This is a genomic window from Terriglobia bacterium, from assembly GCA_032252755.1.
Lineage (GTDB): Bacteria > Acidobacteriota > Terriglobia > Terriglobales > Acidobacteriaceae > JAVUPY01.
Genome location: JAVUPY010000065.1, coordinates 1 through 57,671 on the forward strand (window position 1 = coordinate 1; position 57,671 = coordinate 57,671).

Annotated in this window: 48 protein-coding genes (1 of these 48 running past the window's edge); 20 read left to right on the plus strand and 28 right to left on the minus strand. The window is 57.1% G+C overall.

The window, feature by feature from the left end; genetic code table 11:
• The first annotated feature begins 48 nt into the window (after positions 1-48).
• From ROO76_15515 to ROO76_15565, 11 genes are all read left to right on the plus strand, one after another.
• Positions 49-1,344 (plus strand): MFS transporter, encoded by a 1,296-nt coding sequence (locus tag ROO76_15515; protein MDT8069572.1) that lies wholly within the window; start codon positions 49-51, stop codon positions 1,342-1,344.
• A gap of 316 nt (positions 1,345-1,660) precedes the next feature.
• Positions 1,661-2,266, plus strand: coding sequence for a sigma-70 family RNA polymerase sigma factor (locus ROO76_15520; GenBank protein ID MDT8069573.1), 606 nt, complete (start codon positions 1,661-1,663; stop codon positions 2,264-2,266).
• A 94-nt stretch (positions 2,267-2,360) separates the two neighbouring features.
• Entirely contained in the window at positions 2,361-2,975 is a 615-nt protein-coding gene (locus tag ROO76_15525; protein ID MDT8069574.1) for a hypothetical protein, read from the plus strand.
• Positions 2,976-3,067: 92 nt separating this feature from the next.
• Complete coding sequence (locus ROO76_15530; protein ID MDT8069575.1) at positions 3,068-3,925, plus strand: DUF4097 family beta strand repeat-containing protein; 858 nt, start codon at positions 3,068-3,070, stop codon at positions 3,923-3,925.
• Between the two features lie 83 nt (positions 3,926-4,008).
• Entirely contained in the window at positions 4,009-4,566 is a 558-nt protein-coding gene (locus ROO76_15535; protein MDT8069576.1) for a shikimate kinase, read from the plus strand.
• Between the two features lie 14 nt (positions 4,567-4,580).
• On the plus strand, positions 4,581-5,333 hold the full coding sequence (locus ROO76_15540) for a hypothetical protein (GenBank protein ID MDT8069577.1): 753 nt from the start codon (positions 4,581-4,583) through the stop codon (positions 5,331-5,333).
• A gap of 214 nt (positions 5,334-5,547) precedes the next feature.
• On the plus strand, positions 5,548-6,555 hold the full coding sequence (locus ROO76_15545) for an AI-2E family transporter (protein MDT8069578.1): 1,008 nt from the start codon (positions 5,548-5,550) through the stop codon (positions 6,553-6,555).
• Positions 6,556-6,741: 186 nt separating this feature from the next.
• Entirely contained in the window at positions 6,742-7,797 is a 1,056-nt protein-coding gene (gene asd / locus ROO76_15550) for an aspartate-semialdehyde dehydrogenase (protein ID MDT8069579.1), read from the plus strand.
• A gap of 325 nt (positions 7,798-8,122) precedes the next feature.
• Entirely contained in the window at positions 8,123-10,123 is a 2,001-nt protein-coding gene (locus tag ROO76_15555; protein ID MDT8069580.1) for a sigma 54-interacting transcriptional regulator, read from the plus strand.
• A 246-nt stretch (positions 10,124-10,369) separates the two neighbouring features.
• The gene (locus tag ROO76_15560; protein MDT8069581.1) at positions 10,370-10,603 is read left to right on the plus strand and encodes a hypothetical protein; all 234 of its coding nucleotides are present in this window, start codon (positions 10,370-10,372) and stop codon (positions 10,601-10,603) included.
• Positions 10,600-11,334: a sigma factor-like helix-turn-helix DNA-binding protein gene (locus ROO76_15565; protein ID MDT8069582.1), complete on the plus strand. Its 735-nt coding sequence runs from the start codon at positions 10,600-10,602 to the stop codon at positions 11,332-11,334. Before ROO76_15560 ends, ROO76_15565 begins: the two co-directional genes overlap by 4 nt.
• Before the next feature lie 10 nt (positions 11,335-11,344).
• Here ROO76_15565 and ROO76_15570 read toward each other — a convergent pair whose 3' ends face one another.
• The 8 genes from ROO76_15570 to ROO76_15605 all read right to left on the minus strand — a co-directional run bounded on the left by ROO76_15570 (position 11,345) and on the right by ROO76_15605 (position 22,959).
• Positions 11,345-12,745 (minus strand): NAD-dependent succinate-semialdehyde dehydrogenase, encoded by a 1,401-nt coding sequence (locus ROO76_15570; protein MDT8069583.1) that lies wholly within the window; start codon positions 12,743-12,745, stop codon positions 11,345-11,347.
• 91 nt (positions 12,746-12,836) lie between these two features.
• The gene (locus ROO76_15575) at positions 12,837-14,270 is read right to left on the minus strand and encodes an ATP-binding protein (protein ID MDT8069584.1); all 1,434 of its coding nucleotides are present in this window, start codon (positions 14,268-14,270) and stop codon (positions 12,837-12,839) included.
• Positions 14,260-15,669, minus strand: a complete 1,410-nt coding sequence (locus tag ROO76_15580) for a sigma-54 dependent transcriptional regulator (GenBank protein ID MDT8069585.1) — start codon at positions 15,667-15,669, stop codon at positions 14,260-14,262. Before ROO76_15580 ends, ROO76_15575 begins: the two co-directional genes overlap by 11 nt.
• 4 nt (positions 15,670-15,673) lie before the next feature.
• On the minus strand, positions 15,674-17,626 hold the full coding sequence (locus ROO76_15585; protein ID MDT8069586.1) for a TolC family protein: 1,953 nt from the start codon (positions 17,624-17,626) through the stop codon (positions 15,674-15,676).
• Positions 17,623-18,339 (minus strand): ABC transporter ATP-binding protein, encoded by a 717-nt coding sequence (locus ROO76_15590; GenBank protein ID MDT8069587.1) that lies wholly within the window; start codon positions 18,337-18,339, stop codon positions 17,623-17,625. The genes ROO76_15585 and ROO76_15590 overlap by 4 nt, the downstream gene beginning before the upstream one ends.
• A gap of 43 nt (positions 18,340-18,382) precedes the next feature.
• On the minus strand, positions 18,383-20,821 hold the full coding sequence (locus ROO76_15595; protein MDT8069588.1) for an ABC transporter permease: 2,439 nt from the start codon (positions 20,819-20,821) through the stop codon (positions 18,383-18,385).
• Between the two features lie 128 nt (positions 20,822-20,949).
• Positions 20,950-21,675: an ABC transporter ATP-binding protein gene (locus tag ROO76_15600; protein ID MDT8069589.1), complete on the minus strand. Its 726-nt coding sequence runs from the start codon at positions 21,673-21,675 to the stop codon at positions 20,950-20,952.
• A 24-nt stretch (positions 21,676-21,699) separates the two neighbouring features.
• Complete coding sequence (locus tag ROO76_15605) at positions 21,700-22,959, minus strand: efflux RND transporter periplasmic adaptor subunit (GenBank protein ID MDT8069590.1); 1,260 nt, start codon at positions 22,957-22,959, stop codon at positions 21,700-21,702.
• A 243-nt stretch (positions 22,960-23,202) separates the two neighbouring features.
• Between ROO76_15605 and ROO76_15610 the strand changes: the two genes are divergently transcribed.
• Complete coding sequence (locus tag ROO76_15610) at positions 23,203-24,387, plus strand: fused response regulator/phosphatase (protein ID MDT8069591.1); 1,185 nt, start codon at positions 23,203-23,205, stop codon at positions 24,385-24,387.
• A 199-nt stretch (positions 24,388-24,586) separates the two neighbouring features.
• Here ROO76_15610 and ROO76_15615 read toward each other — a convergent pair whose 3' ends face one another.
• From ROO76_15615 to ROO76_15640, 6 genes are all read right to left on the minus strand, one after another.
• Positions 24,587-26,341 (minus strand): OmpA family protein, encoded by a 1,755-nt coding sequence (locus ROO76_15615; protein ID MDT8069592.1) that lies wholly within the window; start codon positions 26,339-26,341, stop codon positions 24,587-24,589.
• Positions 26,342-26,386: 45 nt separating this feature from the next.
• Positions 26,387-27,148, minus strand: coding sequence for a hypothetical protein (locus ROO76_15620; GenBank protein MDT8069593.1), 762 nt, complete (start codon positions 27,146-27,148; stop codon positions 26,387-26,389).
• 11 nt (positions 27,149-27,159) lie between these two features.
• Entirely contained in the window at positions 27,160-28,668 is a 1,509-nt protein-coding gene (locus tag ROO76_15625; protein MDT8069594.1) for a hypothetical protein, read from the minus strand.
• Between the two features lie 20 nt (positions 28,669-28,688).
• Positions 28,689-29,189 (minus strand): zinc-ribbon domain-containing protein, encoded by a 501-nt coding sequence (locus tag ROO76_15630; protein ID MDT8069595.1) that lies wholly within the window; start codon positions 29,187-29,189, stop codon positions 28,689-28,691.
• Positions 29,190-29,242: 53 nt separating this feature from the next.
• Positions 29,243-30,370, minus strand: coding sequence for a hypothetical protein (locus tag ROO76_15635; GenBank protein MDT8069596.1), 1,128 nt, complete (start codon positions 30,368-30,370; stop codon positions 29,243-29,245).
• A gap of 424 nt (positions 30,371-30,794) precedes the next feature.
• Entirely contained in the window at positions 30,795-33,713 is a 2,919-nt protein-coding gene (locus ROO76_15640) for a DUF2225 domain-containing protein (GenBank protein MDT8069597.1), read from the minus strand.
• Between the two features lie 678 nt (positions 33,714-34,391).
• Here ROO76_15640 and ROO76_15645 point away from each other — a divergent pair.
• From ROO76_15645 to ROO76_15660, 4 genes are all read left to right on the plus strand, one after another.
• On the plus strand, positions 34,392-35,081 hold the full coding sequence (locus tag ROO76_15645; protein MDT8069598.1) for a hypothetical protein: 690 nt from the start codon (positions 34,392-34,394) through the stop codon (positions 35,079-35,081).
• Positions 35,082-35,108: 27 nt separating this feature from the next.
• Entirely contained in the window at positions 35,109-35,687 is a 579-nt protein-coding gene (locus tag ROO76_15650; GenBank protein MDT8069599.1) for a DUF3617 domain-containing protein, read from the plus strand.
• Positions 35,688-36,309: 622 nt separating this feature from the next.
• Positions 36,310-37,476: a DUF5666 domain-containing protein gene (locus ROO76_15655; protein MDT8069600.1), complete on the plus strand. Its 1,167-nt coding sequence runs from the start codon at positions 36,310-36,312 to the stop codon at positions 37,474-37,476.
• Positions 37,477-37,513: 37 nt separating this feature from the next.
• Positions 37,514-40,333 (plus strand): carboxypeptidase regulatory-like domain-containing protein, encoded by a 2,820-nt coding sequence (locus tag ROO76_15660; protein ID MDT8069601.1) that lies wholly within the window; start codon positions 37,514-37,516, stop codon positions 40,331-40,333.
• Between the two features lie 252 nt (positions 40,334-40,585).
• On the opposite strand, the gene ROO76_15665 is transcribed toward ROO76_15660, so the two are convergent.
• From ROO76_15665 to arsM, 3 genes are all read right to left on the minus strand, one after another.
• Positions 40,586-43,729, minus strand: a complete 3,144-nt coding sequence (locus ROO76_15665; GenBank protein ID MDT8069602.1) for a glycoside hydrolase — start codon at positions 43,727-43,729, stop codon at positions 40,586-40,588.
• A gap of 136 nt (positions 43,730-43,865) precedes the next feature.
• Positions 43,866-44,705: a DMT family transporter gene (locus tag ROO76_15670; GenBank protein ID MDT8069603.1), complete on the minus strand. Its 840-nt coding sequence runs from the start codon at positions 44,703-44,705 to the stop codon at positions 43,866-43,868.
• Between the two features lie 186 nt (positions 44,706-44,891).
• Positions 44,892-45,680: an arsenite methyltransferase gene (gene arsM / locus ROO76_15675; GenBank protein MDT8069604.1), complete on the minus strand. Its 789-nt coding sequence runs from the start codon at positions 45,678-45,680 to the stop codon at positions 44,892-44,894.
• A 107-nt stretch (positions 45,681-45,787) separates the two neighbouring features.
• On the opposite strand from arsM, the gene ROO76_15680 reads away from it, so the two are divergent.
• The 3 genes from ROO76_15680 to ROO76_15690 are packed head-to-tail and all read left to right on the plus strand — an operon-like array spanning position 45,788 to position 47,700.
• Entirely contained in the window at positions 45,788-46,174 is a 387-nt protein-coding gene (locus ROO76_15680) for a metalloregulator ArsR/SmtB family transcription factor (GenBank protein ID MDT8069605.1), read from the plus strand.
• A 9-nt stretch (positions 46,175-46,183) separates the two neighbouring features.
• Positions 46,184-47,269 carry an ACR3 family arsenite efflux transporter gene (arsB, locus tag ROO76_15685; protein MDT8069606.1) on the plus strand — a complete coding sequence of 362 codons (1,086 nt, stop codon included), beginning with the start codon at positions 46,184-46,186 and terminating at the stop codon, positions 47,267-47,269.
• Positions 47,270-47,292: 23 nt separating this feature from the next.
• Positions 47,293-47,700, plus strand: a complete 408-nt coding sequence (locus ROO76_15690) for an arsenate reductase ArsC (protein MDT8069607.1) — start codon at positions 47,293-47,295, stop codon at positions 47,698-47,700.
• A gap of 103 nt (positions 47,701-47,803) precedes the next feature.
• On the opposite strand, the gene ROO76_15695 is transcribed toward ROO76_15690, so the two are convergent.
• Positions 47,804-49,930: a radical SAM protein gene (locus tag ROO76_15695; GenBank protein MDT8069608.1), complete on the minus strand. Its 2,127-nt coding sequence runs from the start codon at positions 49,928-49,930 to the stop codon at positions 47,804-47,806.
• A 417-nt stretch (positions 49,931-50,347) separates the two neighbouring features.
• Here ROO76_15695 and ROO76_15700 point away from each other — a divergent pair, with 417 nt between their 5' ends.
• A complete protein-coding gene (locus tag ROO76_15700; protein ID MDT8069609.1) occupies positions 50,348-50,890 on the plus strand; it encodes a VanZ family protein in 543 nt (180 codons plus the stop codon).
• 209 nt (positions 50,891-51,099) lie between these two features.
• On the opposite strand, the gene ROO76_15705 is transcribed toward ROO76_15700, so the two are convergent.
• The 10 genes from ROO76_15705 to ROO76_15750 form a co-directional block, all read right to left on the minus strand.
• On the minus strand, positions 51,100-52,308 hold the full coding sequence (locus tag ROO76_15705; GenBank protein MDT8069610.1) for an MFS transporter: 1,209 nt from the start codon (positions 52,306-52,308) through the stop codon (positions 51,100-51,102).
• 152 nt (positions 52,309-52,460) lie between these two features.
• Positions 52,461-52,943: a 50S ribosomal protein L17 gene (gene rplQ, locus ROO76_15710; protein MDT8069611.1), complete on the minus strand. Its 483-nt coding sequence runs from the start codon at positions 52,941-52,943 to the stop codon at positions 52,461-52,463.
• Positions 52,944-53,043: 100 nt separating this feature from the next.
• On the minus strand, positions 53,044-54,087 hold the full coding sequence (locus ROO76_15715; protein ID MDT8069612.1) for a DNA-directed RNA polymerase subunit alpha: 1,044 nt from the start codon (positions 54,085-54,087) through the stop codon (positions 53,044-53,046).
• A gap of 223 nt (positions 54,088-54,310) precedes the next feature.
• Positions 54,311-54,940, minus strand: coding sequence for a 30S ribosomal protein S4 (rpsD, locus tag ROO76_15720; protein MDT8069613.1), 630 nt, complete (start codon positions 54,938-54,940; stop codon positions 54,311-54,313).
• A 140-nt stretch (positions 54,941-55,080) separates the two neighbouring features.
• Positions 55,081-55,509 carry a 30S ribosomal protein S11 gene (gene rpsK / locus ROO76_15725; GenBank protein MDT8069614.1) on the minus strand — a complete coding sequence of 143 codons (429 nt, stop codon included), beginning with the start codon at positions 55,507-55,509 and terminating at the stop codon, positions 55,081-55,083.
• A gap of 80 nt (positions 55,510-55,589) precedes the next feature.
• Complete coding sequence (gene rpsM / locus ROO76_15730; GenBank protein MDT8069615.1) at positions 55,590-55,976, minus strand: 30S ribosomal protein S13; 387 nt, start codon at positions 55,974-55,976, stop codon at positions 55,590-55,592.
• A gap of 56 nt (positions 55,977-56,032) precedes the next feature.
• Positions 56,033-56,146: a 50S ribosomal protein L36 gene (gene rpmJ, locus ROO76_15735; GenBank protein ID MDT8069616.1), complete on the minus strand. Its 114-nt coding sequence runs from the start codon at positions 56,144-56,146 to the stop codon at positions 56,033-56,035.
• A gap of 61 nt (positions 56,147-56,207) precedes the next feature.
• Positions 56,208-56,426, minus strand: coding sequence for a translation initiation factor IF-1 (gene infA / locus ROO76_15740; GenBank protein MDT8069617.1), 219 nt, complete (start codon positions 56,424-56,426; stop codon positions 56,208-56,210).
• A gap of 34 nt (positions 56,427-56,460) precedes the next feature.
• Positions 56,461-57,213 (minus strand): type I methionyl aminopeptidase, encoded by a 753-nt coding sequence (gene map / locus ROO76_15745; protein ID MDT8069618.1) that lies wholly within the window; start codon positions 57,211-57,213, stop codon positions 56,461-56,463.
• Positions 57,197-57,671, minus strand: the 3' portion of a protein-coding gene (locus tag ROO76_15750; protein ID MDT8069619.1) for an adenylate kinase. 263 nt of this gene lie beyond the right edge of the window; 475 of the gene's 738 nt are visible here — the last part of the coding sequence; its start codon lies off the right edge, out of view — the gene reads right to left on this strand; its stop codon occupies positions 57,197-57,199. The genes map and ROO76_15750 overlap by 17 nt, the downstream gene beginning before the upstream one ends.

Genomic DNA, 57,671 nt, shown 5'->3' on the forward strand with positions numbered 1-57,671 from the left:
ATCTGCTATTGTTTCAATTCAAACTCTCACCCCACGAGTGTAAACACGATGGACTCCACCGCGGAATTGGCCATTCAGCGCCCTCAACCAAGTAAGTTCTATCGCTGGAACGTCCTCATCTGGGTCAGCCTGGCGATGTTCGGCAACTACTATGTCTATGACGCCCTGAGTCCAGTCGCCGATCTGCTCGTAAAGCAACTTCATTTTACTGACTCAAACATCGGGCTGCTCCAGGGCATTTACAGCATCCCCAACATCTTCACCGTCGTGATCGGCGGCATGATCATCGACCGCGTCGGCGTGAAGAAGTCAACCATGCTGTTTGGTGTTCTCTGTCTTCTAGGCTCCATCATCACGGTCCTCAGCTCGCACCTCTGGGTAATGGCGGCCGGGCGTCTCGTCTTCGGCATGGGCGCCGAGTCTCTCATTGTCTCCGTCACTACGCTGCTCGCCAAATGGTTCCGCGGCAAAGAACTCAGCTTCGCCTTCGGCGTAAATCTCACGATTGCTCGTCTCGGCTCATTTGCCGCTCTCAACTCGCCGACGTGGGCACGCGCCGCTTTCGTCAACTGGCGCTATCCATTCTTGATCGCTGTCGGCGTATGCACTCTCTGCGTCGTCGGTGCTGTCATCTACTGGGGGCTGGAAAACTACGCCGAAAGACACTACGAACTCGGTGCGGCCTCCAAGCCGGACAAGGTCGAGCTCCGCGAGCTCTTCAAATTCGGTCTTTCGTACTGGTATATCGTCGGACTCTGCATCGTCTTTTATTCCGGCATCTTCCCCTTCCAGACTTTCGCCGTGAAGTTCTTCATGGACGCCCACGGAACCTCGCGCGAACTCGGCGGCTTTTTGTCATCCATGCTCACTCTTTTCGCCATGATCGCCACGCCTTTGTTCGGCCTGCTTGTTGACAAGGTCGCGAAGCGCGCCCTGTTCATGATGTTTGGCTCACTTTTGCTGATCCCGGTGTACATCATGATGGGATACACCCACGTGAACCTCTACGTCCCGATGGCGATGATGGGCATCGCCTTCTCGTTGATTCCGGCCGTAATGTGGCCTTCGGTCGCCTACATCGTGGATGAAGCAAAACTCGGTACCGCCTACGGCGTAATGACCATGATCCAGAACATCGGATTGGCCGGCTTTAATTTCCTGATTGGCTGGGCCAACGATCACGCTGCCGCCAGCGCGGCGAACCCGAAGGGCTACCGTCTCGGCATGGAGATCTTCTCGGTCCTTGGCTTCCTCGGCGTTACCTTCGCGTTCCTCCTCCGCCAGCGCGAGACTGGCCCCCACGGCCACGGTCTCGAAACCATCAAAGCAGGAGCTTCAAAGTAGTCTTTTGGTGTGTCTCTCTGTGTGGCGCGGCTCTTTAGCCGTGCCACAAAGGTTGTGCAGGTGGGGCCTTCGCCACGGATATCCGCCCGCCGTTTTCATCCGCCTAAACCCCCGAAAATTCGCGGTTAGGCAACCAAAGTGGCTGCCGAGTCCTCTCTGTTGTGGGGCCTCTTACATCTGGGACCTCGCAAGTCAGCACTCACTTACTGAAACCGGCGTCGTTGCGTGTTGGCCATTGCCTTCCCTCAGCGATTCGAATACAACAAACATCAACTCTGGCGGCATCCTAGAGATAGCAGCCAATAAAGAATAGCCATTGACTCAAGCGAAGAAAATTCTGGCTTCCGGAATTACCGAAGCTGAGGCGATTGCAAGAGCCCAGGGCGGAGACGCAATAGCGTTCGAAATGCTTTATGGGCTCCACAAGCGGCGCGTCTATTCCCTTTGCTTGCGCATGACCGGGAACACCGCCGAAGCCGAAGACCTGACGCAGGAAGCGTTCCTCCAGCTTTACCGGAAGATCGCAACCTTCCGCGGCGAGTCTGCGTTCTCAACCTGGCTGCACAGGCTGGCCGTGAACGTGGTGCTTATGCATCTGCGGAAGAAGGGCCTGCCGGAAATTTCGCTCGACGAAGCGCTCGAGCCACAACAGGAAGACGGGCCGAAGAAGGACATTGGCGCGCGTGACAACGTGCTCGCCGGGTCTATCGATCGCGTCAATCTTGAGAGGGCCATCGAAAGTTTGCCTCCTGGATACCGCATCATCTTCGTGCTGCACGATATTGAAGGCTACGAGCATAATGAAATCGCAGAAATGATGGGCTGCTCCATCGGGAACAGCAAATCACAACTGCACAAAGCGCGCATGAAATTGCGCGACCTCCTCAAGATCAGCAGAGCCGAAAAGGCCTTAAGGCATTGAGAGGAGGAAGCCATATGGGAGTGCCGGGCACAATGGCGAATTACGGAATCTACGGCGCGACCGGGGTGGCTCTTTCGATTGGGAGAGAGAAGAAATGACCTGCGCAGAGTTCCAGCGCGTATTGCCATACATCATTGATACAGGCGGCAATGCCGAGCAGGAGGAGCACCTCCGTCACTGCCCGGTCTGTGCCGACCTCGTTGCCGACCTCAAGTACATTGCCGACCAGGCTAAACTCCTGGTTCCCATGGAAGATCCGAGCCCGCGTGTGTGGGAAGGACTTCAGAAGTCTCTAGAGCGCGAAGGGCTGGTAAAATCCGCACCAGCAAGGAGGTCCCTTCTAGGACTCCCTCTGGGAGACTGGGAGTGGTTCGCCGCTGGAGCCGTGATCGCGATGCTGCTCGCGGGTATTTACCTGACTCACAACAAGCCCCCCGCGGACCAATCCACGAATCCCCAGGTTGCCGCCATCGCAGATTCGGACCTTACCAGTTCCGAAGATCAGGAAATCCTCAGCAACGTCGCGCAACTTCCACCCGATGTCCGTGATACTTACAAACAGGGATTGCACGATGTGAATTCTTACATTCGCGATGCGGAGCGCTCCGTCCGGGAAAACCCCAATGACGACGGCGCCCGCCAATTGCTAATGCGCGCGTATCAGCAGAAGGCTTTGCTGTACAGAATGGCCTCACGTTCGGGACAGTGAGGTACAGAGTTGGGTAAGGCCACGACTTTAGCCGTGGCGGTAGCAGAATTTGAGATAGGGGCTTCAGCCCCTGAGGGGCCGCCGAAGACATCATGAACACGTGGAATAACGGCGCAAAGCTGGCCCTGGCAGTCGCGTTCGCCTTCGTTTCCCTTGCGTCCGTCGCGCAGACCCGCAAGGAGATGAGATTCAACGTTGGTCCCGGATCCTCTCTCACCATCACCAATGACTTCGGCCCCGTCACCGTCCACGTCGCTCCCGGCTCGCAAATTCTCGCAACCGCAACGCTTCAGCCTGACCAGATGGAAATAGATCAGACCCACACGGGCTCGCGCGTAGAACTGTTCACTCATTCGCTTCAGCAGCGCCCGAACGCTAATGTCTCCCGCGTGCAGTTCGATGTGACTGTGCCCCCCGATTGCGACCTCATCATCCACTCTTCCGCCGGCCCTATTTCCGTCGAAAAGGTCCGCGGAGACGTCAGTGCCGACGGCGATCTCGCAAACATCGACGTCCATGATGTCGGCGGAGGACATGTTCACCTTCGGACGTTAAAGGGCAATATAACAGCGACGAACATAATCGACGGCCACGTCGAAATCAGTTCCGTGTCCGGACCGGTTACGCTCAAGAACGTCAGCGGACCCAACGTCGAAGTCAACACCACCAACGGAGTCATCACCTACACCGGCATGTTCTCCGATAACGGTGACTACGAATTCACCACTCACTCGGGCGATATCAACGTCAGTCTCCCAGCCAACGCCTCCGTCGACGTCGCCGCTCGCTCGGTCACCGGCAAAGTCGAAAACGATTTCCCCTTCCATCCCAAGCAACACGTCCCATTTCCAGTTACCTCGGGACGTGCCTTTGCGGGTACCTCCAACTCAGGTGGTTCCTCGGTCCAACTCCGTTCTTACAGTGGTACAATCCGCGTCAAGAAACAGTAAACATTGGCAGTACGGGATTTCACTGAAGCACGCTCTCAGGTGGAGTAGGTGCCAGTCCCGCGCCGGCCGTCACGCGGAGAACGGTGATCCAGACGCAACCCATCCGAAGCCGTCAGAGCCATCAAACCCGTAGTGTATTTCTTATCGGTTTTATGGGTGCCGGTAAAACTTCCGTCGGCATGACCCTCTCGCAACGCCTTGGCTGGCGTTTTGTCGATCTCGACCGCCAGATTGAAGCCCGCTGCGGCCGCACCGTCGCCAACATCTTCCGTGAGCTCGGCGAAGACGCTTTTCGTCAAATGGAAACTGAAGCGCTCTCGAAACTTCTCGACGCTCTCCACGACGGCGATCCAACCATCGTCGCGCTGGGCGGCGGAGCCTTCGTCCAGCCTGCCAATCGCTCTCTACTCGAAGCTGCTGCTGTCCGCGTCATTTATCTCGACGCCCCGCTCGACGAGTTACGCCAGCGCCTTGGGGAAGACGATCCGTCGCGTCCTCTCTTCGCCGACGCCGAACGTTTCCGTCTCCTTTACGAACAACGCCAACTCCATTACCGCATGGCCCCGCACCGGGTTCAAACATCCGGCAAGTCCATCATCGAAGTAGCGCGTGAAATTGAGTCCCTGTTGGGAGAAAGTTGAAGTTTGGAGGAATCGTGAGAATCAAGCCCTGGTCCGTCGCATTCATGCTCGTCGTCGTACTCGTTAGCTCGGCCTTCGCTTCCAAGAAAGACAAGAAGGACAAAAAGAAAGAGAAGCAGGCCGAGGCGAAGATCGTGGACAGCGGTTCCTTCGGCGTTTTCGTAAACGGCCAGCGCATCGCCACGGAAACGTTCAACATAAAGCAAATAGACGGCGGCAGCATCACCACCTCCGATATCAAGCTTGAAAACAGCACCCAATCCCAGCACACTGAACTGCAACTCACGTCTTTTGGAACTCTGGTTCGCTACGATTGGAAGGAAACCGGCGGATCAGAAAAGGGCGAAACCACCCTTATGCCCTCCGATCAGTTCCTTATCCAGCGGATTAAAGCCGGCGACAAGTACACCGAGCAGCCATACATCATGCCCGTCTCCACGGCCATCCTCGATGACTACTTCTTCTCGCAGCGCGAACTCCTGCTGTGGCGCTATATCGGTTCCGGGTGCGTTCCCAAGCCAGGCGAAAACGGATGCCGTCTCGAACCCGCTAAATACGGTTTCATCATTCCCCGACAGCGCACTTCCGGAATGGCCACGATCAGTTACATCGGCAAGGAAACCTTAATGATCCACGGCGCCGCCAAAGAACTCGACAAGTTCTCTCTCAGCTCCGATTACGGCGACTGGCTCCTCTACCTCGACAAAGACAAAAAACTCGTCCGCGTCCTTGTCCCCGGCGAAGCCACCGAAGTCATCCGCGACTAGGTTGGCTGCACGGTTTTGTCATTACGAGCGATGCGATGGATCGGCTTGTCTCCGATGGCATGCAATATCACGGTGTCGATATCTGCGAAGTTAGGAGATTTGGACACACGCCTCTTTACTCTCATCCTACAGATAGGGCATCCTTTTCCAGTCCCGCCCGTAGCGTTACAGAGGCTTTGCGGGTCGGACCCAGCAGTTATGGGCGATCCATAACATGACCTCACAAAACAATCGTTCCGACATTCTCTTCGCCTTCTTCATCGCCATTCTGCTGGCGCTCGCGTGGTACGTGCGAGACGTCCTCCTCCTGATCTACGTCTCCATTCTCTTCGCTGTCGTCATTGGCCCGGCGATCGTCTTAGTCCAGAAACTCCACATCAGAAACTGGCGCCCCGGCAGAGCCCTCTCCGTGATTGTCATCCTTGCAATCGGACTCTTCCTCCTGACCGTCTTTTTCCTCTTCGCCCTGCCGCCCATCTTCGCTGATCTCCAGGGCTTCGCCCGCGATTTGCCGGCGAAGGGTCAGAACCTCTACGCACGCCTGCACGGCATCCCGGTCGTCGGTCGCATCAATCTCGACGCCCTCGAGCAGCACGCCACCGAAGCCCTCGGTGGAGCCCTCGGTCTCGCCCGAGGGATCGCCGGCGGTGTCTTCGCCTTTTTCACATGGCTCATCATCACCGCCTATTTCATCCTCGACGGCGAGCGCGCCTTCCTCTGGTTCCTCTCCCTCTTCCCTGCATCCCGCCAGCCGCGCCTGCGACAAACCGCTATCGCCGCCGAAAGGCGCGTCAGCAAATGGCTCCTTGGCCAAGCCCTCCTCATGCTGATCCTGGGCAGCCTCTCGCTTCTGGTTTTTTGGCTTTTAGACGTGAAATACTTCTACGCGCTCGGCGTCTTCTGCGGACTCGCCAACATCGTCCCCATCGTCGGCCCTGTCGTCTCCGTGGGCCTCGCCACCATCGTCGCCGCTTTCGACTCCTGGACGAAAGCCGCCGGAGTCCTCATCTTTTACATCATCTATCAGCAGGTCGAAAACGCTTTCCTGACCCCACGCATCATGAAATCGACCGTCGATCTGCCGCCCCTTGCCGTCATTATCGCCCTGGTTCTCGGGGGCGCGATCGCCGGAATCCTCGGCGCGCTCGTCGCAGTCCCAACCGCTGCCCTCATCGCTGTCATCATCGACGAATACGTAGTCAAAGCTAACGCGGCTCCGTAATCGTTCTTCGTTGGTCGTTCTTCGTTGTTCGGAATGCACTGCGCCGTGATCCTGAGCGCAGCCGCTCTGGCCTTGCGCGGCGTAGTCGAGGGAACCGCAACTTTGTTTTGTCATATTTCCCTTTGCCGTTTTGCCGTTATCCTCGGGTGTTAAACTTTCCTTATCCCCAATTTTTGAGACGTTCCCATGCAAAAGAAGCTCCCCGTAGGCATTCTCGGCGCGACCGGAATGGTCGGCCAACGATTCATCCAACTGCTCGAGCATCATCCTTGGTTTGAAGTCGCGTGGCTCGCTGCGTCCGACCGCTCGGCCGACAAAGCCTATGGCGAAGCCGTGAAGTGGCGCATGAGAACGTCGCTTCCGCGCAACGTCGCCGAAATGAAAGTCTCACCCGCCGGTCCGAAGGGTGCACCCAAAATCATCTTCGCTGCCCTTGATGCCGACATCGCGCGCGAACTTGAACCCCAATTTGCCGAAGCCGGCAGCGCCGTTGTATCCAATTCCAGCGCCTGGCGCATGCACCCCAACGTGCCGCTTGTCATACCCGAGGTCAATCCCGACCACCTTGCGCTCATCAATGACCAGACTTGGCGCAAACAATCCGGCGGCTTCATCGTCACGAACGCCAACTGCTCTGCCATCGGCCTCGTCCTCGCGCTCGCACCTCTTCACAAAACATTCGGAATTGAAAAACTCTTCGTCACCACGATGCAAGCCGTCAGCGGCGCCGGATATCCCGGTGTTCCCTCCATCGACATTCTCGGCAACGTCATTCCCTTCATCAAGAACGAGGAAGAGAAGATGGAAATTGAAACGAAGAAAATGCTCGGCACCCTCAAAGCCCATGAGGTTGAACTCGCTCATTTCGGCATGACCGCGCATTGCAACCGCGTAGCCGTCGAAGATGGCCACACCGAATCTGTTTCGATTTCGCTGAAGAAGAAAGCTGCCCCCGAGCAGATCATCGAAGCATGGACGAGTTTCCGCTCGCTTCCGCAGGAGTTGAAACTCCCGCACGCACCCGCCGAACCCATCCTCTACGACTCGCGCCACGATCGCCCGCAACCGCGCTTCGACGTCGATCGCGGCAAAGGCATGTCTTCCATCTGCGGACGCCTTCGCCCCTGCGGCCTCCTCGATTGGAAGTTCACCGTGCTCTCGCACAACACCATCCGCGGAGCCGCCGGCGCAGCTTTACTCAATGCGGAGTTGCTGAAAGAAAAGGGCTACTTCGGTTTGTAGTGCCGGCCCCAGCCCCCCGGTTTGGCGGGCGAAAGCTGTTCTGTTCACTAGCGCCAGCAGTCCCTCGAAGCCGAAGGATTGCAGGCACCGTCTCTTCAGTTACTCGAACGCGTACGTACGCACAGCAGAAATTGTTCTTTTGCAAATTGCCTGGGTGGGTGCATGTAACTCAAAACAGGATGGTTGCGAGTTCCTGCGAGATGCGTTCCCTCACTGACAACCTATGTCCCGGCGATGTAGCCTGCAAACCATGTGCGCCGTCGCCCAGGAAGATCGAGCGTTGGGGCAGTCGTGGTTCAACGCATTAGTTGATGTAGTTGACTGTATTGTTGGTCACTTTGATTGCAAAGATCTCTTTCTCAATCTTTGTCCCCGACTGCATCAACTTGTCGAGTTCGAATTTCTGCATCTCGCTCTCTATAATTCCGCCTCGAACACGATGCGGCAGAACGTGCTCGAGACCCCAATAAGAGACGTGCCATACACGCTTCCGCGTGAGTTGCCGATTGAGCAATCTCTGGCCGCGTTGGTTTGGCAATCGCAGCGACCGCTGACTTGGACCGATATTTCACAGGAAACCCGTTTCCCACAAATTGTCGATTCGCTTCGCAGGAACGGCGTTGTGTCCTATTGCCTGCTCCCGCTCACTACACCACAGCGGCAATTGGGAGCAATCGGATTTGGCAGTACAAGCCGGTCAGCGTATCAAAACGAGGATGTGCATTTCCTGGAGAAGGTGGCCGCTGTCGTAGCAGCCGCTGTCGGCAACGTTCTTCATTATGAGTCGGCCCGTGCATACGAACAAGACCTCAAACATGAAAGAGACCGACTGCAATTACTTCTGGAGATTACAACAGCGGTAGCCAGAAATCTCGAACTTCGAGATCTGCTGCCAGCTATTTCAGAATCATTGCGCCGCGTACTTCATCATGAATTTGCCAGCCTCGTCCTGCTGGAGCCCTCTGGCGAAATGGTTCGAGTCCATGGATTGGACTTCCCCAAGAGTATCGGCTTGATTCACGAGGATCTGGTTTTTGCATTTCAGGGCAGTGTCGCGGAAAAAGTATTACAGGCAAAGAAGCCTCTGATTTTCAGGGAGTTCGAAGCCGAAGGCGTGCGCAAAGAAATTGCGGACCTGTTGGCCCGCGAGCACTTGAAGTCGCTGTGTAGCGCACCGCTGTTAAACCGCAACCGCCCCCTTGGAGTTCTGAATGTCGCTAGCACACGACCGAATGCCTTCAGCAAAGAAGACATGGAATTGCTACTCCTCATCGCGAACCAGATTTCGGTCGCAATTGACAACTCACTTACTTTTGAGCAAGTGCAGAAGCTAAAGGACAGACTGGCAGAAGAGAAGCTTTACCTTGAAGACGAGATTCGGAATGAATATAACTTCGGGCAAATCATTGGCGAGAGTAAAGCATTAAAGGACATCCTCAAACTGGTTGAGACAGTTGCTCCAACCGATGCGAGTGTGCTGATCCAGGGCGAGACCGGCACCGGCAAGGAACTGATTGCGCGAGCTATTCACCGGCTCAGTAAACGGCAGGATCGCACGTTTGTGAAACTCAATTGCGCGGCGATTCCGACCGGGTTACTGGAAAGCGAACTGTTCGGACACGAGAAAGGCGCCTTCACCGGCGCGATTTCGCAGAAGGTGGGTCGTATCGAACTCGCCCAGAACGGAACGTTGTTCCTGGACGAAATTGGGGATCTTCCGTTGGAAATTCAACCTAAGCTGCTCCGGGTTCTACAAGAGAAGGAATTTGAGCGCCTGGGTGGTACTCGCACCATCCATGTCGACCTGCGATTGATTGCGGCAACTAATCGCAATCTGGAGCAGATGGTTGCCGACCGCCAATTCCGAAATGACTTGTACTATCGCCTCAGAGTAGTGCCGCTTTCGGTTCCGCCCCTGCGAGAGCGAAGAGAGGATATTGCAACGCTGGTCCGCTACTTCATTCAGAAACATGCTCGCCATATGGGAAAACACTTCCGAGCTATATCGCCGCACTCGATGGAATCTCTTATGGCCTGGCATTGGCCGGGGAACATTCGGGAATTAGAAAACCTCGTCGAACGAGCTGTCATCCTTTCACCCAGCCCCATGCTGAACATCCCCCTCGACGAACTCGCGCCGTCCAGTCAGTCCGGGGCTCCCGATCCCACTCTGACCAGTGTCGAGCGCGAACATATACTGCATGTTTTGCGAGAGACACATGGGGTGATTAGTGGCCCGAACGGTGCGGCATCACGCCTTGGCATGAAGCGTACAACCCTGCAAGCGCGGATGAAAAAGCTCGGAATCTCGCGTGCAGAGACATAGGCCAGTACATTTTTAGCTTTAGCGGGGCCGAACGCTGCTGCCGAACGAACGGCATCGTGCCTACCATTCGGCAGGTCTCGCTATGAATCATACCCATCCTATATCGGCCCACGCCTGCCAATCTCCTTTTGTGCCAACACTTACCTGATCTGAGGGTATGCTGTTCGGCTTTGGCATGCTGCCTGCACATGTACAGCCGTGCTCCGAATCAACATACAAAACGAAAAACGCCAAACGACATTCCGATTGGAAGGTCGACTGGCGGAAGCATGGGTCGCTGAGCTGCGGCGTTGTTATCACGAAGCGCGTCCGATGTCTTCAAAGCTGGTGGTAGATCTTGACGACGTAACCTTCATCGATGAGGCCGGCAGCGCGTTACTGGGTGAAATGTCCGGGGATGGTGTTTTGCTCGTTGCAACAGATCCACTCATGAAATCAATTATCAAGGAAGTGCGCCTGCGGGAGGAACACAAGCGATGATATGGAAGGATGTGGCAACAACCGAACGATTGCTCTCACAGGCTGTCCGGGGAAACTGCCAGGCGACGGTAGAGCTGTTCAACAGCGAGCTGGGAGCGATGTACGACGCTGCATGTCTGCTGTTGGGGGGAGCGGATGACGCACTCGAGATGGTACGGCAGGCTGTCACGGTGGCCGTAGATAATCTCGGTGAACTGAAAGACGCCTCTCGCTTTTCATCGTGGGCAAGAACTTTTGTAGTAAGCAGGACGCTCGAATACATGGTTGGGCGCCGCACGTCCATTCTGAATGGGGACTCCACCGAGTATGAGCCGTTAACAATAGATCAATGGGGTGATTGGGACTCCGACGAGATACTTGAACTCTTTCTATCCGCAGTACGCCCGAACGAGCCCGACTCTCATCATCCTGTGCCGGATTCCTTCCGGCTGATTCTTCAGCGGTTACTGCAATCCCTTCCTGACAATCTCCGGACTTCGTTCGTCTTACACGATGTCTTCAGTTTTCGCGTCGACGAAACCTGTTCCTTTCTGGTTCTGCCCCCGGAGGAGGTCAGAAGCCTGTTGGCAGCGGCTCGTCACAAGCTGGTGATCGGTGTTTTGAATGAGCTGCGCAGCATGGCAGCGGCCATGCGCTGCAGTGACGACACGCCGACGAGTGCAGGAAACGCTCTGGACCACGTGCACATTAAAGTCTGTGAAAGCGACGAGTTATTCAGCTCGTTTAGTTGACTGGATAAGCTCAGTTTGAGGCAGGTGGTTGCTGGTTTTGGGGATTGTTCCTGATCCACACCGTTTTCGCATTCATGAATTCGCGAATACCGTAGAGGCCTAACTCCCGACCGTAGCCCGATTGCTTTACTCCGCCGAACGGTATGCGCGGATCCGAAGCCACCATTCCGTTGATGAACACCATGCCCGATTCGATTTCATCGACGAATAATTTCTGTTCGCCAGGATCGTTGGTCCAGGCGCTTGCTCCTAATCCGAAGGGTGAATCGTTGGCCATCCGTATCGCGTCGTCAGCATCGCGCACCACGAACAACATTGCCACCGGCCCGAATAACTCTTCGTAGTACGCGGGCGTACCGGTCCTGATATCTGTAATAACAGTTGGCTCAAAGAAATTGCCTGCTCCGGAGATGCGCTTCCCGCCTGTCAGAACGCGCGCGCCGGATTTGAGCAACTCGCCGACCTGTTGTTCGAGATCAGCAGCGATCTGAGGCGTCGCGAGCGGCCCAACATCTGTCGCCGGAAGCATTGGGTCACCAACTCGAAGCCTCTGCATTCCTTCCACAAATTTCGTGGTGAATTCGCTAGCGATCGACTCAGCCACGAAGAATCTTTTCGCCGCAATGCAGGACTGTCCGTTATTGATGATGCGGGCACGCACAGCTGTTTGCACGGCCTCATCGAGATCAGCACTGGGCATGACGATGAACGGGTCCGAACCACCCAGTTCGAGAACAGTCTTCTTGATCCGCGAACCTGCCTCACTTGCGACCTTGCTCCCGGCTGGTCCCGACCCAGTCAGCGTAGCCGCAACAACGCGCGGATCATCGAGAACCTTCTGCACCTTGTCGACGCCGATGAGGAGTGACTGAAATACCCCCTCGGCGAAACCTGCCTCGCGGAAGATTTTCTCGATCGCGAGCGCGCATTGTGGAACATTCGATGCGTGTTTCAGCAGTCCGACATTTCCCGCCATCAATGCAGGCGCGGCGAACCGAAACACCTGCCAGAATGGAAAGTTCCAGGGCATCACAGCGAGCACTGCCCCAATCGGTTGGTAATGAATAAAGCTTCTCGTCGCGTTCGTCGCGACCTCTTCATCGGCCAGGAAGCGCTCCGCATTCTCGGCGTAGTAGCGGCACGCGGTTGCGCATTTCTTCGCTTCAGCACGGGCGGAGTCGAGCGTTTTGCCCATCTCCATCGTCATAATTCGGGCGAAACGATCCGTCTCCTTCTCCAGTATCTCCGCGGCGCGAGCCATCCACCGGGAACGCTCAGAAAACGATGTCTTTCTGTGTCGTCGAAATTCCTCGGACGCGAGTTGAAGTTTCTGCCCTATTTGTTCATCGGTCAGCGATTCAAATCGCTTTATGACCTCGTTCGTGGTGGGATTAATGCTCGCTATGTTCATCTGACAGACCCTTCCGGGTTAGATGCCCGTGACAAAAGTTTCTAATGCTTTGACACTGACTACGGTGGCTGAGGAACTGCCCCGAAGAAAACTAAACTCCTGACGCTGGAGTAACCGATTGCCGATTCCAAATCTTTAAGGGCAAAAGAACCGTGGCGACACAACCCGGAGCATCTTCGCGGTCCGACAACTGAATCGTTCCACCGTGCGCTTCGGCAATTTGCCGCGACAGCACTAAGCCGATCCCCGTTCCTTCTTCCTTGGTTGTGTAGAAGGGCACAAAGACATTATCCGGATTCATCAGCCCGGGGCCACGGTCCTTGATCTCGATCTTCAGTAGCGATTCGGAATAACTCCATGCGACGCTAGCTACGGCCGATCCACCATTAGTTCGGTCCATTGCCTCAAGAGCGGCATCGGCTGCATTCTTGATGAGGTTGATCATCATCTGCTCGAGTTGATCGGGGTCGACCGGTATGGTGATGTCGGGGCCGCCGGAAACCTGCACGGCTACACGAGTCTCCAGCGCGGCGACCCGCTCCACCAAGGTCTTTAATCTCACAGGCTGGAGAGAAGGCTGCGGCATTTGAGCCAGCCGCCGGTACGCCTGAAGAAACCGGTTTAGCGAGGCGGAGCGTGATTCGATGATTTCCAGGCCTCGGGCAAAATCCTGTCTCTCTCCTGTCGGAAGTTCCATGCCGTTGAGCCGCGTGATTAACGTTCCGGCGATGGATTTGATGGGCGCCAAGGAATTGTTCAGTTCGTGCCCAAGAACGCGGATCAGCCTTTGCCAAGCAGTTCGTTCCTCGCTGCGAAGCGCGCGGCTGACGTCGGAGAGCACCATCAGGGTGTGCGGAACGCCACCCTGCCGGAACTGGCTCTTCCGGACAAGCCAGCGAGTGTTCGGGGCCTGCGGCAGGATGATCTGCGTCTCATTCTCCGAATCGAAGCAGCCGCGCAACCCAATCTGATCAACCGAACGGGCCAGAAGCGCCGATTCGGGCCTCTGCAACAGGCGCTCTCCAGCAGAGTTCACTAACCGAAGCAAGCCGTTGGGATCGAACGCGAAGATGGGAACATTGATCTCTTCCACGACTCGTCGAAGCAGTGCAGTCGCTTCAATGGTCCGCGTGCGCTGATCGGCCAATAAGTCCGCCAGAGCATTGACCTCAAGGGCCAGTTCACCCAATGCGTCATCTTCTTCCGCGCCGCGTGCCCGGAACGAGTAGTCTTCCTCGCGAAGCGCGGATACCACGTTACTGAGAGTCTGGACGGGATGCACGATGTTTTCATGCAACACCGCAATCAGGATGAGAACGATGATGAGGAGTATAGCAATCAGCGAGATCTTGGTCCCGGTCGTCCAGGAAGTACCCCAGATCGTAATGAGAAAAGCAACCAGTCCAGGCGACGCACACAGCAGTGAAAGCAGAAAGATCCGACGTTCGAATCGAAACCTCTTCCTCTTGGAAGGCTGAGAGCGCCGAAACAGCGCACGATAGTCCGGATTCGGACTAGAGGCCATACTTCTCCATGCGTCGATAGAGCGCGCCTCGGCTCAGTCCAAGAGCTTCGGCAGCCTGGCTTACATTGCCATGGAATCGCTGCAGGGACTTACGAATCAAAATGCACTCCACTGCCTCGATACTCAGTTCTTCCAGGTTTTGCGAGGATTGCTGTCGAGCCGATACCAATCCCAGATCGGCCACCTGGATTTCCTGGCCGTGGCACATGAGAACGGCACGTTCCAGGGTATGCTCCAGTTCGCGAACGTTACCTGGCCAAGAATACTGGAGAAGCGTCTGCAACGCGGCTGGTTCGAAACCGCGAATCGCGCGATTGTACCGGAGGGCATATCGCGACAAAAAATGCACCGCGAGTTTGGCGATGTCCTCTCGGCGCTCCCGCAGGGCCGGAATATGAATCTCTACTGTATTCAGCCGAAACAGCAAGTCTTCGCGAAACTGGCCCGAGGCAACGGCCGCCTGAAGATCAGCGTTTGTAGCAGAAATCACGCGCACATTTATCTTGCGGCTCTTCGATGAACCTACGCGTTCTATCTCCCCGGTCTCAAGGACACGTAGCAGGCGAGCCTGCTGTCGATAGGGAACATTCCCGATCTCATCGAGGAAAATCGTTCCGCCATCGGCAAGTTCGAAACGCCCGATACGATCGGTGCGGGCATCAGTGAACGCGCCTTTCACATGACCAAACAACTCGCTTTCGAAAGTGCCTTCTGGCAACGCCCCGGTGTTAACCGCAATCATTGGTCGCGATGCACGTGGCGAAATCGCATGAAGCGTCTGTGCGACAACCTCTTTTCCCGTACCATGCTCGCCGGTGATAAGGATGTTCGCGTCCGAGGGACCCACACGCGAAATGGCGTCCAGAACTGGTTGCATCGAGGGGGCCGATGCAATGAAGTCGGGCCGAGCGCTGGCACGGAGCAACTTGTTCTCCGCCTCAAGCCGCTGCGCGATTTCCAAAGCTCGATGAAGTTCGACCTGTGTCCGAACGATAGAGAGCAGCCGTTCGTTCTCCCACGGCTTTTGTATGAAGTCCCTTGCTCCTCGACGCATGGCATCGACGGCAACCTCTACATTGGCCCAGGCCGTCATTACAATAATCGGAAGTGTACTGTCCGACGCAGCGATCGCCGAGATGAGATCCAGGCCCTCTTTGCCCGAAGTAGTATCACGCGTGTAGTTGAGATCGATGAGCGCAGCGTCGTACGTTGCTGAAGAGATCGCCTCTCGTACGAGCACCGGGGAACGCGCAAAGTCCACCTCGTATCCTTCCGGGCGCAAAAGAAGTTCAATCGCGTCAAGAATATGCTGCTGGTCGTCGGCCGCGAGGACTCGGGCCGGCCTCACGTTGTGGCCTTGCTTGGCTTCGGTTAAGTTCGTCGCGCTTGAAGTTCGCATTCTGTCAATGGACGGGCGCAGTCACCGTCCCCGTAATCGCTTCCTCGATCTGGATATTATTATGTTCTAAAGTCGTGCCCGTAGCGCGAATTAGTTCCACGCGCGCCTTTCGGTAAGTAGTTATCGCCGTCACCAGGTCGAGTTCGGCCAAGGCTAGATCCCTTTGAGCGGTCAGGGTCTGGAAGCTGGACCCGGCGCCAAGTTCCTGCTCCTTCCGGGTAATATCGAACGTTTTCTGCGCCAGGTCGCGTGCTTTTTGCGCAGATTCTACCCGCGCGCCCGACTGCTCCAACGCGTACTCCGCGTTACGAACTTCAATGCGGATCTCCTTCCGCAGTTGCTCGCGACGAAGCTCAGCCTGCCGATACTCGAGTTCCGACCGGTATTGATCCGCCTTAGCCACCCGATTTCTCAGTGGAATGCTCAAGTTAACCCCGACGAAGTAGTCCGGCGACGAGTTATTGAACGCGTTTACCACCGCGCCCCCTAAATCTCTCGGCACATTAGATATGTTCGTCCCCTGATATATCGGATTCAACTCTCCACTTAATCCTGACCCGCCATAGAATCCGACCAGCGCCAGGCTGGGCAGAAGTGCGTTTCGCGCGGCTTTACGGCTAATCTGCCGATTCTGAAGGTCGATGTCGCTCTCGAGCAACTCCGGGCGCTTCTTCAACGCCTCGTCAATAAGCTCTGCCAAGGGCACATCCTCCTGCTTTGGCATCGTCTCCATCCGGTCGGTAGGCACTACGGGCATTTCCTCCAATACCGGATCATCCAGGCTCCTGGTCAGCGCGTTCTTGAGAAGCGACTCCTGCAGGTGCTCATTGCTGTTTGCAACCGTCAGTTCCTGGGCGCGCTTCGAAACCTCCGCTTCCGCCTTCATTACATCCAGAGCTGGTATCGCTTCGAGTTTCAGTTGCTTCTGCGCGTTTTCATAACTCTGTTGCGCAAAATCCAGCGACTGTTTAGTAACGCGCGCCTGCTCATATGCATTCACAAGATCCCAATAAATGTTCTCGATCTGGGTGACAGTTTCAATCACCTGGTCCCGGAATGCGATATCAGAAATCTTCTTGTTATTCTTCGCGATCCTGAGATATCGAAGATTTGGGCCGAATCCAAACCCCGCCAGCAGTTCCTGTCGGATGCTGAGGCGGTATTGGGAATTGAGCGCAGGACTCAGGTTGGTGTATGGGCTATTCGTCGTTTGCCGGTTGCTGTCCCAGCCGACTTGCAGCATCGTCCCTGTGGGAAAAGCCTGCGAATAATTAATGTTGGATTGCGTCGTATTCAGTTGCAGGCCTGGGACACCGTATATTTGCAGATTCGATAACGGAGTGGTCTGATGCTCGACGCCAAAGTCACCGTTGATCTGCGGATCGTAGGAAGACACCGCCGTTCCTGTACCAAGCGTCGAGGAAACCTGACCCGCCGCTCCAGCGCCTGCGCCGCCCGCACCGGCCGATGTGCCACCCGCCCCTGCACCGGGCGCGCCTGTCCCGAAACCGCCCACTCCACCTCCGGGTGTTCCCTGCACCACGCCTGTATTAACTCCACGAAATATGCCGCCTGCTTTCGTTCGCAAAATGTCCGTGTCTGCGATTGGGAGGTTGTATCGAGCAATAGCAATGTCGAGATTATCTTCAAGAGCGAGATAAATGGCGTCTTGCAGAGAAATGTAAATCTTCCCGTCATGAATTAGCTGGTAAAGCCGGGGGGAGTTCGCAACGTTGGGCCGGGGCACTTCGCTGGGCATGTACGTCGCGAACGGATTGTATGAGTGCTGCATTCTTATGTCGAAGACAGGTTGTCGCTTCGGCGATTCCGGCAACTGCGATTGCGGGTTTTTTTCCTCTGAGCCCGGTGCTTGTGCAAAAGCAGGAGCCACTTCGGCGAATAACACTGCACCCAACACGACCAAAGTCGTGAACGATCTGAGTTTGCGGTAGCTCATCGGCCCACCACCTCGCCTTTCTTCTCGAGGTTGGGATTCGCCGTGTCCGCCACCAGCCAGCCATCGCGTAGCTGAATCGTGCGGGATCCGTACGCCGCATTCGCCTCCGAATGCGTCACCTGGACGATGGTCGTGCCCTCAGTGTTCAATTCGCGAAACAATTCCATGATCTCCTTTGCCTGTGTCGAGTGCAGATTTCCGGTCGGCTCATCCGCCAATAGAAGCGCAGGCTTGTGAATTACCGCACGCGCCACTCCGACCAACTGCTGTTGACCACCCGAGAGCTGGCTGGGATAGAGGTCCTTCTTCGCTACAATCTGGAAACGGTCCAGGACATCGGCAACCATGCTCTGCCGCCGGTCACGCGGGATATCCTTGTACGAGAGAGGCAGGTCGATGTTTTCCTGCACCGTCAAATCGTCCAGCAGGTGATAACTCTGAAACACCATTCCCATGCGCCTCTTCGCAAGTTCCGCGCGCTGCCTGCGTTTCAATTCGTGAACCGGTTGTTCTCCAAACCAGTACTCCCCGACCCACTCGTCATCGAGCAGCGCAAGAACATTAAGCAGCGACGACTTCCCTGCTCCAGAGGGCCCCATGATGGTCAGAAATTCGCCGGGTTTGATCTCGAGATTGACTTTTCGCAAAACCCAGGTCTGGCCGGCCGCGGTTTTGTACGAACGATCGAGGTTTTTTAGCTGAATGCTTTCCATGGTGCCCCACCCATTTACAACCGTATTCAGTGTTCCAATCTACTTATTCTTCTCTGAGAGTTCTCATCGGATCGAGTTGTGCCGCACGTCTCGCCGGGAGATAGCTTGCAAGCAACACTGTCGCCGCAAGCAACACCGATGTCCCGGCCAGCGTGACAGGATTGAATAGGCTGACTTCGTAGAGCAGACTCGACAATGCTCGCCCGGCAAGGAAAACCCCGAGCAGGCCCAGCACGAGTCCTGCCATAGCAAGTCGAACCCCCTGGCGCAAAATCAATCGCAGGACATCATTACGCTGCGCTCCCAACGCCATTCGTACCCCGATCTCACGGACACGCAGCTTCACACCATAATTGATGACGCCATAGAGCCCGAGCGTGGAGAGCAGGAGCGAGAGTCCAGCAAAAATCGAAAGGAGCACGACGAGGAAACGGCGCCCTACGAGCGACTCGTCCACCCGCTCTTGCATTGTCTTGAGGTCATAGATTGGTTGATTGGGATCGACAGCACGAACCGCGTTCCGAATGAGCGATCCTGCCGAAGACGGATCGGACATTGAGGTTCGCACCGCGATGGAAGCACTGTCGTTTGGAAACTGCGCAAGTGCGAGATAGTACATGCCTTCGCTACCGTCTGCTTCCAACGACGAATGGCGCGCGTGGGCGACGATGCCGACGATTTCAATCTTCGGATACTTCTTTCCGAGGCTGATGTATTGGCCAATGGGGTCCTGGTTAGGCCAGTACTGTTGAGCGAGTACATCGTCCACGATTGCCACCGGTTGCGTCTTCTCGCGGTCGGCAATGCTGAACGTGCGTCCGCGCAATACAGGGATCCTCAGCGTGGCAAAGTAGTCCGGAGAAATCTCGCGGATGTACCCATGCGGTCCGGGATCATTTGGCGCCTGCGGGCGTCCCACAATCCCAAATGAAGCAGAACCGCACATGTCCACGAAAGGCACGCAGTCCGCAATCGCCACGTCGGAAACACCAGGTTGCGCTCGAAGCTGATCCTCAAGTGCGGCGTAAAACGCAGCCTGTTGCTGGTCATCTTTATATTTGGAATCCGGCAGAGAAACGACGGCCGACATCACTCTGCGTGGATCGAACCCGGTTTGGACCTGCTCCAACTGGTGAAGACTTCGCACCAGCAGGCCTGCACCCATCAACAGAACCATCGCCACCGCGATTTCGCCAATGACTAGAGCCGAACGCAAACGTTGCCGCGCTTTGCTCATGCTTTCGGATCGGCCGCTCTCCTGCAAGCTCTGGAACCAGCGCGCATGCGTCAGGTGCCATGCCGGAGCAATCCCGCACAGAATCGCGCAGATCACACCCGCGACCGTAACGAAAAGCAATACAGGCATATCCAGTCGTACCGACAGGTTCGATGACAGACTAGCCGGTGCAGCAGCTAACAGGAGGGGGATCGAAATGTTCGCGATGAGGACTCCAAGTAGTGCGCCAGCTCCAGCAAGAACCACACTTTCTACGAATGCCTGCTGGAGCAATCGCATGCGGCCCGCTCCTAATGCGATCTGGATTGAGACTTCTCGCTGGCGAGCGGACGCGCGCGCCAGTTGCAGGCCTGCGATATTGGCACACGCAATCAGCAGAACAAGCGCGACAGCGCCGATCAATATCGCAAGCGGCCGACGGAGGCTGCCGCTGATGAATTCGATCAACGGCATCGAGAACATTCCCCATCCCGACGCCTTACCGAAACTCTTGGCTCCTTCGGACGCAACCACCTGCGACGCTTTCACGTTCAGGTACGAATTCACCTGCTCGACGGTTACGCCCTGCCGCATGCGGCCAACCGCGAAGAGGTTCTCGTTATAGCGATAATTCGCGTCGTGGAAACGCTCGGGCTTCAGTCCGAGTGGAGCCCACATCTCCGCCGTATTGGGCCAATTGAAATCCGGCCGCATCACACCGACCACTTCGTACGGCTGCTCGTCAAACATCAGTTTGCGTCCAACAATGTTCGGATCTCCGCCGAACCGCCCTTTCCATGCAGCGTACGAGAGCACGACCTCGTGATTGGCCCCGGGAACATCTTCCTCGGGACGGAACGACCGCCCGAGCAGTGGGCGCGCCTCGAACACGTCGAACCATCGATATGTAACCCTCGCCGCATTGATCTTCGTTGGCGTGGTGCCGCTGGGGGTGTAGTTAAAGCTGCCGGGCTGCATTGCTGCGACGGCACTGAACAGATTCCCCGCATCCATGGCGTCTCCCACATCTGGCGCCGACATGGAGATGTTCGCTAAATCTCCCATCGCATACTTCGCCCGCAGAGCCACAACGCGATCCGGATGAGGAACGCCACTGGGATTGAGAAGAACGGCATTTGTAACGCTGAATACGGCTATGTTCGCGCCAATACCAAGCGCAAGCGTCAGCACCGCCGTAATAGTGAACGCAGGGGTTTTGCCAAATTGCCTCAGAGAATACCTAAAAGTTTGTGCCAGGTTTTTCATCTCAACGCCCCTCTGAGCCCATTTTGAGAAAACAAGCTCCGTCCGATTGCGCGAATGCGCTCTGTGGCCCTGGATCAGTTTTTCAGCAGGTCGCCGTCTACTCGATTGCAACCAGTCACGTACGGGGATTACGCACCCGTTTCCTGCATCAGCTTCTTCAGTTCTTCTTCGGCAACGACTTTACCGTCGAACAGGTGGATTTCTCTTTGCGCATGTTTGGCGAATCTCGGATCGTGGGTAACCATGCAAATAGTCGCGCCGTCAGAATGCAGTTTCTGGAGCAACTCCATGACCGCTTCGCCGTTGCGCGAATCAAGGTTTCCGGTAGGCTCGTCTGCAAGCAGGATAGAAGGATGGCCGGCAAGCGCGCGTGCAACCGCGACGCGCTGTTGCTGACCGCCTGAAAGCTGCGAGGGATAATGACGCACGCGGTGGACCATTCCAACGCGCTCCAGGGATTCCGTAACGCGTGCCTTTCGATCGCTCGCGCTCATCTTCTGCCGGTACGTCAGCGGAAGTTCCACGTTCTCGTACACGGTCAGGTCGCCGATCAGGTTAAAACTCTGGAAAATGAAGCCGATCTCCTGGTTGCGAATGCGGGAGCGGTCCGCGAAATCGAGGTTCTCTACCGCCTTTCCATTGAGTTGGTACGAACCGCTCGTTGGCGTGTCGAGCAGGCCGATGATCGACAACAGTGTCGATTTTCCGCAGCCGGAAGGACCCGACATCGCGACGTACTCTCCCTTCGAAACCGAGAGATGGACACCACTCAGTGCGTGCGTCTCAACCTCATCGGTGTAGAACACCTTCGTGAGATCCTGAATGTGGATCAGCGGAGTTCCAGCATCGTTCATCAGATTTCCCCTAAATGGATTTCGTTACTCAAGCCGAATTCTGTCGGTGTTGTCGTACCGTGACATGTCGGAAAGGATCACCGTATCGCCTTCCTTCAGGCCTTCCAATATCTCAATCGAGTTGACCGAAGCACGCCCTACCTTCACGGGAACGCGCGTTGCGGTATTCCCCGTCGGATCGAGCTTGAATAGGCTGATTGTGCTGTTCTCCTGGCCCATCGCAGGACGACCCACGTAAAGAACGTTATCCAGCTTCTCGAGATCGATTGTGCCATCCACCGACAGATCCGGTCGGGCCCCCTTGGGCAAGTCGCCAGTCAGTTTTACGTCAACCGTGACCGTTCCGTTCTGCACCGCTGGGTCGACCCTGGTCACAGTTCCCGCGACCACGCCATTGTGGGTATCGATCGAGGCCGGCTCGCCAATCTGAACGTCACGCGCCTGCGTCTCCGGAACCTTCAACTCGGCCATCAGGTGATCCGGCTGTACAACCTTCGCAATCATTGCCCCTGGAAGAACATGCTGCCCCACCTGTACCGGCATGTCGACCAGCACACCATCAATCCCGGCGCGAACATGAAGATCATCGAGTTGTTTCTGCTTGAGATCGGACAACGTTCGCAGTTGTTCTACTCTCGCCTGCTGAACCATCAACTGCGATTGAATCGACTCCTGGTTGATCTGCAGCTTCTCCCCTTCGAGCTTATGGCGTGTGCTTAGCTCATCGGCCTTTCCTGCAGAAGCCTTGTATGCCAACCCGGAAATAACGCCGAGGTGATAAAGCTCCTTGTCGGTCTCGGCCTGACGCTCGGCCTGGTGGTAGTCGGCACTTACAGTGGCAGCACCTGCCTTCTGCGTCATCAGGTCACTGTCAAGCTTCACCTTCAGTGCAGCGAGTTCGGCTTCTGCAGCCTTGACCTGCAGCTTCGCGTCGACTGCCGCTTGCTCTACCTGCGGATTGCTCATGTCCAGCAATATGGTGTCTTGTTGAACATGCGTTCCGGGGAGCACGCGGATTCGCGTGACCGTCGCCTCAGTTTCAGCCGGAATCTGGCGAGTATCTTCTTGTGTCGGTACCAGTGAGCCGAGTCCGCGAACCTGGCGCAGCATCGAGCCACGCTTCACGGTATCAGTCCAAACCGTGCTCCGGTCGACGCTCGGGGCGGCAGGTTTCAAGCGCGAGACACCAATCGAGATGAGCACAATAAAAACGAGAGCTACCACTCCACCAACAATCTGGCGGCGGCGCTTTTTCTGTTTGAGTTCGGGGCGTGCGATATCCATCGCCAACAGCACTTGCATTTCAGTGACCACACGTTAAGGGCATTACTACCACGTATTTAGAAAGGATTAGAGGCCTCATCGACGCTCCGCTTGTCCCCACACGGACTGAGGTGTCCGAATTCGGACAGCGGGAATGGCGATGTTCCCCTATACGGAAACACTTTTTTCTTTGTTCCCTTAGGCAAAGTTTGCAATTGTCGACGGCTCTTGTGGTGGCTCCCGAATTGCTACTGCACAGATGCGATGAACGACACTGCTATGAACGAACCGACCGATCCGCCCCGAGCAATAGCAGAAATAAACGACTATCCTGGGAAGATTCTCATCATCGAGGATCAGTCGGAAGTTCGCCAGGCTATCGCAATGCTGCTTGCGACCGCGCGCTACCAAACGGTTGTGGCACAATCGCCGGAAGAGGCATTGGCTCTAGTGCAGCATGAGAGCTTTGACCTGATTCTCCTCGACCTCAATTACCGCCGCGATACGACTTCGGGCGCCGAGGGTCTGCAACTCATGTCGCGACTGCGCGAGCGGGGAATTGACGTGCCGATCATCGCCATGACCGCTTGGGGCAGCATTGAACTCGCCGTCGCAGCGATGCACGGCGGCGCACATGATTTCCTCCAGAAGCCCTGGGATAATTCGCATCTGTTGCGCCTGGTGTCGCAACATCTCGCGCAAGAAAAGGATCGGCGCAGCATTCGTGTGCGCAGGCAAATGGAACTGGATGATGCCATCGCGGTTCATCGCCGGCTCCTGCCCCGCCAAATGCCGGAGCTTCCTGGGTTCACCATCGCCGCCAACAGCCGCTCCTTCGACCACCTTGGCGGCGATTACTATGACGTGCTTAGCATGGGAGATAAGGTTGCGATCTGCATTGGCGACGTGATCGGTAAAGGTCTACCCGCGGCCCTCGTGATGTCGAACTTGCAGGCTGCGGTGAAGGTGACTGCGGCGCCCTGGGTCCGTCCCGCCGAACTCTGCCAGCGAATCAATGAACTCGCGTTCAGTAACGGTGCCTCGGACAAGTTCATCTCCTTCTTCTATTCAGTGCTGAACCTCCGTACCAACCGATTGACGTACTGCAATTGCGGACACAATCCGCCGATCTTGCTCCGCGCAGACCAAAGCGTAGAGCGATTGGACGAGGGTGGAACTCTCATCGGAATTCGTAAGGACGAACTATTCCAGGAATCAAGCATCCCCTTGGAACCCGGGGATAGGCTGCTCCTGTTCACGGATGGATTATCTGAGGTCGAGGACAGGGAAGGTCGTCAGTACGGTGAGGATCAGTTGCTTGGCCACTTCCAGACAGCCAGAGGGAGTTCCGCGGAGGACCTCTTGAGCAGCATTCTCGAGAGCGTGAACGGCCACTGCGACTCAAAGTTCACCGACGATTCAACCGCGCTTGTGCTCTGCCGTTTGTGACCGAAACGAAACACGCGCAACGCGCGCGCTGTCCCCTTCATGACCCTTTCGACCTCGGAGAGGGTGCCATCGTGGTAATCCCGCCTGTAGTCATGGCCAGTGCTCGCCCGGCGACCTTGGTGAACGGCCTGCCCCCATCCCCTGAACCCTGGAAAGGAGATACTGCCAGGAATGTGCCCGACCTAAAATGTCAGGGATCTCACTGCAGCACCAGTTCAACCCGCCGGTTCCGGGCCCGTCCCTCGATCGTGTCATTTGTATCGAGCGGCTGCGACTCGCCGAATCCCGCAGAAGTAAACCGATTCCCCGCGATGTGATACTGCGTCGTCAACGCCGTCACCACGGCAGCCGCGCGCTTCCGCGAGAGTTCAAGATTGGAGGTATCGCCCCCAATATTGTCCGTGTGCCCGTTGACGCTCAATTTCCAGCTCGGATTATCCTTCATCGCCTTGGCGATCTCCGCCAATATCGGTTGGGATTGTGGCCTGATCGTAGCACTCGCAAAATCAAAGTTAATTCCATACACTTGCGCGTGTCCGGTCTGTTTCAGCGCCTGCTCGATGTGGTTGACCGGTTGGTCTTCGGGGAAATTGATCTTCACGACCTGCGCCCGGGCCTTGGCAAGCTTCGTACTGAATGCCAGGTTGATTGGGTATTGTGCGTCATCCAGTATCCAGAGATTAAATTCGTCCTGGTCACTCTTGCATACCGTGTGAATGGCAGGAAGTTCCACCGGCTTGTCGTTCATGATCACGGGAAAACCGACATCATTCGCCTCGGCTTTGCTCAGCGTGCAATTGATCTTCGTCATCAGCGAGCCAGACAGGTTTTGCGGGTCCAGGCCTCCCCCACTTTGGGGATTCGTCATCTTGTTCAGGAACCCGGTCAGTGCTCCCTGCACGGTGAACACCTTGTAGCTGAAAGCCGTCTTACCCTTGGTTTTCAGGTCATTGAACACTTCCTTCGAAACCGTCTCCGATGTTGTTCCCGGAAAAGTGAACGGATCCATCTTGCTGAAGTAAAGATTGACCTCGTGAGCATTCGCCAAGTCCTGCGCAAGCACCTTGCGCCGCGTGTCCGTTCCCTGGAACCCCTTGGCGGTCGACGCCTTCGCCCCACCAACACCGGTCGAGTTCTTCGGCGGGGCCTCCGAGGAGATTGCAATGACGACTCCGTCTTTGGCGATCTGGTTCACCGTCACGATTGCCTCGTAATCTCCCAAGGGAAAGTCGTTGACCGCGCCGACTTCCGTCAACCCAACCTTCAATGGAACCAGCGAACTGTTGCCCGTCACAGGCGATCCCGAATAACTCTTCCAATGCGGCAACTCCGGTTGCGGCGCCGCGTCACTCGACGATTTTCCGTTCATCGCCGAAGCGGCCATGGCTATAAGAGAAGCGGCCGCACTGGTGTCCGCTGAAGTGCTCCCACCCGACGAAGAGCTCGGCGAGCCGGCGGAGGACGACGATGCCGATGACGAGTTACCCGACTTCGCCATCTGGTTCTCTAGCGCGCTGGCATATTTGTCAGCAGGGTTGTTCTCGTACTCGTCTTTGAGACCCTCCACCTTCTGCTTCGCCCGATACGCGATGTACGCGCAGCTCCCCATCCCCAGCAACCCAATGAACATGAAGAATCCGAGCACGGTCACGATCACCTTCAACATCCCGCTCCCGGACTTCTGCGGAGCAGCAGCAGCGATCGATGCCTGTGTCGCGGCCGGAGCTGGTGCCGCACCCGCTGCGTAAGTTCCAGCCCCTGAGGCCGCCGCGGCTGCCTGCACCGCCATCCCGCATTTCGCGCAGAATTTCGTCCCCTCTGCCAATGGACTTCCGCAACCGACGCAGAACTTCTTCTCCGGCTCAGCCGCCGCTACCCACTTCGTTCCGCACGACGAACAAAACGCCTGCCCGCCGGCCAGCGATGCCCCACAAGCGCTGCACGTTTTCGCCATACCCGGTCCTTTCCGCGGAGCCCCCTACTACAACTCACCGCAACGTCATTTCTTCGTGACCGTTCCCTCGTAATGAACCTTGTCGATCGATCCGTCCTTGTGCGTCGTTTGCGAGTCCATCGTCCACTGCAGAATGCATCCCGAATCCTTGGTCAGCCACACCGTTCCCTTGACGATGTAATCTTTGTTGCCACTGAAACCGACCCTATCCATCAGGTCTTGCTTCGAGTTGTCCACCGTGTACTTGACAGCGGCGAACCCGTTCACAGTATCCGGACCCGCAAGATCAATCTGTGGCTTGTTGATGAATTCGCCCCATGGCGTCGCCGACTGCACCGGCATCGTCGACGCAATCTGCCAGCCGTGGTCGTCCGAACGCGTGTAGTGGAACGTATTGGTAAAGTCCGCAAGCCCGTCGTGAATCTTGTATGCAGAGTTCTGCGCCAGGTCCGGTGTCGACGGCTGCTCGGTAAACATCGAGAAATCAGCCGTATTCGCCGTGACATCTCCTTCCCAACTCTTCGTTTCTTTGTCAGATCCGCTCACCTTGTATGAGAAGTGAACCGGCCCGGGCAGTGTGGTCTGGTTCTTCATGAACGTCTGCAGGCAGTAATCGGCCCCGATCACTGCGTTTCCCGCGGGCGCGCCATTATTTGTAGGCGCGTGCGCATTCTCCTTAGTCTCCTCTTGCTTTGCTTGCTTTCCGGAGTTACACGCAACCAGCAGAAGAACCGCCGCAAACACTACCACGCTCAAACTCGATATCCTGCGTTCAATCACCTTGTACCTCTCAGTTGAAGTTTTCATCCTGTCGCCCCCTACCCCGTGCAAATCTTCCCCGGCGGATTCGGCAGATCGATGTCCTTCTCGAAAATCTTGTACGGTTGCTCGAACGGAACCTTCGGCAGGTTTGGCACCTTCATCCCGAGCACCTGTGCATCCGCGCTCACCTGGCCTTCCAGGTGCAGCGTGAATCTCTGGCACGGCACCAGGCTCAGCATTCCCGAATGCGATGCCGTACTCGACAAAATCACCTGGAACGTCGCCGCCGCTTCTGTCTTCAACACGTTCTGAACCTGCTTGTGAATGTAGTGACCGATCGTCGTCTTCTCCAGCAGGGCAACTGCGGCATCCGCCACGGAATCCGGAACTTCATTCGCCACTTCTTCCGCGCCTGTCTTCAATTCAAATCGCGGCAGTGCGATTGCCACTACCACTCCGAATGCGGCGTACGGAGAAAATGCCGTCGATGGTTGAATCGAGCTATTTGCGCTGGCTTCGCTCGTGTTCTGCGAACCGCCCGGACTCAAGCTGAGCCCGGTTACGCCGTTGTAGTCGACATGAAACGATCCCTTGGCGATTTCCTGTTTTGTGCTGAACGCAGGATGAAACAGCAGCGCTTCCCCGATCTCCAGCGTGAACGGTACCCCGCCTACGAACAGTGGCACCGACATGATTGCCGGCAGCTTCAGTTTCTCTTCCCCAAGTTCCGGTGGCTTCTCCGATCCGCTTCCCACCGTCCAGTTGAAATCCACCGCGCCGTTTACATTCGAATTGCTGAAGTCAAACTTGCTGACATTGCTGTTGTTCACCACAAGCGCCATCGACGACTCGAAGTTCTTCACATAACCGTTTCCGCTGATATCTCCGTCGATGTCGCCATGCCTCGCCAGGTCCACGTTGAAGTCCACGCGGTCCGGACTGAAGTTCGCGTTGCTCTTGATTTTCCACCCCTCTTCGTCCTCTTCCGCGCTCTCGCTGTCCGCATCCTCCCCCGCATAAACACGAGGCTCCAGCCGGTCCAGCCAGTCGAAGAACCCGTTTCGATTCGTGGCTGCACGCGCCCGTACTTTCTGCATGTGCACCTCGTGAAAGTTAACAGGAGTGTGCCACTGGATATTGGCATCTTTGAAGAGATCCGTTAGGGAGGCTCTCTCCGTTGCGACAATTAGTTGCGAGCCGTCAATCGCAATCGCCTGGATCCTCTTGAACGTCAGTCCCTCGAACAGCACGACCTTGCCCGGCACGAGTTTGTCCCGTATCTCCGGGACATTCTCGAAAAAGAAGATGTCGTGATCGCGTGTCACGCCCTTAATCGTGCGCCTCACCGTATTGGCGTCGATGCGCTCGACCCCGTCGGCAAACGTCGCCTGGAACTTGGTTCCCGGAGCATTCGTCAGATCGATCCCCCATGCCGGATGGATCGACTTGCCCGCCGCCCCCGTCCCGCCGACGACACTCGCCGTCGTCCCGGCCGATTTTCGGCATCCGCTCGCAAAACACATCAGCGATGCCAACACCAACAGAAGCACTCGCGTTCGGCTCATCGACCCCCTCCTCCGCGCCTCTATCCGACTTGCTTAGCCGCCAGTTGCCCGATGAACGGAATCTTAAATTCGCGGTTGTTGTACGCCTGGTACATCAGGAACAACCAGAACAGGAACAGGGCAAGCGAAATCGCCAGGCGGATCGGAATCGCAATCAGATAAAGCCATCCGCTGATGCTGCCGAGAATGTCCCACCCAATATTCCAGGCAATCGCGAACACGATGCACGCCACGCTATAGAAAATCGACTGGAACGCATGGAATCGCACGAAGTGGTCGCGCTTATACGGTTCGAGTACCAGGAACACAATCCCGGAAATGACCCCAAGAATGTATGCCAGTGCCCCCGCCATGTTGCTGGTGAGCCCCGGTACGCTTGCCTGTACCGGAACCGCCGCCACCTGCGCCGGAGCCACTTGTGCCACCGGCGCCGCCGCTCCCGCCCTTGTCGATTGTCCGCAGTTTCCGCAGAACGCACTGTCGGCCGCAATGGCCGTACCGCAATTTGGACAGAATGCCATGGAGATTCTCCTTCCTTTATGTGGACCGGGCTCTGCCCGGCCCCACTTGCTCATCAATGAGCGTCGTTCGAAACCTCAAATGACCACACCGAGTCGAACATCAATCCATCGCCTTGCGCCCGTGCGACATCACCACCCGAGAACTCCTTCGATTTTGAGATCGGGCGTAGTACCACCGCATACTCTCCGGGAAGCAATGCCGCGCTTGGCGATATCCGGTACTGCCCTGTACCCGTCTTCTGCACGTTCGCCCTCACTCGTTCTTCCAGGAACTTCGAGTAGATCTGCCAGTCCGCAGCAGCGCTGCTGCTCATGTCCTCTTTTCCCTGTGTCGCCCCGACGATCCTGCAAGAGTTCTGTGCCGGCGTAAGTTTCACAATCGCCGGTGCAAAGTCGTCCGGATGCACCCCTGGTGTAATCGAAAAATTCACCGTGAACGCCGGTGAAACGGTTTGCAGAACGTTCGTCGACGCCGGACTCGGAACACCCCACACATACGTCACCGTCGGCCTGCGTCTGGCCATCATCCCGGAAAAAATGCTCCCCGCCTGCTGAATCGTGGACGCTCCCGCCATTGATGTCATGTGCGACGTCGCACTCATGGTTGCCGTGCCAATCCCCGCCTGCATCGCCTGCGTCACTGCCGAGTCTCCCGCCAGGCTGGTCATCGACGTCGGCTTCGTTTTCGTTTCCGCCAGCTGCGTTTTCTCCATGGGAATCTCTTGTGGCATTCCATTCAACAGCACACTCACCGTCGGCATATTCGATTGCGCTGGTGGCAGTGGTGACGTCGGTTCTGGCGGCGGTGAACCCCCTGACGCTGCCGCAGTCGCGGGCGACGCCGCTGGAGGCGTACCCACTGCCGCTGGAGATGTCGCTGTCGCAGGCGCCGTTCCCGATGCCGCCGCCATGATCGCGTCCATCTCAGTCTGTGTGACACCGGCCTTCTCCAACGCGATCAGACCGTCCGGAGAAACATCGAACTTCGACTTGCGCGTCTGGATGGTTGTGACGATTATGGTCTCCGGAACACCTGCCTTGACCATCTTGATAACGTCAAGGTTTGTCATTACCGCAAGCTTCCTGCTTGTCGATTTGTGCTGCTGTGCCGAGGTTGCGCACACGATCAGCGAACTGCAGACCAGCAGGAACAACACTCGTAACCTGGAGCTGTTTTTCATTTCTGACGTTCCTTTCCCAGCACGATGCCAGGCCACTCAGTCCGCGGCAGGGTCGTTGATCCCGATTGGACCGACTGCGAAGAACTCGACTGAGTACATCGTGAAATAGTTATTGGTATTCCCGTAGTGACGAGCGGCTTTGCCGCCGCTGGCTGGGGTGGTCGCATCATGATCGGACCCCTCTGTTGTGCGAAGGTTTGTAATGCCAGTACAAGAACGACGCCGGCAACACTCCACCGAAGCTTCATTGCCACTCTTCCCCCACTCAGCACGGAGAAATACCGCGGTGGCAAAGATGTGTCAAAGGAACTGCCCCTGACATTGAGCTGACCTGCTAAGTTATTCTTTTCTGAACGAGTTGTGGTCAGAACTGACCGGCGAAATTTCCCGCTCAACCGAACTTAATGGCACAGAATCTGCAGATTTACCGGCTCGGGTTGTTGCTTGCGACTTCGCTTCCCTGTTGCTGGTTCAGAACCTGCTCGGCGCGATGCGCCAGCAGTTCGAGTCCACGACTATGGGCCTCCACAGCCAGCGAACTCAGCTGCGCCCGCGTTGGAACGGGCGACGTCTTCATTTCCAACTCGGCTAGCGCTATCCGCGCCTCACCTTCCAGGTTGTAATAGCCCAACCGCTTGGCCGTCGACACTGTGGAACGCAGTTCTTGTCGCGCCTGCGCCAGCGCATTCGTAGACCCACGACCCTCCGACGCCGCGTTTACCCGCGCTCGTTGGATATTCAACGGCAACAGCAACGCCGGGTCAGCACCGCTGCCACTCAACTCTGCCGCGCGCTTAATCGCCTTCAAGGCCTCGTCCACCTTGCCCTTCGCCAGCAGCGCGCGGCTCAGCAACGTGTATGCTGACGTTGCGTCCGGGTCCGAATGCTGTTTTTCAAATTCCGCGATCACGTTTCGCAGTACAGGCTCGGCATTCTCCGGATGTCCTTGCAGCAAATCGAGTTCCGCAAGTTCTTCCTCAGTTTCGTCGGCAAGATCGGCCGCTCCCATCTTCTTCTGTATCGCCAGCGTCTTTTCAAATTCGTCACGAGAAGCATCCAGGTTACCCTCCGCCGCCAATACTTCCCCGAGCACAACCATCGCGCTCGTCAACCCCTGGTAATTCCCCTGCTCCTGGCTGAGCGACTGGATCGCTCCACCCACCATTCTGTGTGCATCCCGTACACGACCCTGCGTCAGCGATAAATCCGCACTGCGGTACAACAAGTAACCTGGCAAGTTGGGCTCCAACTTCGCAGAAGCTTGCAAGGCTTGTTCGTAAAGCTTTTCCGCCCCGCCCAGGTCACCACGCAGGTAGCTGACATCGGCAAGATTCCCGACCGTGGTAACAATGTTTTGCTTGTCGCCAGCCTGTTCGAAATGGGTCTTCGCTTTCCTGTAGAGTTCCTCCGCTTTATCCAATTCACCCTGGTTCTCATACACAATTGCCATGTTGTTCAGGATCGCGCCTGTCTTCTCATGTTCGCCGCCCATCCCATCCAAGACCTGGAGTGCCCGGTTATACGATACAAGCGCTCCCTCAAACTGGCCTCGTGTTCCCTGGTTGTCTCCCAATAGACGCAGCGAATCCGCTGCCGCAAGGCGGTTGCCCGCGGAGATGAAGATCCGGTATGCCTCCTGGCAAGAAGCTTCGGCGTCTTCTGCATGGTCGCTGTAATTCAGGTACATGCACTCGTCGCGTCGCGCCCGTGCGTAGAGTAATGTCTCCCCCTTGGACCACGCTTTGGTCAAGGCCTGGTGAATAAGGCTCACCGAATCGACTTTGCTCACACTGAATCGTGCTTCCGCTATGTCAATCTGCGGATCACTGGAAGCTGGGGTCGGTAGACTCCTTAGCTGGTGGATTGCTTCCAGTGCCTCGCTTCCATGCCCGGCTGACGCTTCCGCGTATGCGAATTGCAGGCCGTACTCCACGTTATCCGGAAACAACTCGAAAAGTGCGTGGTAAACCGATGCTGCCTTTTCGTGATTTCCCAGGCTTTCGTAGTAATCTCCTTCAACTAGCATCCGGTCTGAAGTTGGCAGTTTTCCCGACAGTTCTCGTGCCCTCTTCGCCTCTTCCCGTCGCTTCTGCTCGTATCCAAGTCCGGTCCACGCCCGTGCCAGCATCAAATGGGCCAGTGGAAACTTCGGATCGACCGTAATAGCCTGCTCCAGTAGATCCTTTGCCGCGGAGACATCAAATCGGCGCAACTTGCTTATTCCCATCGCATAGAATTTGGCCGCTTCCGAATCGTGCGGCATCGACGACAGCACTCCGGTTTCATCCGCCAGTTCCAGGCGCGGCACCCCAAGCCGGTCTCGAAGTTTCTCACCTACGCGGGAGACAATCTGGAACAGGTCGTCAGTTCCGCCGATTTCCGCAATCTCCGTCAGAATTTCGCCGCTCTTTGCATCCTGTAGCCGAACGTCGAATCGCAACTGCCCGTGGTCACGTTCACCGACGGCGGCATACGATCCCAGCACCAGGAAATCGCTGTTCAGCGCGTCACCGATCCGTGCCGTAGTCACTCGGTCCAGTGTGTCAGCTTGTGTCCATGGCGACGACATTCGAAGATTCGCCACGTCTTCTCCGGAAACTAACCGAAGCTTCCCACCGCCGGACAGTTCCGTGCTCAGCATTTCTGAGAATGCAGTCCCCAGCCATGCGTCGTTCACGCGCCCGGAGAGATTCTGGAATCCAAGCACTGCCACCGATTGTCGCATCGCGACCGGTGACGCAGCCTTCGCATTCAAATGCTTGCCAACCCTCCACCACGCAAAACCTAGTCCAAGCGCCACTACAACGATTAGCGCCGAAATAACATACAAAAGGTGAGGTGGTCTGGGTTTTGCCGCAATCTCGGGCACCACAACCTCAGCTGCGGAAACCACACCCACTGGCGCTGGCGAGGTTGGAGGGAAATTCAGAACCGATGCTGCAACGTGTGGAACTGGAACCGAAACATCTTCGGGTGCGTTTACAGCAATTGGCGTCGCCGCACCGACCACCGTCACGGGCGCGATGAACCGATAACCGTGTCGCGGTACAGTTTCAACAAACCTGGGATTATCGGGATCGTCGTCGATCACCGCTCGGAGCTTCTTCAGGATGACGTTCAGGCTTCCATCGAAGTCAACGTATGTTCCTTCGGTCCATAACTTCTGCTTTAGCTCCGCCCGAGTAACGATTTCGCCAGGCCGCTCCAGCAGCAGAACCAGAACGCGAAACGGCTGGTCCTGGATTCGGACGCGCACACCATTGCGAGTCAGCGTGCCGCGTGCAATATCCGCCTCAAAGAGCCCAAATCGGAATAGCGCCCGGGGAGAGCCGCCGGTTTCCATGCCTCACACCCACAGTGTGCCCGGCATCATAGCATGAAAGTAGTCACGTCAGCAGGGCTCTTAACAGCCTGAATCCGAAGGGCTTACCAGGTCAGGAAAGAATAAGTACGAGTTCCTTTGACGTTCACTGGTACAGCCGCTTAAATCACCCTGGCGCGGGCTCAGGGGGAGACCCGCGGAAAGGAGCCGGCGGTGAATTATTCAGTCTTTCCCTTCGGCTCCCTCTTGCTCTTCTCCCTGTCCCTCACTCAGATACCCGTCTCCGCTAGTGCTTCTCAGTCTCTTCCCGACCCATCCAGTTCTCAAACGCTCCCGTGGCGGTCCCGTCGCCTTGGACCTGACCTTCTCAGCAAGGCCGTTTCACACCTGAGCCCCAAGTGGATAAATCCCGAACTCTCCGGGCGTGGCTTTAATCCACAAATCACCTTCGCGCTTCAGCAACAGCAATCGTACTTGCAGTCCACCTCTGGCCTGTTGGATTCAGCACGCCTCGCAACTCTGCCCTTCGGACCGACGCTGCCAACCTCTTGCCCTTCTCCGGCTATCCTCACCGTAAATGGCAGGTCCGCCGGCGTGGTATTCACCCCGTACCGTCCTGACAATATTTACAGGATCGAAGGTTGCTCTTTTGGCAATGTGCGCGGGCACCTCGGTCTCGAACCTCGCTACAGCGGCCCCATGAAGAGCGCGCAACCCCTGAATTTGATTGTGGATGATGGCCCATCTGCCTGGACCGACACCGAGATCGACGCTCACCTCGATCCCGGAATCTCCGGTATTCCCGATACTGCAGTCACCCTGGTCGTCCGTTTGCCCGAGGGACAGCGCCTGGAACTGCCCGGTTGCCTATTTGTGGCAACGCGCGGCGACCCGCAATTGCTCGACGCCATTCCAGCATCGTGGATCCATCTGCAGCCGAGCAGCGCCGGATCTCGCGCAATCGAGCAATTGGAATACATTTCACCCCCTGTAAAGGGAACCGGGGTACCCGCGGACGCAGCCGGAACTTCTGCTTTTGTCTCCCGCTATGACTCTGAAACATTCGGCGACGGCACGGACATTTTCGACTTTTCGCAACTCAATCCCGGCTGGGTAGTTCAAAGCGTGCAACTGCAGACCTACAGTGTCGCCTGTCCGGGCTCAACCAATCCCCACTCCATCGGCCGCTGGGATACCGAATGGAACGATCATAAATTGACCATTAATCTGCAGGACGACACTTGCACCTCGCGTGTCTCCCCATCTTTCGTATTCAACCTGAGCGTTTCGCAATATGCCCTGAAAGTGTGGGTCGTCGGACCGCTTGGAACGAAACCGCTCGCCGATGCACTACTGCACGATAGAAACAACCGGAGTCTTACCAACTAACCAAAACGATTTTGGAGGAGAATAACAATGCGAACGAGTGCTTTGCTCGGCCTGCTTCTCGTAACCTCGGTCTTCGCCTCTGCTGGCGGCCCCGCGAAACCACCGCAACAACGCTCCGACAAGGCCACTGCCCCACCGAGAACAATCCGGGGAGCCAATTATCAGCCGCTGAACATCAAGACCGGGCTCTGGGAGGTCACCTATACGCGGAGCGCAAATGGAGAGATGCCTATGCCCGCCGAATACATGTCCCGGCTTACGCCCGAACAGCGTGCTCGGTTCGAGGCAGCGATGAAGGAGAAATCCACTCACACCTACAAGAGCTGCGTCAAAAAGGAAGATGTCGATGGCTCGCTGTTGAACTCAAAGAATAATCGTGACTGCAATGTCACCATCCTGAAGTCCTCCAGCACCGAACTCGACGGCAAAATGTCATGCAATGTGGAAGGAATGCGCGGCGACGGCACCATGAACATGACCGTTCTCGACAGCGAACACACTAAAGGTGTGACCCACATGACCATGACAGGCAACGGTAAGACCTTCAACACCGACGCCACCTTGTCCAGCAAGTGGATCAGCTCAGATTGCAAAGGCGCTGACTAACAAATTCTGATTCGCGAACCCATTTGCGGCTCATTTCAGCGGTGGGTTCGCAATTTGCTTGCGGATGACTCGATGCCCAGCGATTTACTTGACTGGACTTGAATTCGCAGGTGGCATTTCCTCCGGACGCTCGCCGTAACGTGCCTGCCCGTCCAAGCGGCTCTTGGCGAAGTGCCCACAACGACGTAAATGAATTTTCGAGAAGTGATCATTCGTACTCTTGATAAGCGCGCTTCGTTCCCACAACAGTCCATTGTGCTATGTGCGGGATAGGATTAGACGCCGCTGAGAAGGGCTCGAGTGGTACTTGCCGAGAAGATGCTTCGCAAATATCGCGCTCCAGCCGGCATCACTGCCACACCCATCTAGATTCGAAATGTTAGGACAGTGTAAAGAATTGTTATTTAACTGTTCTGCCATTTTCACTTATCCCATACTAATAAATGTAGATGCAGTTCATCGGAAATTTCACTCCGCGAACGCGCGCCGCCGAGTTGCTCACCGATCCCAAGTTGTCACGTCACAAAGGTGAGTTGTCCCGTCCGTCGACATCTACATCGCGTTCCAAAGTAGAACGCTCGGGCACCACGGCGATCTTGATAGTCGAGGATTCCATTACAAGATGACCAGCAAACCAGCACTACTTTCGATTCTTCTTACAGCCGTCCTTTGTCCCTGTCTCGCCGCAACCCTGCCAGCTCAGACGCCGGCACCGGCCCAGAAGGCTATCGGATCGATTAAGTCCATCTCCGGAAAAACTGTCACGCTCAAAACGGACAGCGGTATCGAAGTCAAGGTTCTTGTTCAAGACTCAACAAAGATTCTGCGCGCTGTTCCCGGCGCCAGTCTGAAAGACGCAACGCCTATTTCGATTCAGGATCTCCGTCCCGGTGATCGCGTTCTCGTGCACGGCACAGCCGGCGAGAACCAGGCGATCGCCGCGCGCCTCATGGTAGCCATGACCAGGTCCGATATCGTCCAAAAACAGCAGCAGGAACTGCAGCAATGGCGCAACGGCGTCGGCGGCCTGGTGAAAACCGTAGACCCCTCGGCGGAAACCGCCACCATCTCAACCACGAGCCCCACCGGCCCGAAGGACGTTGTAGTCAAAATCTCGAAGACGACCATCATTCGCCGGTACGCCCCGAATTCCGTGAAGTTCGATGACGCCAAGCCTGGCACGCTCGACCAGATTCTCCCCGGCGACCAGTTACGCGCCCGCGGCACAAAGAACGCGGACGGCACTGAACTCGCTGCGGATGAAGTCGTCTCCGGCACATTCCACAACATCGCAGGCCTTATTACTTCCGTCGACAGCGCAAACAGCACCATCACCGTAAACGATCTCGCAACAAAGAAGCCCGTAACCATTCATATCACCGCCGACTCGCAAATGCACAAACTTCCGCCGTTCGTCGCCCAACGCCTCGCTATGCAAATCAAAGGTGTTCCGCAGAACGCCGCCGGTCCGCAAAATGAGCGCGCCGACGCCCGTCCCGCGATGGAGCATCGCCTCGAGGGCAGACCGGGCAGCCCTGGTGAAGGTCGGCCCGCTGGCGGAGATCTTTCCCAGATGTTGAGTCGTATGCCTGTGGCCACCATCGCCGATTTGGCGAACGGTGAAGCCGTTATGGTCGTTACGACTTCCGATGCAACCGCCATAACGTTGCTCAGCGGAGTCGAGCCGATCCTTACCGCATCGCCGAACGGAAGTGGCGCGGCTTCGCTGCTCACGCCCTGGTCCCTGGGCTCAGGCGGCGCCGAAGCCGGCGGAGACGTACCACAGTAAGGATTTTATTTTTTCGTCGTTATCTTGGAGAAATGAAGTGAAGCAGAACTTCAAAGTTATACTCTTTCTTCTGTTCCTGGGGCTCTCGATTGACCTCGCCGCTCAAACCGGTCGCGGCTGGCTCAGGGGTATCGTCACCGATCCTTCCGGGGCCGTAGTAGTCGGCGCGACCGTAACAGTGACGTCGCCTGCCGGCCAAACCGTCACTGCTGAGTCGAATCGTCAGGGCGTGTATGAAATCAAGAATCTTGCGCCGGGCAAATACAACCTCGCCGTGATCGCCAAAGGCTTTTCGCCTTATCAATTGACCGACGTCATTGTTTCTGCCGAGGGTCAAACCCTCGACGCCCAACTTGATATCCAAGCAGAAAAGCAACAGGTCACCGTCGAAGACCAGGGTACTGACGTCGAAGTGAGCGCTTCGCATAACGCCAGCCAGACGGTGATCAAGGGCAAGGACCTCGAAGCCCTCTCTGATGATCCCGACGAATTACAGAACGAACTCGACGCACTCGCCGGACCGTCCGCAGGTCCCAATGGTGGCCAGATCTACATCGACGGATTCACCAACGGCCAATTGCCGCCGAAGAACGCGATCCGCGAGATCCGCGTCAATCAGAATCCTTTCTCCGCCCAGTTCGATTCCCTCGGCTACGGCCGCGTCGAAGTCTTCACCAAGCCCGGCAGCGACAAGTTCCATGGACAGGTCATGTTCATGGACAACAATTCCGTCTTGAATACGAAGAGCCCGCTCGTGAAGGGCCCAGCCCCCGACTACAACACCCGCATGATCAATGCCAACGTCAGCGGCCCCATCAACAAGCGCGCATCTTTCTTCTTCAACGTGCAACAGCGGAACATCGACAACATATCCGTCATCAACGCCTACGATCCGACGACGCTCCTGCCCTTCAGCGACACCGTCCCGAACACACACTCCCGAACCAGCATCAGCCCTCGTGTCGATTATCAGCTCTCAACCAACAACACCCTCACAGCTCGATACGAATTCAACCGCGACAACGAGGACAACGACGGTATTTCGACATTCAGCATGCCCTCGCAGGCCTACAACAGCCGCGACACCTGGCATACATTGCAGCTAAGCGATACCCAGGTTCTCAGCACCCGTGTCATCAACGAAACGCGCTTCCAGTACGTTCGCGACAACACCGACGAGTACGCCCTCGATAACTCGCCGACAGTAGTGGTTCCCGGCACCTTCACATCCGGCGGAAACAGCATCGGAACTTCCTCCGATATCAATAACCGTTACGAACTCCAGAACTACACCTCGATGGCCCTCGGCAAGCACTTCATCAAGTATGGTGGCCGCTTGCGTTACTCGCGCGAAACCAACGTCAGCACCGGGGGATTCAACGGAACGTGGACCTTCAATTCGCCGGAAGATTATCAAGCCCTCGTGCCCAGTCAGTTTTCCCAGACTTTCGGAACCCCTGCGGCAAGCGTGAGCTACGTCGATGTGGGAGTCTATGCCGAAGACGATTGGCGCATCCGACCGAACTTCACTCTTAGCTACGGCCTGCGTTTCGAATCGCAGAACCAGATCGGCGACCACGGCGACTGGGCGCCCCGCATCGGTTTCGCCTGGGGCCTCGGCAGCAGCAAGGGCACCCCGAAAACCGTCCTGCGCGCCGGCTTCGGAATCTTTTACGACCGCTTCTCGCAAGGTCTGCTGCTGAATACGATTCGCCAAAACGGCGTCAACCAGGTTCAGTACATCATTAGTTGTGACGTCCAGAACTCACAATATACGGGTTCCTGCCCCCTCGCGGGTCTTTATCCAAACGTCCCCGATCAATCAATTCTGGCACCCGTGTCGACTCTCACTGTGCGCAGAATCGCTCCCAATCTCCGCTCCCCCTACACCATGCAGACCGCGGTTACGCTCGAGCGCCAGGTCACAAAATCGGGAACGGCATCGATCACCTACTTGAATTCCCGCGGCGAGCACACCTTCCTCTCGCAGAACATCAACGCTCCGCTTGTTTACGATCCCTTGGACCAGTGCGCTAACCGCCCGCTCGGTACTTGCGACAACATTTATCAGTACGAATCCGCCGGGATTTTCCGCCAGAATCAACTCATCGCCAACGTTCGCATGAACACCGCGAAGTTCTCGCTCTTCAGCTTCTACATGCTGAATTACGCGAACAGCAACACCTCGGGCGCCGGCAGTTTCCCCTCAGACCCTTACAACCTCATGTCCGACTACGGGCGCGCTTCATTTTCCGTTCGCAACCGCTTCGTCCTCGGCGGCTCATTCAACGCGCCATACCACTTCACTTTCAGCCCCTTCATCATCGCGAACTCCGGTCATCCGTATAACATCACCGTCGGGAAAGACTTGAACGGCGACTCCATCTACAACGATCGCCCGGCTTTTGCGAACGGAGTTTCCGGCAATCCTCTCGTGGCAGAGGACTTCAACCCAAGCCCCGCCCCAGGCGAACCGCTGATTCCTGTCAATTATGGAACCGGCCCCGCTTCGTTCACCGTGAACATGCGTTTCGCAAAGGTCTTCGGATTTGGCAAAGAAGGCGGCCCCGGCGGCGGTATGCAACCAGGTGGCGGTGGAGATCATCACCACGGTCCCGGAGGTTTCGGGAGGGGCGGCGGACACGGTCCTTGGGGCGGAGGCGGCGGCACCTCTCACCGTTACAACCTGACTCTGAGCCTGCACGCCATGAACTTGTTTGGTCGCGTTAACTACGGCACGCCGGTCGCGACCCTGGCCTCCCCGGACTTCGGAATCTCTAAGTCCCTTTCCGGTGGTCCCTTCGGCAGCGATGTCGCGGTTCGCCGCTTCTTCTTGCAGGCACAGTTCTCGTTCTAAACTTCTCTCTCAACAACGGCGGCCGGATTCGCGGCCGCCACCTTTTTGCTTCGAAGGTTTTTGCTTTTGAAACCGACTCGTCATCCCGAGCTTTACAAATACGTCGTCATCCCGGAGCCGCAACGATTTCCCGCGGCGAAGTCGAGGGATATGCATTCTCTCTCGACTCGCACGGTACATAATCGGCGCCCCACATCTGCCGCAGTTAAAAGATGTGGGTCCAACCCCTTCTGTATTGCTGAGCAGCTTCTACTACTGGCACCTCGGCCCTTCCGGCACCTTCATCCCTGGCAGCACCGCCAACCCCTTCTTCTGCAACATCCCATTTGCTGTCACCAGCGTCCCCGACTCCAGTTCCCTCCACTGCGCCAGTCGCTTCCCGAGGTCCCGACACGACTGCTCCACGCCGCTCTGCAACGCCGCTGCCGGCCGTGCATCTCCGCTCTCAATCATCTCCGCCAATCGCGCCAGGTCCCGGTTCAACGGCCCAAGCCCGCGATCCTTCGCCGACCCCTCCGCCAGATCCTCAACATTCTTTTGCAGAGCCGTTAGCTCGTCCGACTCAGGCTTCGCCCCGTTGATCGACTGCAGTCTCTCAGTAATCGCGGACTTGAGGACCTTCATGTACTCATATCCCGCATACGTCGCCCGCATCTGCGCCGCGATGTTCAGTTCCGTATCCAACTGCGCCTGCAAATCCTGCTGCGGTACATGAACCCGCGGATCGAGCGTCACCTTCAGCGCTTGTTGATACTCCTTGCCGTCTACCGTCAGCACCAGCGTGTACTCTCCCGGAACCACCAGCGGTCCCTGCGGCTGCTCCCTCGGCGTCTCCTCCGGAATCGCATGGTCGGCAAGCGTGTACTCGATGTAGTCCAACTCTTTCCCGTAATACCCGTAGTGCAGCGTCTTGAATGGCGGATACCGCAGATCCCATACAAACCGGTTCTGCCCCTTACCCTTCGACATCACCGCCGGCGGCGCAAACCAGTACTCCGGGGCATTCGGCGGAGTCTTATCGATCTCCACCGGAAGACTCGAGTACTCCCGCACCAGGTTGTGGTGCGAGTCATACACCTTCAGGCTCACCTCCGAAGGCGCACTCGGAAGGTAATAGTCAATGATTGCCCCATCCGGTGGATTCTTCCCCGCCGGAGTCTCCGGCGGCAGCGGAGTGTCCTGGTTCATGTCCCACCGCGCGCGCACAGTATTTGCCGGCCGGAACAATCGCACGCCTTCCGCATTCGCATTCAACTGCCGCAGTGGCGAAACATCATCGAGTATCCAGAGCGCTCTCCCATATGTCGCGATCGCAACATCGTCCCCGTGAACCGCAATGTCACGTACCGGGGCGACCGGGAGATTCAGTTGCAAGCTCTGCCAATGGTCACCGTCATCGAATGACACCCACATGCCCGCTTCCGTTCCGCCGTAGAGCAAGCCCTTGCGCTGCGGGTCATCGCGAACCACTCGCATGATCGTATTGTCCGGCAGCCCATTCGCAATCGGCTGCCACGTCGCACCGTAATCGTGTGTCCGATACGCATGTGGATGCATATCCTGCTGCACGATGACCGTCACGTACGCCGTCCCCGGATCGTGATGCGACGCCTCAATCTCCTCGATCGTGCTGCGCTCCGGTACCCCCGGCGGAGTCACGTTCTTCCATGTCTTGCCGTCCTCTGTGACGTGCAGCAGCCCATTATTCGTTCCCGCCCACATCACGCCATCCTTCACCGTCGAGAGCGCGATCGAAGTAATCACCCCCGGTGGATTGTGCTGAGGTGTTCCCGGCATATGCAAATTGGTCGCCGCCTGCGGCCGTTCCGTCAAGTCCGGACTCATCTCCTGCCACGTGATACCCCCATCCGTCGTCCTCAGCAGGTAGTTGGCACCTGCATACAACGCGTGCGGGTCGTGCGGCGAAAACATGATCGGCGCCATGCCCGCCGTGCGATATTTCTCACTCCTCACCAGCACATGAACGATCTGCCCGGTTATGCGGTCGAACCGCAGCACGCTCCCATACCATCCGCCGATGTAGACGATATTTTCGTGCAGCGGGTCCGGCGCAATGAAAGCAAACTCGAAGCCGCCCGTCGGTGCCCAATCTCGATAAGTGATCTCGCCAAAATCGCTGCGGCTCAGTACCGCCGCCGTCCCGCTGTCCTGCTGCGCCGCGTAAACGCGGTACGGGAACCTGTCATCTGTCGTAACGTGATAGAACTGCCCGGTCGCCTGGTTGTACCACGAACTCCACGTCTGGCCGCCGTTCACGCTAACAATCGCTCCCTGGTCCACGCCCAGCAGCATCTGTCGGGTGTCCCGCGGATTGATCCAGATCATGTGAATATCGTCGCCGCTCGGCGCGCCGTAAAAACCATGAAACGTCTTCCCGCCATCGACCGAGCGATACATCGTCGTCTGCGCAACATAAACAACGTTCTGATCCTTCGGGTCGACAAACACCCGGCTGAAATACCAACTGCCCAGGATGCGCGGATCCGTTGTGCTCTTCACCCAGTTCTCGCCGCCATCGTCCGACCGGTACAGTCCCTGCGTCACAATCGCGAAAATCCTCTTGCCGCCGGAACCCGGCGCCACCGACACTCCCACGCGCCCCATCGGTTCGCCTGGCAGGCCCTTCCCTGCCACCTGTGTCCACGTAGCACCCTCATCGGTCGAACGGAAGATATACGCATCCTGCTTCGCCGGCTCCTGTCCTCGCGCGGCGGCGGATATCGGTGGAAACTGCCGGAACCACATCGTCGCGTACATCACCTTCGGATCGTCAGGCGCAACCTCCAGGTCCATCACTCCCGTGTGTTCATCTCTGTAAAGCACCTTCTGCCAGTTCTTGCCGCCATCCGTCGTCCGGAAAACCCCTCTCTGATCTCCCGACGTCTGATCTCCCTCTACGCCCACCACAATAATGTCCGGATTCTGCGGATCGACAATCAATCCAGTGATCACATGCGACTGCCGCAAGCCAATATTTGTCCACGTCACCCCGGCATCGTTCGAGCGATAAACTCCATCGCCTTGCGTCTGCTCTCCCGTCGCAGCGAAAACGATTTTCGGATCCGAATCAGCCACCGCCATCGCCCCGATAGACGCCGCCGGGATTTGCTTCGAAATCGGATTCCAAGTTCGCCCCGCATCGTCCGTCTTCCAAACTCCGCCGCCCGGCGTCCCGATGTAATACACATTCGGCTGCGTCGGCACGCCCGCCACCGCGCTCACCCTCCCCGCGCGAAACGGTCCGATCAACCTCCACCGCAACGCGGCAAACTGATCCGGCGAAACCGTCTGAGCGTTAGCAACAGTAACAAGGAAGAACAACAGGCTTGCAAAGCAGAAAACGCCGCGAATGCGGCCGACGAATGGCATCATCATTCCCCCACGGAAAATCAGGAAGAAAGTGTATCAGGTGTGATCGCTTCTTCGGTTGGCCTTAACGTGTCATGCTGTGCGGAATAGCGGCGCTGTTTTGGTTTGCCGTTTTTCCCTTTGCCGTTTTGCCGTTCGTTTCTCACGCCGCGATCAGCGCCACCGAAGCCAGCGCCAGCGCAATCCCCACCGCCTGCACCCGCCCGATCTTCTCCTTCAAAATCAGCCGCGCCAGAATCACTGTGCTCGCCGGATACAGCGACGACAGAACCGCCGCAATATCCAGTCGCCCGCGAGTCGCCGCATAAACGAACAAAATGTTCCCCAGTGAATCGAATATTCCGCAGAACACCATCGCCCGCCAATACGGCCGCACCGTTTTCCATTCCACGTGCATCCCGCTCGCAAGGACGATCATGAACGCCAGCGACGCCGCGCGCGCTCCCACCAGTGGCCAGAACTTCGCCACCGTGCCCGCCAGTTTGATGAAGAGGAGAAATCCGCTGAATCCGACACCCGCAAGCATCGCGAGCCCCAGCCCCCTCGGCCGTTCGAGGTCGCCCGCCGGCATTGCGATCAGCCAGATCGCAACCAGCGCCATCACGAATCCGCCGATCTGGAGCCGTGTTGGTAAACCGAGCGTCAGGAAAGTAAACGCAACCGGTAGTATGCCCGTCACGACTGCCGCAACAGGTGCGTTGACCCCCATGGTTCCAATCGCCAACGCCCGGTACAGCGACACCAACCCCACCGCGCCCACCAGTCCCGCCGCCACGCCCCAGAGCACGGATGTAGCACCCGGCCACGGATCCCGCCACAAGATCGCAAGCGCCAGGTTAAATACCAGTCCTACAGCGTGTGCGACCAGCACCACGCCGTAGACATTCGATTTCTTGCTCGCTAATCCGCCAGAAAAATCGGCCGCCCCCCACGAAACAGCGGCCGCCAGCGACAGCAAAGATATGAGCGCAGTGTTAGGCAATTATTATGGTCAGTCCTTTTTTCGTTGTTTCGTTTTTGAACTTCTCTTCTTCTGATCTTCCGATGTTGTTCGCTTCTCCCGATCTTCGGTTCTTCGGTTGCTCCAGGCCCATGGCAGCTTTTCGTTTTGCCCTTTGCCCTCTGCCCTTTGACTTCGCCCAGTTTTGCCGTTTCCCTTTACCGTTTCCTACGGTTTTACCGCATGCACCTTCACGCTCGCAATCGCCCGCCACGCCATATTGGCGATCGAACTTCCGCAGCAGCTTTTACCATCGTTCGGCGCAACCGCCTCGGCGTACTTCGACCCGTAGAGAACTTCCGGAATGGCCAGTTTCTGGAAGCCGGTCTCCAGCATCATGCGAACGTAGTCCTGCATATAGCTCGCGCCCGCAATGCACCCGGTATATGCGGCGACATCATTCTTCACGCGCTCGTCCAACTCCTTCAGCAGCACGATATCGCTCACCGCGATCCGCCCGCCCGGCTTCAGCACGCGAAACATCTCGCGAAACACCGCCGGCTTGTCCGCGCTCAGATTGATCACGCAGTTGCTGATGATGTAATCCACGCTCGCATCTTCCACAGGCAGCTTCTCAATATACCCTTTACGAAATTCGACGTTCGCCGCTCCCAGTTTCTGCGCGTTTTCTTTGGCGCGCGCCAGCATATCATCCGTCATATCCACGCCGATCACCCGCCCCGTCGGCCCCACCTGCTTCCACGCAAGAAATGCATCGAAACCCGCGCCGCTACCGAGATCGAGGACCGTCATTCCCGGCCCAATCTCCGACATCGCAATCGGATTTCCGCACCCCAGCCCAAGGTTCGCATCGCCCGCAATCGCCAGGTCCTCTTTCGAATACCCAATCGCACCTGCGACATAATCCTTATTGCCGCATCCGCAGCCCGACTGCTCACCGCGAGCAATCGCGCCATACCGTTCCTTAACAATCGTCAACACCTTCTCTTTTTCCACGTATTTCTCCTGTCGATCTTTTCGATTACCAGATTCCCGCTTACCCGATGCAACTACATATGCTTGCACGAATATAGTTCCGTGCTATTATATCTGTCAACCCATATATGTCAGAAAAGAAACTCACCCTCGACGCCCTCCTGAAAACCCTCGCCGACCGCACCCGTCTGCGCCTGCTAAACCTCATGGGCGATCACGAAATCTGCGTCTGCTTCTTAGTGGAGGGACTGAAAACCAGCCAGCCGAAAATCTCGCGCCACCTGGCCTACCTTCGCCGCTCCGGGCTCGTCGCCGCCCGCCGTGAAGGTCTCTGGATGCACTATCGCATCAACCGTCCGAAGGACTCGAACCTGGCAGGCGTCCTCGACGCAGTCCTGCAATCTGCCACGCACGACCCCGAGATGAAGAAAGATTTCGCGCGTCTCAACTCCGCCTGCTGCGCTCCCAAACTCACAACGTTACAGCGTGCGCCAGCACCTGCACCCGTCGCGTAAAGGACACCTATGACAGGCATCTCTCGACGACTTTCATTTCTCGACCGCTTTCTTACCATATGGATCTTTTCCGCCATGGCTCTCGGCGTAGCGATCGGCTACTTCTCGCCGGCCTCACTAAGCTTCCTGAACCACTTCAATGTCGGCACCACCTCGATCCCCATCGCCGCCGGCCTCATCCTCATGATGTATCCGCCGCTCGCCAAGGTGAAATACGAGGAGATGCACGAAGTCTTCCGCAATCGTCGCGTGCTCGGCCTCTCTCTCGTTCAGAACTGGATCATCGGACCCGTTCTCATGTTCGCCCTCGCCATCATCTTCCTGCGCGGGTATCCCGAGTACATGGCTGGACTCATCATGATCGGCCTCGCCCGCTGCATCGCCATGGTCATCGTCTGGAACGAACTCGCCCGCGGCGACACCGAATACGCCGCCGGTCTCGTCGCCTTCAACTCCATCTTCCAGGTTCTCTTCTACGCCCTCTACGCCTGGATCTTCATCACCGTCCTGCCGCCGCTCTTTGGCCTGCGTGGCACCATCGTCCACGTCTCCATGCGCGACATCGCCGAGAGCGTCTTCATTTATCTCGGAATCCCGTTCCTCGCCGGAATGTTCACCCGCTTCACGCTTCTGCGCCTCCGTGGTCGCGAATGGTATGAGCATCATTTCATTCCGCGCATCAGCCCCATTACCCTGATCGCGCTGCTCTTCACTATCGTCGTGATGTTCTCCCTCAAGGGCGAATACATCGTCCGCCTGCCGCTCGACGTTCTACGAATCGCCGTCCCACTCCTCATCTACTTCGTCGTCATGTTTCTCGTCTCCTTCTACATGGGCCGCAAACTCGGCGCCGATTACTCAAAAACCGCAACTCTCTCTTTTACCGCGGCCAGCAACAATTTCGAACTCGCTATTGCCGTCGCCGTCGCCGTCTTCGGAATCAACTCCGGAGCCGCCTTCGCCGCCGTCATCGGTCCACTGGTCGAAGTCCCGGCTTTGATTGCATTAGTAAACGTCGCCCTATACTTCCAGCGCAGATACTTTGCTGCAGAAGTTCCCTCAACGAAGCATTCCACTCAACCCGTGTCATCCTGAGCGAAGCGCATTCTTGGTTGCCTATGAAACGTGTCCTGATCCTCTGCACCGGCAATTCCGCCCGCAGCCAGATGGCAGAAGGCATCCTGCGCCACCTGGCTGGGGATCGCTTCGAAGTCTTTAGCGCCGGCACGCACCCGGTTGGATTGAATCGTCTTGCCGTGGAAGTCCTGCGCGAGATCGGCATCGATATCTCGCAGCACCGCTCGAAATCGGTCGACGAATTCGCCGGCCAGCAATTCGACTACGTCATCACCGTCTGCGACAATGCCCGCGAGTCCTGCCCCGTCTTCCCCGGCGCCGGAGAGCGCATCCACCACAGTTTCCCCGACCCCGCCGCCTTTTCCGGATGCCGACAATCCGCCGCCTTCCGCCAGGTCCGCGACCTCATCCGCCCCTGGCTCGAACAATTCATCCGCCAGCACCCTTAAAAAACAAGCCGGCCATTTCTGACCGGCTTGCGCAGTAATCATCAGGATTTCTCTATGCCTACCCTTGTCGCGAAGCGACAGGATGGGGCTTTACTCTGAAGTACTAATCTCCCGCCACTTCCTCCGCGACGTCCTCTTTCTTCTTCGGCGTCCCAAGGCTCCCCAGCGGGACAAACCCGTCCTTCGACTGCGGCTTCTCGCCCAGCACATGCTCTTTGTAGAGAGCCATCATGCGAGCGTTCTCCGCTTCCTGCCGCGGATCGATCACCTTCAATGCCTGCTTCGCGTCGCGAGCACGCAGTTTCTCTTCGCGCGCCGTCTTCGCAATGCCCAGCTCGTCCAGTGTCGTGTTGCGGGCTGCCGTCACGTGCTCCTCGTTCAGCTTCAGTGAGTGCGTCGTGCTCTCCATCGCGACCTTCTTGCCGCCCGCGAAGATCTCATGCCGCCCGTGCTCCTCGTACCACTTCGTGAGGGTAGCCGTCATGTGCATCTTCTCAATGATGTTCCGCCAGCCCACGCCCGTGTTATACGCGCAGAAGCTGATCTCGCCTTCCTGCGTCGCGTACGGGATGATGCACTGCTCCGTACGCCGGAAGTCGTAGTTGAACAAATCCTGGAACCACATGCCCGCAATGAACAGGAAGTTCCAGCGGTCCTGTCGCCGCTTCTGGATATCCTGCTCTGTGCGCGTCGGGTCTGACTTGCCGTACTTCTGCGCCGCCGTCTTCGTCGCACCAAAGGTCTTGTCGAACTTCTTCAGCAGGTCGACAAACTTGAAGTGCTTCGGCGCCTTAAACGGGTCGTAGTTGCGCCCCAGGGCCAGGGCCATGCCGAGATTCGACAGGAACGTGCCGCGCGCCGCATCGTTCACCTTCGCAACGTCTTTCGCAATGCGGTCGCCATTCAGGAACGCCGTCACCGGCACTGCTTCCTTCGTTTCCTTGTCGATCATCACTGCCATGCCCACGCCGCAATTCGGGTGGCATCCGCAGCTCAGCGATCCCCAGTCCGCGTTCGGACCGTGCGTCAAATCCGCCCAGTCGCTGAACGTCGACATGAACGAGATCGGGAACCAGTCGCGCGTCGGCTCGCCCAGTCCCGTCTGGCTCTTCACGTCGTGCGCCAGGTGGCTCAGCGTGTATCGCTGCGCCTGGCGCCGCTCGTCCGTAATCTCTTCGTCGCGTCCTGTAAACGAAACCGGCTGGAACGACAGGAAACTGATCTTCTTCGGGTTATCCAGTGCGAACTGGATGATGTGTCCCACCTGCTCGTTGTTAATCCCGTTCACGATCGTCGTCACCGGAACGATATCGACGCCCGCGCTGTGCAGGTTCTCAATCGCGCGCAGCTTCACGTCGAACAGGTTGCCGACCGCGCGGTGCGAGTTCGCCGCGTTGCCGATACCGTCGAACTGCAGGTACGCATATCGCAGGCCCGCTTCTGCCGCCTGCCTGCAAAATTCCGGACTCTTCGCGAACTCAATCCCGTTCGTTGCCGCCTGCACCGAGTTGTACCCAACCTTGCGCGAGTACGCCACCGCGTCCAGGAAGTACGGCGACAATGTCGGCTCTCCGCCCGAGAACTGCACGCTCATCTGCCGTTTCGGCTTGATGCTGATCGCGTTATCCAGCACCATCTTGATCTCTTCCCACGTCAGCTCATGCACGAACCCGACCTGGTTCGCGTCCATGAAGCACGGGTCGCACATCATGTTGCAGCGATTCGTCAGGTCCACCGTCAGCACCGAGCCGCGGCCGTACTTCACCGTCGAGGTGCCGTGGTTGTGCAGTTTCTCGTCGTTGTGCGCGCGAATGTCGCGCCCCGGGAAAACCTCTTCCAGGTGACGGAAGAAATCCACGTCGATCGCCATCACGTCTTCGAAGTGTCCGTGCTTAGGGCAATCCTTCACCATCAGGATCTTCCCGTCGCGCTCCAGGATCGTCGCCTTAATCTCGCCGATCGGCTGGTTCAGCAATACCTCGTACGGCAGCTTGCCGTCCAAAATGTCCTTGCGAATCTCCGGCACGCACTTCGGGCAGAGCGAGTCCGTCGCGCGCGGCCACCCCAGCGGCGGCTTCGTCTTCTGGTACGACTTCAGCAGCGGCTTCTCGCTCCACTTCGGCGTAAACGATTCGTTCTGGTTGATGCTGTTCAGCTTGTCGAACACTGCCCACGCCGCTTTCGCGCCATAGGTGAATGCCTTCTCGACGTATTTAACTGGCTTATGCATGAACCGCCTTTCCTCAAGCCTGGAATCTTGTTCCCTTACTCTTCCCGCGCCTTTGCGAGAGGGTGGGTACTATTGCTGAACTTTCGCTTAGACCGGTATACAAACACGGATGCCGCCCGAACTAATACAGTTTGCATACTAGGGCCTCAAGCACCCATCTCCCAACCAGGAATCCCCGAATGGCGGCCTTTTGGTATTAAGTGGCGCAGATATCACACCGAATGGTGACCTGAGTCACGTACCGAAGTTATTGAAAATGAAGGAGAATGTGTCAGCGTGTAATACTAGGCAGTGGAGTCGATTCCGAGAGCGTGGACGACCTGTCGCTCCCAGCGCAACCCCGCTTTCCCGAGTTCCCCGATTTCCGGAACTCCATCGCTGCTCAAAATCTGCTCCTCAAAGGGATCGCTCGTAATCATGCCGAAGCTGACGAAAGAAGCAGTTTTCCGCTACTGGATTCCAGCCATCTGCTGGATGATTGTGATAGCGCTCGAGTCGGCATTCCTCTCGGCTACAAGAACCGGTAGCATCGTCGATCCGATCCTGCACAGGATGCTCCCCGGCCTCAGCTACAGCCAGATTGATCACATTCACGAGATGGGCCGCAAGGTGGGACATTTCATCGGCTTTGGCCTGATGAGCTACTTCTTCTTCCGTGCCTTTCGCGGGACCGAACACGTTTATCACGGAACAGAAACTATCCTGCGCAAGAGGGTTGTTCCCGCCGGACATCGGCTGTTCGCATATCTCTGGCAGTGGCGATGGGCCGCGCTCGCCATCGTTTGCACCGCGCTGGTCGCAATCGCCGATGAAGTTCACCAGATGGGTGACCCGACGCGCACAGGAAACTGGTGGGACGTTCTGCTCGACAGCGTCGGCGCGCTGATATTTCAATTCCTGATTTTGACGGTTCTTCGGGCGCGCACCCCGCAAAAGATGCCGGAGAACGTGAGTTCTTGACGTACCAGGCACAGCCTGCAACTGCGCTCTTGCGCCTTGAACCTTGCTCCTGGTCTTTATTGAACCCCATCTTGTCCAGCGCCGCGCGATCTCCGGGTGCTTCATGAAGAACTTCCAGTTTCCGATCATGATCGTGATCGGAGCCTGGTTCAAACGGCAGGACTGTCCGAACAAGCAGGAAGCAAGAGTGCAGAGGAGTCTCTGGCGAACTACTTGCGAAAGAGTTTCGGCACAACCAGCAGCATCATTGCGGAGAGTGCGGCGAGACTCGCGGAAATCATGAACGGAACATGCGCTCCGAAGTGTTTCCAGACCTCTCCCGTGGCGACACTCGCGAGCAGCGCGGCGACGCTCGTGACGAAATAGTAGATGCCAAACGCTCGTCCGCGTGTCTCGCGGGGAACCGTGTCCACAACGATAGCCTTCAGCACCGGTTGCGTTAGTGCATAGTACAAACCGTAAAATGCCATCGCAATGTAAAGCACCGTGCGCGAGGCCGCTTGCGCAAAGGCAAAGTAGACACCCGAGAAGATGAGCAGCCCGACGGCACAGGTACCGTAACGCCACATCGAGAGACTGCCGGCATTCGCCGTGCGGTCGCTGATGCGTCCGGCGGGCCAGGAGGCGGCAGTGTATGTGATGTTGAAAATCAATCCGAGCAGCGGCGCATGCGAGGCAGGGATACCTATACTCTGCGCACGAAGCACGAGAAACATATCGCTGGAGTTCCCGATGGAGAAGAGCGCGATCGCGAATAGTACGTAAACATACGACGCAGGCAGACGCGTAGCGTCGCCAAAAATAGAACTCTTCTTCGGCGGCTTGTGTTCGGTCTCACGCAGCCCAAGGCTCACCACGAAAATCGCGAGCACGCCGGGAATCACGGCGGCGAGGAAGACGGCGCGTGGCCCGAACTGGCGCCCCCAAAAACTGGCCATGATCGCGATAGCAAGCAGCGGGCCTGCGATCGCTCCCGCCGAATCCATCGCCTGTAGAACTCCGAACGCCGAACCAACGCGCTCCGGCGGAACCGACTCCGAGAGCATGACATCGCGTGGAGCACCGCGTACCCCCTTCGCGAGACGGTCTGCGAAACGAATGCCGAGCACCTGCCACGGCGCAGTCACAATTGTCAGCAGCGGTTTGACGACGTTTGCTACAAAGTAACCGCCGACCACGAGCGGTTTACGGCGGCGAATCCGGTCGGTCCAGACGCCCGAGAAAAGCTTGGCGAAAGATGCCACGCTCTCAGCAATGCCCTCGATGATGCCGAGTGTCGCAGGGCCCGCCCCGAGGGACACGAGGAACGCAGGCAAAATCCAGTACGCCATCTCGCTCGCCGTATCGTTGAGGAATGATGTGACGCCAAAGATATGGACGTTGCGCGGCTGGGTTGGCGCAGGCGATTCAGCGACCATGTCGAGGTTGTATCACACGGTCGAGCGTGGAGACGACGCGATTCATCGAGGTGCTCGAAATGGCAAAAGGAAAAGCGCGCCGATGATCAGCGCGCTTGAAACAGCGGATCCCTCGCTTCTTGACAGCAAAGAAGTCGACGAACGATCTTAATCTACTTTTCTTCCCCGCCTTCGGGTTGTTCGGCTGCCGCTTGTTGCTCGGCCTCCATTTGCTTCTTGAGCTCTTCGGCGCGCTTCGCGCGGGTTTCCGCACGCTTCTCGCGTTTGGCGTCGATGACTTTCTCCGCGCCGAGCAGTTCAATGAATGCCTTCTGCCCGCCATCGCCCTTCCGGACGCCGGACAGGATTATACGAGTGTAGCCGCCTTCGCGATCCCCGAAACGAGGTGCAACTTCAAACAGCTTCTCCACCGCCTCGCGGGTCATCAGGTAAGAACCCGCCTGACGACGCGCGGCGAGGTCGCCTCGTTTGCCCAGCGTAATCATCTTCTCGACCTGCGGCTTCATGGCCTTTGCCTTGGGCACGGTCGTCTCGATCCGTTCTTCGATGATCAGCGACGTGACCAGGTTCCGCAGCAACGCGCGGCGATGATCCGTTTTCCGACCCAGTTTCCAACCACCAACTCGATGACGCATGACTGATTCCTCTGTCCCAGCAAGCGCTGGATAAATTTCTTTGATCTTGTACTGGGGCCCCACACCTGCCCTCTTTTGGCAGATGTGGGTCCGTTAAGCCTTAGAAGCCCGAGCCCTCACCGGAGTACGGCGGCGGATAGATGCTGCTCGGCGCAGGCGTGCTCTGCGCGGTCGGAACGGCGTTACCGTGCTCATCGATCTTCATACCAAGGCTCAATCCCATCGAGGTCAGTATTTCCTTGATCTCGTTGAGCGACTTGCGACCGAAGTTCTTCGTCTTCAGCATTTCGGCTTCGGTTTTCTGCACCAGTTCGCCGATGGTCTGGATATTCGCGTTCTTCAGGCAATTGTAGCTGCGAACCGAAAGCTCCAGCTCTTCCACCGAACGGTTGAGATTTTCGTTACGGATCTCCGGCTTTCGCTCTTCGGTGGAAACCGTCTCGACCTCTTCCTCGAAGTTGATGAAGATGTTCATGTGATCCTTCAGCAACTTTGCAGCAAGTCCGAGCGCGTCGGCCGGAATGACCGAACCGTTCGTCCAAATCTCGATCGAAAGCTTGTCGTAGTCGGTGATCTGTCCGAGACGGGCTGCCTCCACCGAGTAGTTCACCTTGCGAACCGGCGAGTGCACCGAGTCGATCGGAATGAATCCGATGCCGAGGTCCTCGTCGAAGTTCTTGTCGGCGGAGACGTAGCCGCGGCCTTTCTTCAGCCGCATTTCCATGTCGAGTTTGCCACCTTCGCTCACGGTCGCGATGTAGACGTCCTTGTCAAGGACCTCGACATCGGCGTCAGCTTCGATCATCCCCGAGGTTACGACGCCGGGTTGGTCGGCGCGCAGATAAATAGCCTTCGGCGCGTCGCCATTCAGCTTAAACGGGATCTGCTTCAGGTTCAGGATGATGTCCGTCGCATCCTCGACCACGCCGGGGATGGACTGGAATTCGTGTAGTACGCCTTCAATTTTCACGGCCGTGATCGCGGCGCCCTCGATGGACGAGAGCAGCACGCGGCGGAGCGCGTTGCCCATCGTGGTACCGAAACCACGCTCGAACGGCTGTGCCCAAAAGTGACCGTACTTGTCGGTCAGCGATTCACTGTCAAATGCAAGACGCTTCGGCTTTTGAAAGCCCTTCCAGAGCATTGAGTTCTCCTTCTTCGGTCATTTGGCGCAGCCGCCAGGGACAGCAGCCGGCTGATCTGGACCGAGATGAGGTGCGGAGACGGGCTAGCCGTGCTCCGCGGGTTAATCCAAACTTCGTCGAACCTGCAAATGTCTTTCGCAAGACCCTGAGCCAAAGACAAAACAACGAATGTCGCGCAACCGCCCCACCCTGTCGCAACTGCGGCGGGGTGGGGCACAAAACTTATTTCGAGTACAACTCGACAATCAGCTGCTCGTTCACCGGCAGGTTGATGTCTTCGCGCTTTGGCAATGCCAGCACGCGGCCTGTATAGGCATCGCGATTGATCTCAAGCCACGCCGGAGCCGGCTGATGGCTCGCGAATTCCTTCGCAGCCTCGAGCACGACCAGTTTGCGGCTGTTCTCGCGAATCGCAATCTCATCGCCAACGCTCACCTGGAACGATGGGATGTTTACCTTCCGGCCGTTCACGGCAACGTGGCCATGACGCACGAGTTGGCGAGCCTGACGGCGCGCCTGCGCGAAACCAAGCCGGAATACGACGTTGTCCAAACGCCGTTCCAGTTGCTGCAACAGCATCTCGCCGGTCACGCCCTTGGTCTTGGCGGCCTTCTCGAAGTAGTTGCGGAACTGGCCTTCCTGCGCAAAGTAGATTCGCTTTGCCTTCTGTTTTTCGCGAAGTTGCAAACCGTACCCCACAATCTTCGCTTTGCGATCGCGGCCATGCTGGCCGGGAGCAAAATTACGCTTCTCCACCGGACACTTGTCGGTGAAACACTTTGCGCCTTTGAGGAACAGCTTCATGCCCTCTCGGCGGCAAAGACGGCAAACTGCATCTTTGTAACGTGCCAACTCTTTGTCTCCTTAACTTTATTCAGTTGCCGAGCGGTTTACGGGAGGTTGAACTCCGGTCATCCCGCTCCATACATTTCCAATTGCGGAATTTGTAATTTGGTAATTGAAATTACCAATTACAAATCACAAATTACCAATCACACGCGGCGTCGCTTTGCCGGACGGCAGCCGTTGTGCGGAACCGGAGTGGTGTCCTTGATGGAACGCACTTCGAGTCCGGCGGCAGCCAACGCTCGGATAGCCGACTCGCGGCCCGATCCAGGACCGCTGACGCGAACGTCGACGCTACGCAACCCGTGGTCGCGAGCCATGTTCGCGGCGTTCATCGCGGCCTGCTGGGCGGCAAATGGAGTGCCCTTGCGGGATCCCCGAAAACCCAGCGAGCCCGAACTCTTCCACGACAGGACGTTGCCAGTCGGATCCGAGATCGTGACGATGGTGTTGTTGAAAGAAGCGTTGATCGTCACGAGCCCATGCGGGACGTGCTTGCGCTCCTTCTTTTTGAACTTCTTGGTCTTGCCCTTTTTCTCGGCGCCGGCGGCGGCGCCAGCCTGTGCTTTAGCCATTTCGCAAAATCCAATCCGGAATCTAAAGTGACCTGTCCGTGCCGCACATTTGCCTCATTTAGCAAATGTGGACAGAAAAACTATGTCTTGGCGCTCGCCTTCTTCTTATTGGCGACTGTGCCCTTGCGCGGCCCCTTCCGGGTGCGCGCGTTCGTGTGCGTACGCTGTCCGCGAACCGGCAGGCTGCGGCGATGACGGAAGCCGCGGTACGAACCGATTTCGATCAGCCGCTTGATGTGCATCGAAATGTCTTTGCGAAGGTCGCCTTCGACGCCGCCCTCGTTCTCGATCACTTGGCGGATGCGGTTGACCTCTTCTTCGCTCAAATCCTGGATGGCCTTGAACGCGTCAACGTTCGCGGTGTCCAGGATTTTGCGCGCGCGCGGCTGCCCGATGCCGTAAATGTAAGTCAAGGCGATCCGAGCCTGCTTGTTGCGCGGCAAATCCACGCCTGCAATACGTGCCATATTCCTCTACTCCCTGTGTGCCCTGCCCTTTGTCGCGCAAGCGACACGGGCGGGTTCTAGCCCTGACGCTGCTTATGCTTGGAATTCTCGCAGATCACCCGCACCACGCCGTGGCGGCGAATGACCTTGCACTTGTCACAAATTTTCTTTACCGATGCCCGTACCTTCATGTCAGTTCTCAGTTCTCAAAAATCAGTTCTTCGTAATTCTTTTTCTTCTACCGCAAAAGAACTATTTGTACCGATACACAATTCGTCCCCTGGTCAGGTCGTAGGGCGAAAGTTCCACCGCCACGCGGTCCCCGGGAAGGATACGAATGAAGTTCTTGCGCATTTTGCCGGAGACATGCGCCAGTACCTGATGCTTGTTCTCCAGTTCGACCTTGAACATGGCGTTGGGCAGCGGCTCGATTACCACGGCCATCACTTCAATCGCGTCTTCTTTGCTCATTCAGTTCCTAAAACAACAGTTCTCAACTTCACAATTAAACCGTTAAAATCACCGGCCCATCTTTTGTTACCGCGACGCAGTGCTCAAAGTGCGCGCTCGGACGTCCGTCTTCGGTTACGGCCGTCCATTTATCGTCCAGGACCCGGACTGCAGGCCCCCCGGCGTTCACCATCGGCTCGATCGCCAGCACCATGCCTTCGCGCAACTTCGGACCGTGCCCACGAACGCCGTGGTTTGGCACCTGCGGGTCCTCGTGCAACTTGGTCCCTACGCCGTGTCCAACGAACTCCCGAACCACGCTGAATCCGTTTGCCTCGACGATTTCCTGCACTGCCGCGCCGATATCGCCGATCGTGTTTCCAATGCGCGCCGCTTCGATCCCCTTCTGCAGCGATTGCTCCGTCACTTCCAGCAACTTACGAAGCTCGGGACCGACCGACTCGCCCACCGGAACTGTGACCGCCGAATCGCCGTAGTAGCCGTCCAGCACGACACCGCAATCAATCGAAACGATATCGCCCTCGCGCAGCACCCTCGATTCCGACGGTATTCCGTGCACCACTTCCTGGTTCACGGACGTGCAAAGCACGCACGGGTAATCGTAATAACCCTTGAACGCCGGCTTCGCGCCCAGTTCGCGGATCTTCTTCTCCGCGGCCTTTTCCAGGTCCATCGTGCTGACACCCGGGGCGACCAGCGCCTTGACCGTATCCAGTACCTGGCGGACGATGCGGCCAGCACGCCGCATCTTCTCTATCTCGCCAGGAGACTTACAAACGATTGCCATTCTCGATTGCTCTAAGTATGTCCGCAGCGACTACGTCTACCGCCTGATCTCCATTCACCACGCGCAACCGCCCCGAGGCCTCGTAATACTCGACCAAGGGACAAGTTTTCTTCTCATACTCCTTCAAGCGCTCGACGATTACTTCCTCACGGTCGTCCGGTCGAATGACAAGTTTCGACCCATCGACATCGCAGATGCCGTTAACTCTAGGAGGCTGATAGTGAACGTTGTAAATCCGCCCGCAGGTGGGACAAGAACGACGTCCGGTAAGCCGTTGCAATAGAACATTATACTCAATCTTTACCTCTATCACAATCGGCGGCAGCGAGCACCCTCGCTCATTATCAAAGAACTTCGTTTTCAAGTGGTTATCCAACCACCTGGCCTGGGGAACCGTCCTCGGGAAACCGTCGAGGATGCATCCCCGGTCGCAATCCCTCTGCGCCAGCCTGTCGGCG

What these genes read in the sequence shown, in the direction of transcription:
- rpmJ (MDT8069616.1), bottom strand. Translation starts at nt 56,146, where the DNA reads ATGAAGGTACGGGCATCGGTAAAGAAAATTTGTGACAAGTGCAAGGTC.
- ROO76_15705 (MDT8069610.1), bottom strand. Translation starts at nt 52,308, where the DNA reads ATGGTCGCTGAATCGCCTGCGCCAACCCAGCCGCGCAACGTCCATATC.
- ROO76_15525 (MDT8069574.1), top strand. Translation starts at nt 2,361, where the DNA reads ATGACCTGCGCAGAGTTCCAGCGCGTATTGCCATACATCATTGATACA.
- ROO76_15680 (MDT8069605.1), top strand. Translation starts at nt 45,788, where the DNA reads ATGTCAGAAAAGAAACTCACCCTCGACGCCCTCCTGAAAACCCTCGCC.
- ROO76_15640 (MDT8069597.1), bottom strand. Translation starts at nt 33,713, where the DNA reads ATGGAAACCGGCGGCTCTCCCCGGGCGCTATTCCGATTTGGGCTCTTT.
- ROO76_15620 (MDT8069593.1), bottom strand. Translation starts at nt 27,148, where the DNA reads ATGAAAACTTCAACTGAGAGGTACAAGGTGATTGAACGCAGGATATCG.
- ROO76_15530 (MDT8069575.1), top strand. Translation starts at nt 3,068, where the DNA reads ATGAACACGTGGAATAACGGCGCAAAGCTGGCCCTGGCAGTCGCGTTC.
- ROO76_15700 (MDT8069609.1), top strand. Translation starts at nt 50,348, where the DNA reads ATGCCGAAGCTGACGAAAGAAGCAGTTTTCCGCTACTGGATTCCAGCC.
- ROO76_15590 (MDT8069587.1), bottom strand. Translation starts at nt 18,339, where the DNA reads ATGGAAAGCATTCAGCTAAAAAACCTCGATCGTTCGTACAAAACCGCG.
- ROO76_15635 (MDT8069596.1), bottom strand. Translation starts at nt 30,370, where the DNA reads ATGAAAAACAGCTCCAGGTTACGAGTGTTGTTCCTGCTGGTCTGCAGT.
- ROO76_15565 (MDT8069582.1), top strand. Translation starts at nt 10,600, where the DNA reads ATGATATGGAAGGATGTGGCAACAACCGAACGATTGCTCTCACAGGCT.
- ROO76_15605 (MDT8069590.1), bottom strand. Translation starts at nt 22,959, where the DNA reads ATGGATATCGCACGCCCCGAACTCAAACAGAAAAAGCGCCGCCGCCAG.
- ROO76_15715 (MDT8069612.1), bottom strand. Translation starts at nt 54,087, where the DNA reads ATGCTCTGGAAGGGCTTTCAAAAGCCGAAGCGTCTTGCATTTGACAGT.
- ROO76_15690 (MDT8069607.1), top strand. Translation starts at nt 47,293, where the DNA reads ATGAAACGTGTCCTGATCCTCTGCACCGGCAATTCCGCCCGCAGCCAG.
- ROO76_15665 (MDT8069602.1), bottom strand. Translation starts at nt 43,729, where the DNA reads ATGATGATGCCATTCGTCGGCCGCATTCGCGGCGTTTTCTGCTTTGCA.
- ROO76_15615 (MDT8069592.1), bottom strand. Translation starts at nt 26,341, where the DNA reads ATGGCGAAAACGTGCAGCGCTTGTGGGGCATCGCTGGCCGGCGGGCAG.
- ROO76_15650 (MDT8069599.1), top strand. Translation starts at nt 35,109, where the DNA reads ATGCGAACGAGTGCTTTGCTCGGCCTGCTTCTCGTAACCTCGGTCTTC.
- ROO76_15585 (MDT8069586.1), bottom strand. Translation starts at nt 17,626, where the DNA reads ATGAGCTACCGCAAACTCAGATCGTTCACGACTTTGGTCGTGTTGGGT.
- infA (MDT8069617.1), bottom strand. Translation starts at nt 56,426, where the DNA reads ATGAGCAAAGAAGACGCGATTGAAGTGATGGCCGTGGTAATCGAGCCG.
- ROO76_15570 (MDT8069583.1), bottom strand. Translation starts at nt 12,745, where the DNA reads ATGAACATAGCGAGCATTAATCCCACCACGAACGAGGTCATAAAGCGA.
- ROO76_15545 (MDT8069578.1), top strand. Translation starts at nt 5,548, where the DNA reads ATGACCTCACAAAACAATCGTTCCGACATTCTCTTCGCCTTCTTCATC.
- ROO76_15630 (MDT8069595.1), bottom strand. Translation starts at nt 29,189, where the DNA reads ATGGCATTCTGTCCAAATTGCGGTACGGCCATTGCGGCCGACAGTGCG.
- ROO76_15655 (MDT8069600.1), top strand. Translation starts at nt 36,310, where the DNA reads ATGACCAGCAAACCAGCACTACTTTCGATTCTTCTTACAGCCGTCCTT.
- map (MDT8069618.1), bottom strand. Translation starts at nt 57,213, where the DNA reads ATGGCAATCGTTTGTAAGTCTCCTGGCGAGATAGAGAAGATGCGGCGT.
- ROO76_15575 (MDT8069584.1), bottom strand. Translation starts at nt 14,270, where the DNA reads ATGGCCTCTAGTCCGAATCCGGACTATCGTGCGCTGTTTCGGCGCTCT.
- ROO76_15595 (MDT8069588.1), bottom strand. Translation starts at nt 20,821, where the DNA reads ATGAAAAACCTGGCACAAACTTTTAGGTATTCTCTGAGGCAATTTGGC.
- ROO76_15600 (MDT8069589.1), bottom strand. Translation starts at nt 21,675, where the DNA reads ATGAACGATGCTGGAACTCCGCTGATCCACATTCAGGATCTCACGAAG.
- ROO76_15610 (MDT8069591.1), top strand. Translation starts at nt 23,203, where the DNA reads ATGAACGACACTGCTATGAACGAACCGACCGATCCGCCCCGAGCAATA.
- ROO76_15695 (MDT8069608.1), bottom strand. Translation starts at nt 49,930, where the DNA reads ATGCATAAGCCAGTTAAATACGTCGAGAAGGCATTCACCTATGGCGCG.
- rplQ (MDT8069611.1), bottom strand. Translation starts at nt 52,943, where the DNA reads ATGCGTCATCGAGTTGGTGGTTGGAAACTGGGTCGGAAAACGGATCAT.
- ROO76_15580 (MDT8069585.1), bottom strand. Translation starts at nt 15,669, where the DNA reads ATGCGAACTTCAAGCGCGACGAACTTAACCGAAGCCAAGCAAGGCCAC.
- rpsM (MDT8069615.1), bottom strand. Translation starts at nt 55,976, where the DNA reads ATGGCACGTATTGCAGGCGTGGATTTGCCGCGCAACAAGCAGGCTCGG.
- asd (MDT8069579.1), top strand. Translation starts at nt 6,742, where the DNA reads ATGCAAAAGAAGCTCCCCGTAGGCATTCTCGGCGCGACCGGAATGGTC.
- rpsK (MDT8069614.1), bottom strand. Translation starts at nt 55,509, where the DNA reads ATGGCTAAAGCACAGGCTGGCGCCGCCGCCGGCGCCGAGAAAAAGGGC.
- ROO76_15625 (MDT8069594.1), bottom strand. Translation starts at nt 28,668, where the DNA reads ATGAGCCGAACGCGAGTGCTTCTGTTGGTGTTGGCATCGCTGATGTGT.
- ROO76_15645 (MDT8069598.1), top strand. Translation starts at nt 34,392, where the DNA reads ATGAAGAGCGCGCAACCCCTGAATTTGATTGTGGATGATGGCCCATCT.
- ROO76_15515 (MDT8069572.1), top strand. Translation starts at nt 49, where the DNA reads ATGGACTCCACCGCGGAATTGGCCATTCAGCGCCCTCAACCAAGTAAG.
- arsB (MDT8069606.1), top strand. Translation starts at nt 46,184, where the DNA reads ATGACAGGCATCTCTCGACGACTTTCATTTCTCGACCGCTTTCTTACC.